The sequence below is a fragment of the Acinetobacter sp. BEC1-S18-ESBL-01 genome (assembly GCF_014169935.1).
In the GTDB taxonomy this organism is placed as follows: Bacteria; Pseudomonadota; Gammaproteobacteria; order Pseudomonadales; family Moraxellaceae; genus Acinetobacter; species Acinetobacter pittii.
On record NZ_AP022302.1, the window covers coordinates 977,448 to 1,034,208 of the forward strand.

A 56,761-nucleotide genomic window follows, 5' to 3' on the forward strand; every position below is an offset into this window, starting at 1 on the left:
TCAAAAAGCTCTATTCCTGCAAAATATTATTATAGAAAATGGTATAGCTTCAAATCAAGGTGGGGCTATTTATGCGGGTGGTAATGTTACATTATTAAATTCTCAAATTTTAAACTCTCAAGCTCCAAAAGGTGGAGCTGTTTTTCTTGGTGGTAGCGGAGTAAATTTATCAATAACTCATTCCCTCTTGCAAGGCAATCAAGCAAGTACTGGTAGCGTGTTAGCTATGAGTTGTAAAAATGGTACTGAGTATGCCAAACGAGAGGTTACTCTTACATCCTCAAGTATTATCAAGAATGGTTCGAGCAATTCTGCTAGTACATTTGAATTTTGTGGCGAGCCGAAAGCTACTTTTACAATTAATACAATTGCTCAAAATATTGCCAGCACTGTAAATGGGGTTATTTTAAAATTTACAGGAGATGCGATTCCTGGTAATACAACAAATCCATCAACTATTTTAAGTGGTGGAAGTAGTTTAAAGCTACAAAATAACACTATTGTTGAAAATAACGCACATACAACTTTCCTATATGACAGTTTAGGTGGGAAAGAATTGAATTTTAATATAATTGGATACAATCCAGTTGGATATGCTTGTCGATATTTAGCAGGCTCAGCAGCTGATTTGAAGAACTCAGGTCTTAGATTATCTTTTAATGCACTAAATTTAAGTAATAATACTGATAAATGTGATTTACCAACAGAGGTACTTTCGTCAGCTAATAAGACAATTGATATTTCAGGTGTTCCATTTAACTCTTTACTTGAGCGCCATGAAAAAGCTGCAGCAGTAACTGGTTTTTTACCACTTTATTTTCCATTGGTAGCTGCTGGAAAAGAAGATTTAATAGATGTAGACCCTGAGGGTAAAGCTATATGCGCTGATATAGATCAACGTGGTTTAGCTCGACTCCCAACTAATAAACTATATTATCAGCCCGATAACATTGCTCGTAATAGCTGTGATATAGGTTCAGTAGAACTAATGAAATTAACTGCTGGTGATTTAAGAGGTTTAGGCAACAGCTCTCTCACTACTTTACTTGAGGGATACCAAACCCAGTATGATACTGCAGAAAAAAATCTCACTAATCCACTTTATTCATATTTGTGGAATGTCTTAAAAATAGATTTGGCAAATTATAAAAATCTTCTTGATCAAACTAAAGCAAATGCAAAATACCGAGCGATCTATATTGATTTGAAGGCAAATGGCTTACCTTTGCCAAATGAAGATAGTAGCCATCTTCTAAAGTTTTTTAATAGTACGGACTATAATATTAATCTTGAATCTGTTGGAACAGGATTGATAGATGACAAAGTTGCAAGCACGGAAAAAGACGATAAACTTTTTTGTGAGTGGAATAGTGCTTTACAGCAAATTATATTCTATCGGTCGGATGATATTACTACTCAAGCTGGTGACTACAACTATTGTAAATATACGATTAGTAGTAAAGATGGTTCTACTCAATCATCTGGTCTTTTAGAAGCACGATTTGATAATGTTGCACCTGTAGCAAGTGATAGTAAAGTTGTATTCCAATATTTAGCAAATGAAATAATTCCATTAAATTTACTTAAATACGCAAATGATGATGGAGATGGTCCAGCTAATACACTTATTACAAAGCCTAATAAACCTCAGTTTGCAGACTTGCCTATATATTTGCCAAGTAAAACTTCAAAAGATGGAATTTTTACAGTAGTTAAGGCAGATAGAGAAGGCCCTTGTCCAGGTGAAGATAAGGATAATACTTGTTATGGTGGTAATATTTATATTCAAGCTAAAAATAGTTTTAATAACTTCAATGATACATTAACTTATTACGTATATGATGCTGATAATAAAATTTCAAATGCAGGTACTATCAGTTTAGTGAGTAGTAATACTACTGCTGGAGGTGGTAATAGTGGAGGCGGTGGTGGCAGCTTAGGAATTTTATCTTTAGCATCGTTACTTGGTTTAGCAGCTTATAGACGCTACCGTAAATAAACGATATAAAATAAAAAAGCCTCCAATTGGAGGCTTTTTTATAAGAAATGAAATCAAAATAATTGAGTGATTAGATTTCACCTATTTAATCACTAAACAATAAATTAGTGCTCTAAATACTTATTCATGTATTCTTCACGAATTGCTGTTCTTTCTTCACCATTCGCTTTAAGCATCCGCTCACGTAAGTCTTTTCGCTCTTGCGTACTCATTTTTTGCCATGCTTCACGCATTTTTTGTTTTTCAGCTTCAGGAAGTTGAGTAAACCAGTCCATACGTTGCTGTAAGTTGGTGCTTTGATTCGCTGGTAGCTCTTTTAAACTCTGGTAACGTTTAATGACTGCACGTTGCTCTTCTTCGGAAAGGGCATCCCATGTGTCATCCACTTGTGCATTGGCATCTTTAGAAAAAATCCAAAAGCGTTCAAAACCTGCAAAACTTGTCTGCAAGAAACTTAATGAACACAGGATAAGCGCTAACTTTTTAGCTGCCATGTTGTACTTTATCCTCACCCAACACCATTAACATCTCTAAATCTTCCACCATTTGTGGAGATAATTTAGGATTAACGATTACTTGATTTTGTGGCTTATCCACAATCTCGACTGAGTTAGGCAGAATCACAAAACCTGTAATTGCTGCGGCAAGTGCGAAACCAGTCATTTTCCAGACACTATAATAAGAGGCTGGTTTTTGTTGAATATGGTCAAGCACATGATTCATGACCACTGTTTTATTTTTATGGTGATCTGCCAAACTATCAAGTTTGGATGTCACCTTTTTAGTGAAATCATCATGATTCATCAGAACCTCCCAAGGGATTTAAATGTGCCAAGTATTCTCTAAGTCCCTGAATTGCTCGGTGATAATGGGTTTTCACACTACCTTCGGTACAGTTCATGATCTGAGCTGTTGTATGGGTGTCAAACCCTTCCCACGCACGTAACATAAATGCCTGTTGTTGACGAACAGGTAGTTTTTCAATTGCTTCCCGAATTTCCTCTATCGTTACTGCTTGATCGAGAAAATCTGCAGGATTAATAGCTTTTTCATCAACTACATCGATAACTTCGTCGTCGTCATTATCCAGACTAACTTTTTTGAAGAATGAAAATGGGTTTGCTCTACGAGCTTCTTTGCGGCGCCAATCTTGAAGTTTGTTATTCAAAATAGTGTAGAACAGGGGATACCATTCTTCAGTACTTTTATCGGCATAAGATTTGTGTAAAGCAATAAATGCTTCTTGAACCAAATCCATCGCAATACCTTGTTGACCTTGGGTAGCACTCTCCATCATTACCAAAGCACGACCAGTAACATCTTGCATGAAAACTTTCAGGCGTTGCTCAGCCGTGCTGGCATGAGCACTAGATGTTTCCGATCGAGACTTTTTCGGTGCTAAATCCATGGAGATGGAAAATCCTGTCATTGGACATACCCACCTTATCTTCAATATATCTCTTATATAACGTTGAAAAGAGGTGGGAGGTTGACAACAATCGGTTATTTTTTACTAGTGTAATTGATTTTTTTCACAAATATGTGCGATGTAAAATAAATTAACGTTTTATTGGCGTTGGCGAACCATCTCAAAAAAACAAATAGATCCTGCAATTGCCACGTTTAATGACTCTTGTCCACCCGGTTGAGGAATAGTCACTGATTGTGCGTGATCTAACGCGTAATCGCTTGCACCTTGACCTTCATTTCCTAAAATCCACACACACGGTTTAGATAGGTCTTTTGAGTAAAGACTGGTTGAGCGATGAGAGCTAGTAACAAAAACCGGGATTTGAAATTTTGGAAGGATATCTGTCAGCTGGAAGTTTTCAAAACAATGTAAGCTAAAATGAGCGCCCATACCTGCTCTTAAAACTCGTGGTGACCAAAGTGATGCAGAGCCTTGGGTGCAAATGATTTGTTTAATATTTGCTGCTGCTGCTGAACGTAGAAGTGTACCTACGTTACCCGGATCTTGAATATTTTCTAGAATTAAGGTGTCTACATTGTAGTCGATAGTTGATGCAGTTTTAGGTAAATCAATAATCGCTAAACAAGGTAAGCTTGTACCTAATGTGCTCAAATCTCTATATAAAACTTCACTAATAACAAAAATATGGCCTTGATGTAGCTCTGTTATTTTCTTTAAATCTTCGTGTTCTAATGCTTGTTCTGTCGTGAATAAAGAAAAAATCTTCTTTTGCTGTTGTAACCACGCCAAACAAAGATGTGTGCCTTCAAGAACGGTTTGTTGGTGCTTTTTTCGGGCGTTACTGAGTTCGATTAATCCACGCAAATGTTTAATTTTTGCATTGTCTTTTGATTCTAAAAAAATAACCGCCATAAGAAAATATCCAACAAAAGGGCACCATCATACTATGATGCCCTAAGTAATTAAAATTATTAGTGGTAGCTTGTTACGCGTTCAACTTCATTTTTAGAACCAATGATTACAGGTACACGTTGGTGAAGTTCTGTAGGTTCAATCTCTAGAATGCGTACACGGCCAGTAGTTGATGCACCGCCTGCTTGTTCAATGAGCATACTCATTGGATTCGCTTCATACATTAAACGTAAACGACCTGCTTTTTTCGGATCTTTCAAGTCATATGGGTAAAGGAAAATACCACTACGACATAAAATACGGTGAATATCACCCACCATACATGCTACCCAGCGCATATTGAAATCTTTTTCACGAACAGATGTCTTGCCTGCGAGTAATTCATCAATATATTGTTTTACTGGTTGTTCCCAATGACGCTGGTTAGATGCATTAATAGCGAATTCTTGAGTGTCTGCTGGAACTTGGACATTCTCATTAGTAAGCAAGAAGGTTTGAGTTTCTGGATCTAAAGTAAAGAATGCTACGCCATTTCCTACAGTTAAAGCCATCATAGTTGATGGGCCATAAAGTACATAACCAGCAGCAACTTGCTGTGTGCCAGCTTGCATGAAATCGTTTGCTTGTGTTACTGCATTTTTTGCAGGCAAAATAGAGAAAATCGTACCTACACACATATTGATATCGATATTGCTTGAGCCATCTAATGGATCAAATAAAACGAGGTATTTACCATTTTCTTGTGCAGGTGTGAACTCATCAAGCTCTTCAGAAGCGAGACCGCCTACGTGCGGGTGTACTTTTAAAGCATCAATTAAATAGTCATTCGAAATCACATCAAGTTTTTTCTGTGTTTCACCCTGAACATTTTCATTGCCAGCACTACCTAAAATACCAGCTAGAGCACCTTTTTGTAATGCTTGGTCGATTGTTTTACAGGTCGTGGCAATAGTATCGATGACTTGAGCCAACTCAGGTGTTAGATTCCCTTTTTGTTGTTGTAAAAATTGGGACAAAGTGAGGTTGGACATAAAAAAACGCTCCTGTGCTTCAAGCATCAAAATGAGTCAGATAAATACGTGGCATATTCTAGATGAGAATGTCACAAAATAAAAATTATCTTACTTTATTTGTGTTGGATTTATGCTTACAAGCCCCAATTAAAATGGTATGTTGATTGCATTACAAAGGATTGTATATTTTTAGGAGAATCGAAATGACAACAAAGAAGTTTGATGCGACCCCCACGGCAGGTGAACCAATCAATCTAGATGAAATTTCGAAAGAAAATGTTCAGGAAGCTTGGAAAGATTATGAGGCAAAACCTGAATATAAAGATTTTAATAAGCATGATTTGATTGAGTCCATGCAACATCCTGAAGAAGACAAGAAATCTTCTTAAGTAATAAAAAAAACGCTCATATTATTATGAGCGTTTTTTTATGCATATCCCTTATTTTAATAAAGGAGGGACTGCTTCGTAATTAATCTCAACGCGGCGATTTTCTTTCCACGCTGATTCATCATGTCCCGCATTAACAGGAGCTTCTTTACCATAACTTACAGCTTCAAGTTGCTGCGGGTTTACACCATTGGTAATTAAATAGCTTTGTACAGCTTTAGCACGACGCTCACCTAAAGCCATGTTGTATTCACGTGTACCACGTTCATCTGTATGGCCTGTTAATGCAACTTTTGAATTTGCATTTGCGATAAGGAACTGAGCATGAGCTTGAAGTGTTTGGTAGTCTTCAGTAGATAAATCGCTGCTGTCATAATCAAAGTGAACAACGCGTTTAGCCAAAGCCGCTTTATTTGCGTCAGTTACACCTTTAGATGAAGCACCTGCCAAATTTTGAGCATTTAATGCAGCATCTTCACTTAAACCAGAAGTGTTTACCGTGCTTGGATTTGTACCAGTCGTGGTCGTCGCTGCAGGTTTACGGCTAGCACAGCCTGTCATTACGAGTGCTACGCTAAGAAAGGGTAGAGCTAAATACTTGATTGATTTCATGATCATCTCCGTCAATGGAATTAAAAGTTATTTTGGTGCCCAGGCTGGTTCACGTACTTCACCTTGTTCGCTTGGTAAATTCATACGGAAACGTCCATCAGTAGACATAATAGACAACAAGCCACGGTTGCCTTCACGAGTTGCGTAGACCACCATTTGCCCATTTGGTGAGAAACTTGGTGATTCATCTAAACTAGTTGGGGTAAGAATATTGGTGATGCCAGTATTAATGTCTTGAATTGCAACTTTATAACTGCTGCCACTTGGGCGATGAACAAGTGCAATCTTTTTGCCATCTGCACTCAGAGTTCCACGTGCATTAAATGACCCTTTAAATGTTAAACGCTTTACTGAACCATCAGCAAAGGTATAACGATAAATTTGGGCAGATCCACCACGGTCAGAAGTGAAAATAAAGGATTTTCCATCTGGTGTATAACGTGCTTCGGTATCAATTGCCGAGTCATTTGTCATGCGTTTGACTTGGCGAGTTGATAAATCCATTTGATAGATTTCAGGGTTGCCATTCATAGATGCTGTAAACAGCATTGATTGGCCATCTGGTGAGAAACTTGGTGCGCCGTTTAGACCTCGGAAACTGGTAAGAACTTCACGTGTTCCAGTTGATAAATCCTGTAAATAAATTGCTGGACGTTTAGTTTCAAAAGAAACATAAGCAATTTTTTTGGCATCTGGTGTCCATGCCGGAGAAAGAATTGGATCACGAGATGATAAAACGGTCTTTGGTTGTTCACCATCCGTATCTGCAATTTGTAGTGTATAACGCTCGGCAGGTGTTGCAGGGTTTCTTAGTACATATGCAATACGGCCACTAAAGTCACCTGGAATACCAGTAAGCGCTTGATAAATAGCATCACTTACCATATGGCCAGCCTGGCGTATGCGTGCAGCTGGTACATTTAAAAGTTCATTTAAAATGTATTGTTGCTTTTGTACATCATAAAGTTGGTAGTGAACTTCAAAACCTGTCGCTGTTTGTTTAATTTGTCCAGTAACTACATATGGAATACCAGCAGTTTGCCAGTCAGAAGCTTGAATCTGATTGATTGCAGCATTGGCAGGTAAGTTTTTAGATGAGCTTGTAAAGCGCCCAGAACGGTTTAAGTCTGTTTCAACAATAGGATAGAGCCCATTATCGTTGGTAAACGGGACAATAGCAATTTTGGGTGCCTGATCTGGAGCTTTAGCAATTTCCAGATATAACTGGGCAAAAGCAGTGGTAGAAGCAATAGGGCTTAAGGCTGTGATCAGTGCTAAAGATAGCAGGTGTTTGCGGCTCGTATTCATAAGTTTAAAGTCATAGCAGGTATTTTTGTGACTGTTGATTTTGTAGCATAGTTACATGCCTTAAACTATTTAAAGCATGTAACTCTTTCAAAATTATTGCGCTCTAAATGTAGAGCTAACACTTCTTGCTTCACGTCTTGCATCTGGATCTGATGGCATAGGATAGGGCGCTGCGGCTTGAATTGCAGCTTTAATACTTGCGTCTAAGGCATCATCACCACTTGAACGCGTGATCACAATAGAGTTAACGCTTCCCGAATCGGAGAGAGTGAAGCGAACACCAACTGTTTTACCACTACTGCCAGTTGGAACGTCCCAAGAGCGTCGAATTTTTTGTTCAAAATCGCGTCTAGCTGAAGAAGCAACTTTTTTAGCTTCAGCTTTCTTTTGAGCTTCTTCTTCTTGTGCTTTTTGAGCAGATGCAGCTTTGGCTTCGGCCTCTGCTTCAGCTTTACGCTTAGCATCGTCAGCAGCTTTTTGCTTGGCTTTAGCGTCAGCCTCAGCTTTGCGTTTAGCATCGTCAGCAGCCTTTTGCTGTTTGGCTTTCGCATCGGCCTCTGCTTTACGTTTAGCGTCATCAGCTTTTTGTTGCTTAGCTTTTGCATCGGCCTCAGCTTTACGTTTAGCTTCGTCAGCAGCTTTTTGTTGCTTAGCTTTAGCATCGGCTTCAGCTTTGCGTTTAGCGTCGTCTGCAGCTTTTTGCTGCTTGGCTTTAGCATCTGCTTCAGCTTTACGTTTAGCATCATCTGCAGCTTTTTGCTGTTTGGCTTTAGCAGCAGCTTCAGCTTTGCGTTTAGCGTCATCGGCAGCTTTTTGTTGCTTGGCTTTAGCATCTGCTTCAGCTTTTCGCTTAGCTTCTTGTTGTGCTTGAAGCTTAGCATTTTCGGCCTTTTGAGCTTCACGTTTTAATTTTGCATCAGCCTCAGCTTTACGTTTAGCGTCTTCAGCAGCTTTACGAGCTTCACTTTGCTCTTGCTTAGCTTTGGCATCTGCTTGAGCTTTTGCCGTTTGTTCGGCCTTACGCTTTTGTTCGGCTTCTGATTTTGCTTTAGCTTCAGCCTGCTGTTTTTGTATTTCCTCTTTACGTTGCTGTTCCGCTGCTTGTTTCATTTTTGCAGCTTCTTCAGCTTTACGTTTTTGCTCAGCTAACTTAGCTTGTTGTGCCTGTTCGGCCTTTTGCTGTTGGGCAGCAAGTTGTTGAGCTGTTGGAGGAGGAGGCGTAGTCGGAAGATTTTGAGGAAGCGTTTCATCCACAACAGAGGCTAATACCTCTTTTGCTTCATTGGTAGCTGTAGTCTCTTGTTCAACTTCTTTTGCTAAAGGAGGAGGCAAATCTTCTGGCTTAACTAAAATAGTTGTTAGCTTTTTTGGCTGTTCAGGTGGTTTACTCAAGCCTAAAAAAAGCAAGCCAACAATGGCAATTGCATGAACTCCGAGTGTAAAGCTCAATGCAATCGCATTTTGTTTAAAGGGCGGCTTTTGATTTTTGTTCATAGCTTATTTTAAAGGCTCTGTCAGAAGGCCAACTTGAGTTAAACCTGCTTCTTGTAAACTCGCCATCAATGATACGACTTCTCCATAAGGACGAGACTTATCACCATTGACTAAAACTGTGAGTTGTTTGTTTTCTTGTTCAGCTTGTTTTTGAGCATCGCTTAAAACTTCTTCAAGCTTTTCACGAGATAATGGTTCATTATCTTTGTAATCTTCATACTGAAGATAAATATTGCCATCTTTGCCAATTGTTACCATGGCTGGCATATCTTTTGATTCGATTGGATGGTTATTTGCTTGAGGTAAATCGACCTTGATACCACTGGTAATCATAGGGGCAGTTACCATAAAAATAACCAAAAGCACGAGCATAACGTCAATATAAGGTACGACGTTCATATCACTTTTTAATGGTTTTTTTATGCGCTCAAAGCGCCCTGAACGCTGAATTGCCATTATGCATCTTCCTGTGATGAACCCACAGATTGACGTTGCAATAAAGCAATCATCTCTTCAGCAAATAAAGCGCGATCAGAATAAACACTTTCACTTTTAGCAGTGAAATGGTTAAAAGCTAATACAGCAGGAATTGCGGCAAACAAACCAATTGCAGTTGCAATAAGTGCTTCGGCAATACCCGGTGCAACAGTTGCTAGAGTTACCTGATCAACCGCAGCTAAACCGATAAAGGCATTCATAATACCCCAAACAGTACCGAATAGACCGATGTACGGTGCTACAGAACCGATACTTGCTAAAGTACCTAAGCCGTATTCTAAATGGCTCTGATCACGACTCAAACCTACACGCAAAATACGTTCAGTGCCTTCAATTGTTTGTGAAACAGGAGCCTGACGCTTTTTAAGTTTAAAAAATTCGCTCAACCCTTGATAAAAAATATCTTCAAGCCCAGAGCGCTTTGAGTTGAGTTGAGCATTGTTATAAAGCGTATTGAGTTCGGCACCAGACCAGAACATTTTTTGGAAATGTTCATCGTCTTGATGTGCTTTTTTATAACTCATATGTAACTTGGCAATCAGATACCAACTAAAGATCGATGCTAACAATAAAATTAGCATGACCAACTGAACGACTGGACTTGCTTGTAAAATAAGGTCAGAAATATGCAGGGTTGATTCAATGTTTGTTGCCATAGGTTACATATGCCGGTTGTTTTTTTAGTCTTGTTCCAATTCTTTACGAATAAGATCACGTATTTCTTCTGGAAGACGACGAGCTACAAGTTCTTTACTTAAACATGCCAACTCAACCTCGCCAGAAGCAAGCAAGATTTCACCACGATAAATATTTTGTTGCAACACAAATGACGCAGCTTTACATGAAACTACACGTGCTGTAACAGTAATTAAATCATCCATTAAAATAGGACGCATGTATTTTACGTCAATTTTGTGTACGACAAAGTTGTAGTCTTTTTGATGCCAGTAATGATCAACGCCAGAAGCACGGAGCCATTCAGTACGGGTACGTTCCATATAGCGAATATGGTTGGCATGGTAAACAATACCACCTGCGTCCGTATCTTCAATATAAACACGAATGTTGAATTCAAAATGATTCGCCATGAGAGTATTCCGTTTTTAGTTCACTATAGAGCTTTATATTTAAAATATGGATTTGAATAAAACATCAGCTCTATTCAACAGCCATACATCTGCTTTTAAATACGGGGCAGTTTAGCAGATTGCATACTAAGTCCTATGGCACAACCTTTCAATTGCGGTTGCTGTATTTCTAATCTAAAAACGCTACATCTTATGGCTAGCAAGCTTTTTAAGTTAAGAGGGCTTCCATGAAGTTTGAACTTGTTTTGATATATTCGGATAATCTAATACGAATCTTACATGTAGCTCGGTCCCAGTTTTTAAAGCCTTGTTATCTACAATAAAATAAGGGCTATGATTTGGTGCCGCCTGAGTTAAGTTCTGATTTTCTGGTGTTGCACCCAAGAAAACAAAGAATGACGGCATTAACTTGCCATAATAGGCAAAATCTTCACTTGCGCTTGCATTATGATCTAGAACATGAAGTTTTGAAGCGCCAACAACTTTGGCTAATGTAGGTTGAATAAATTGAGTAAGTGCCTTGTCGTTCATGGTTACTGGAGCATAAGGAGCAATTTCAACTTTGGCAGTCACGTCGTTGGCTTGAGCGTTATGCTCTATCATGGTGGGTAAACTTTTTAAGATATTTGCCCGTATCTGTTCGTTGTTAGAGCGAATGGTTCCGATCATATTGACTTGTTCTGGAATCACATTTCCTGCTGTACCACCTTGAATGTTACCGATGCTGACGACGCCCATGCCTTGGGTGAGATCAGTTCTTCGACTAATAAGACTCTGTAAATTATTAATCATTTGTGCCGATGCATAAATCGGATCTCTGCCTAGCCAAGGTGTTGAACCATGCACCTGCTTGCCGTTGACCTGAATCCGTAAGTGGTCTGCACTATTTAAAATAGCGCCATCTTTATAATAAAGGTGTCCACTTTGCATACCAGATATGACATGCATGCCAAAAATAGCTTCGGGTTTATAGTCTTTAAAGGCACCATCTGCGATCATTTTCCGTGAGCCGATTTGATCACCCTGTGTGAAGTTATCTATATCTGCTCCACCTTCTTCAGCAGGTTGAAAAACAAAGACAACTGTGCCCGATATTTTATCCTTATTGGCTGCTAGAATTTTTGCTGCCCCTAATAGCATTGCGGTGTGTGCATCATGTCCACAAGCATGCATCACATAAGTTTCTTTACCTTGATAAATTGCTTTTTGTTTACTAGCAAATGGCACACCACTTTTTTCTTCCATAGGTAGTGCATCCATATCGGCTCTAAGTGCAATAATAGGGCCGGGTTTATTCCCTTTTAAAATGCCAATAACACCTGTTTTCGCATAACCTGTTTTGACCTGAATGCCATAGGACTTTAATTCTTTTTGAACTAGTGCAGATGTTTTAAATTCCATATTGCCAAGTTCAGGATGCTCATGAATATGTTGTCTTAATTGAATTACCTGATTTTCATTTTGTTGTGCAGCATCTTTTACCCAATCTGCTAGGCTCAGCTGGCTCATTAAAGCGAGTGGAAAAATCAAAGCGGCTTTTTTGTACATATCCTTATCCTAAAAATATTATTGTTCATAAGATTTGCTATCTAGATTTCTTATAATTCAGTTTTTAAAAATATTAAAAAATCAATAAGGTATAAATAAAGACTTAAAAGGTATAGAGTGGCTAATTTATTGATAAGACAATTATTATTTTAATTGGATAGAGAGATTAAATTAAAAAAGGAAGAGAAAATTCTCTTCCTTTGATTAGTTTTTAGGCTCAGGTGGTGTCATTCCAAACTGTAAATAAGATTGGTTGGTTGCAATCCGACCTCGTGCAGTACGCATGACATAACCTTGTTGAATTAAATAAGGTTCAATCACATCTTCAAGCGTACCGCTGTCTTCAGCCATCGCTGCTGCAAGCGCTTCAACTCCAGCAGGACCGCCATCAAAACGCTCGAGTAGCATGCTCAAGTAACGTCGGTCTAAGGTATCTAAGCCAGCTTTATCAACATTGAGCATATCAAGCGCGCGCTGCGCCATTTCATGGGTCACTTCACCTGTGCCTTTCACTTGTGCATAGTCACGAACACGTCTTAATAAACGGTTAGCGATACGAGGTGTTCCTCGTGATCGGCGTGCTACTTCTTCTGCGCCTTCAACTGTAATGGGTACATCCATTAAGTTTGCAGAGCGTGACACAATGTGAGTCAAGTCTTCTACAGAGTAAAACTCAAGACGTTGTACAATACCGAAGCGATCACGTAGTGGTGAGGTCAACAAGCCTGCACGTGTGGTGGCAGCGACAAGTGTAAAAGGCGGTAAATCGAGTTTAATTGAACGAGCAGCAGGGCCTTCACCAATCATGATGTCAAGTTGGTAATCTTCCATCGCTGGATAGAGGATTTCTTCAATCACTGGAGAAAGACGATGAATCTCATCAATAAATAAAACATCGCCTTCTTCAAGGTTAGTCAGCATTGCTGCTAAATCACCCGCACGTTCTAATACCGGTCCTGAAGTAGATTTGAGGTTACCACCCATTTCACGGGCAATAATATTAGCAAGTGTGGTTTTACCTAAACCCGGCGGACCAAAAATCAGTGTATGGTCGAGAGCTTCACCACGACCACGAGCAGCACCAATGAAAATTTCCATTTGCTCGCGTACGACTGGTTGCCCAATATAGTCGGCAAGAGAAGTTGGTCGAATAGCCCGGTCAAAATGATCTTCAGGTTTTTCTGTTCCACTGATTAGACGATCTTGCATATGTGTTTTACTTCATCATGGATTTAAGAGCAGCACGAATAATATCGGCTGATTCAGTGTAATCGGCTTTAACCGCAGCTACAGCTTTTTGTGCTTCAAGTGGCTTATAACCTAAAGATTGCAGCGCAGCTTCTGCTTCTGCAACAGGAGAGTTTGCAGCAAATTGAATTTGAGGCATGGCCGCCGCAGTTGAAGTGCCTTGAGCCAAGGTTTTAAAACGGTCACGAAGTTCGATCATTAAACGTTCAGCTGTTTTTTTACCAACGCCCGGAACTTTGACCAGCGTATTAATATCATCATGTTCAATAGTGTGAACCAATAGCTCAACGCTTAGTGTTGATAGAATACCTAATGCCATTTTCGGACCGACACCATTTACTTTTAATAAGGTGCGGAAAATTGTTTTTTCTTGAGCATCACTAAAACCGTAGAGTTGTTGAGCATCTTCACGAACAACCAAATGCGTCCATAACGTAACTTTCTGGCCTTTTTGTAATTGGCAGAATGTTGAAAGTGGCGTATCAATTTCATAACCCACACCGTTTACATTGAGTAAGACAGTAGGGGCTTCTAGGGCAAACACTTCGCCAATTAAACATCCGATCATAGCGTAATTTCACTTATTCATAACTGTAAATCTGGTCGTTCTAAAATGAATTGAAAACGACACTAGTTTTATTTCTTTCTATATCAAGCCAGCTTAAAACAAACCTATTTTATTGCCTTGTAACTCTTGCGCCAAGCTATAAGCCTGATGATCTGAGAACTTACTGATAATATCGAGGACTTGCATGATATTGCTGTAGTGATTATTGCTAAAGTTAGCACCGTATAGGTTAAGGATAGACATTAAACGTTGTTCTTTAAAGCTTAAAGATTTATGCGGCGTTGTGAGTGGTACAAATGCATCCAAAATCGTTTGTAAACTCTGATGTGCAATAATTTCTAAACCCGACTTTTGTGGGTGCTCAAAAATTTTATCACGTGCCAGATTTTTGGCAGTTTCGATACCAATTGCAATATCGGGTGAACAATATTGCAAAAGATTGCCTTTAAGCTGACCTGTAATGATTTCATAGTGATTTTTAGCAAAAGCCGTAGTGACTTCATCAACAAGACGTTTCATGACTCGACCACGTAATGCTGAGATCTTTTGTTGCCATGTACTGTTTGGATGAGACAACTCTTCAGGTTGACCATAGTCGGCAATAAGATTTAGGAATATTGGTTCAACTTCTTGGTAACTCAGCATATTCAAGACAATGCCATCTTCTAAATCAATGAGGGCATAGCAAATGTCATCAGCAGCTTCTAGCAGGTAAGTGAGTGGATGACGGCAATAATGATATTCGCCGAGTTGAATCAATCCAAGTTGTTCCGCAATCTGTTTTAAAATTTCTTTTTCAGACTGATAACAACCAAACTTTGCTCTTTGATGGGAAGGGCGGTCACCCTGAGAAGCAATTGTTTTTGAAAGCCATGGATATTTTAGATAAGCACCTAAAGTTGCATAAGTTAAGCGCATACCACCATCATTTGGATGATAATCAATGCGACTTAATAGACGTAATCCTTGAGCATTACCTTCAAACTGACGAACGTCAGCTTCTTCTTCGGGGCTTAATTTTTTTAAAAAATCATCATGTGAGGCATCATCGAACCATTCGCGAATTGCATATTCACCCGCATGTCCGAAAGGGGGATTACCTATATCGTGGGCCAGACAAGCTGCTTGAATAATTGCCCCAACATCGGCAGGTGAAATCCACACTGGTAATTCATCTTTTATTTTTTCTGCGGCAAGCATACCCATTGAGCGACCAATGCAGGAAACTTCAAGGGAGTGTGTTAAGCGGGTATGAATGCCATCATGCTGTGCTAAAGGGTGAACCTGTGTCTTACGGTTTAACTGACGAAAACTTTGAGAAAATATAATGCGGTCATAATCTTTATGGAATGGGCTACGAGCCAGTTCTGTACTACTTTTTTTGCTACCTAAACGAACTGCAGAAAGCAGTTCTAACCAACGCATTTGTTCCATTTATCATTATTCAAAACTATAAAACCTGATCATGCCAAAAAAAACTTAAAAGCACTAGCTTGGTGCGACATAGTTTGTCTTAGTTCGGGTTTTATTATGTTATTGAATAAACATGCAACAATTTATTTTTAGCAGGAATGACTAAAAAAATGATTTTGAACAAAAAACAAATCACTTCTTGCAGAATTAGGTTACAGAATACTGATTCTACATCTAGCTGATTTTACCAAGAAGCAGTAGAATATGCGCTCTCTCTAAAGTCACATTGCGGTAAGGTTCACAAGACCTGCCCGTGGAGCCAAAATCAACATGTTTATCGTGGCCGGTGCAGCAGCACATTCTTCTTTTAAGAAAGCTCAACTATTAACACGTTTATCGTCAATTAGTTCTGTTCAATCTTTTGACAGCCAATGGGTCTATTTGTTTGATCAAGCGCTCAACGAGCAGCAACATCAATCTGCTTTGCAATTATTGAATGACGGTGAGTCTTTTGAACTTCGTCAATCTGCAAGTGATGAGATTCAGATTTTAGTTACACCACGTGTGGGTACTATTTCACCTTGGTCTTCTAAAGCAACTGATATTTTCAAAAACTGTAATACGCCAGTACACCGTTTAGAACGTGGTCTTTTATTCACGTTAAAAGGCGTTACTGAAATTACGAATGAAGTTAAACAAGTACTTCACGACCGTATGACAGAAACAGTTTTTGCTCAAATTGAAGATGCAAAAGCATTATTTTCAGAAACAGCTCCAAAACCATTAAATTCAATTGATATCTTGGGCCAAGGCAAAGAAGCTTTGGTTAAAGCGAACAATGAATTCGGTTTTGCGTTATCTGAACAAGAAATTGATTATTTAACAGAAGCATTCGGTAAGCTTGGTCGTAATCCAAATGATATCGAATTGATGATGTTTGCACAGGCAAACTCTGAACACTGTCGTCATAAAATCTTCGGTTCTGAATGGACAATTGATGGTGAAAAACAACCATTATCATTGTTCCAGATGATTAAAAACACTTACAAAGAATCACCAACTGACGTTTTATCTGCATACAAAGATAATGCTTCAGTAATTGTAGGTTATGACACGATGCGTTTTTATCCAAAAGCGGATGAAAATGGTCACTTTGTTTATAAATATAAGAGCCAAGCAGCTCATATTTTAATGAAGGTTGAAACTCATAACCACCCAACAGCAATTTCTCCATTTGCTGGTGCTGCAACTGGTTCAGGCGGTGAAATCCGTGATGAAGGTGCAACTGGTCGTGGTGGTAAACCAAAAGCTGGTTTAACGGGCTTTACAGTTTCTAACTTAAATATTCCTGGTTTTGAGCAACCTTGGGAAGAAAACTACGGTAAACCTTCACGTATGGCATCGCCATTACAAATCATGATTGAAGGTCCATTAGGTGGCGCGGCATTTAATAACGAATTCGGCCGTCCTGCATTAAATGGTTATTTCCGTACTTTCGAACAGAATGTAAATGGTGAAGTCAAGGGCTTCCATAAGCCAATCATGATTGCTGGTGGTTATGGTAACATTCGTCCTGACCATGTAGAAAAAGATGCGATTCAACCAGGTGACTTGCTCATTGTATTGGGTGGCCCTGCAATGTTAATCGGTCTTGGCGGCGGTGCAGCATCTTCTGTAGATAGCGGTACAATGGGTGAAAGCCTTGATTTCGCATCTGTACAACGTGAAAACCCAGAAATGGAACGCCGTTGTCAAGAAGTGATCGATACATGCTGGCGCTTAGAAGACTTCAACCCAATCGTTTCTGTACACGACGTTGGTGCGGGTGGTCTATCAAATGCTATGCCTGAACTTGTGAATGACCATGAGTTAGGTGCAGTTCTTAACCTTCGTAAGATTCCTTCATTAGAACCGGGCATGAGCCCAATGGAAATCTGGTCAAACGAAGCACAAGAGCGTTATGTTCTTGCAATTCGTCCAGAGTCTTTAGAACAGTTCGAATCAATCTGTGCTCGTGAACGTTGTCCATTTGCCGTGTTAGGTGAAGCAACTGAAGCTCGTCATTTAACTGTTGAAGATCCATTGTTCCAGAACAATGCAGTTGATATCCCAATGCAAGTAATGCTTGGTGGTACACCGCGTATGCAACGTTCTTATGAAACAATTGAGCGTAAAGGTAACGAGTTTGACGCTTCAAAAGTTGATTTGAAAGATGCGATTTTCCGTGTATTGAAAAATCCTACAGTTGCTTCTAAATCATTCTTGATCACCATTGGTGACCGCTCAATTACAGGTATGGTTGCACGTGATCAAATGGTTGGTCGTTGGCAGATTCCTGTTGCGGATGCAGCAGTAACGACGACAAGCTTACAAGGCTTCACTGGTGAAGCAATGGCGATGGGTGAACGTCCACCAGTTGCATTGTTAAATCCAGCAGCATCTGCTCGTTTGGCAGTTGCTGAAGCAATTACTAATATTGCATGTGCAAACATTGAACAAATTAGCGATATAAAACTTTCTGCAAACTGGATGGCTGCTGCTGGTCAAAAAGGTGAAGACCAAGCGTTGTTTGAAGGTGTAAAAGCGATTGGTATGGAAATGTGTCCTGCTTTAGGAATTGCGATTCCTGTAGGTAAAGACTCACTTTCAATGCGTACCACTTGGAACGAAAACGGCGAAGACAAAGCTGTAACATCTCCAATGACTGGTGTAATTACTGCATTTGCTCCAGTAACAGATGTTCGTAAAACTTTAACACCTGAACTTAAGAATTTAGAAGATTCAGTACTTGTACGTATTGATTTATCTAAAGGCCAATTCCGTTTAGGTGGTTCGATTCTTGCGCAAGTATATAAAGCAATCGGTTCAATCACTCCAGACGTTGATAGTTTTGATGATTTCAAAGCGTTCTTTGCTTTAATTCAAGATTGGAACAACCGTGGCTTGATTCAAGCTTACCATGACATCGGTGATGGTGGTTTACTCGCAACTGTTGCTGAAATGATGTTCGCTGCACGTTTAGGTGTTGCATTAGAAGACCAAACTCCAGCAAGTTTGTTTGCTGAAGAAATTGGTACAGTAGTTCAAATCAAAGCAACTGATTGGGACGCTTTACAAGCAGAAGTTGCTGCATCTAGCTTAAAAGATGCAATTGCTGTAGTTGGTCGTGTAAACAACACAGATCAATTATCTGTAAACGGTTTGACTCTAGAGCGTGCAGAATTGCAACAAGCTTGGTCTGAAGTATCTCATCAGATCCAACGTTTACGTGATAACGTTGAAACTGCTGACCAAGAATTTGCTTTAATTACTGATAAATCACATCAAGGTTTAATTGCTAAACCAACATTTGACTTGAATGAACCTATCGAAGCACCTTTCATTAACACACGTCGTCCTAATATGGCGATCTTGCGTGAGCAAGGTGTAAATGGTCATATTGAGATGGCAGCAGCCTTTGATAAGGTTGGTTTCAATACCGTTGACGTGCACATGAGTGATTTACTTGCTGGTCGCGTTAGCCTAAGTGATTTTGAAGGTTTAGTGACTTGTGGCGGTTTCTCTTACGGTGACGTAATGGGTGCTGGCGGAGGCTGGGCAAAATCTGTATTGTTCAATGCGAAATTACGTGATCAGTTTGAACAGTTCTTCCATCGTGAAGACACGTTTAGCTTAGGTATCTGTAATGGTTGCCAAATGTTGTCACAATTAGCGCCACTTATTCCAGGTGCTGAACACTGGCCACGTTTCCACCGCAATATGTCAGAAGTCTTTGAAGCACGTAGCGTAAACGTTCGTGTTGAAAAATCTGTTTCTGTATTGCTTAATGGAATGGAAGGTTCGATTTTACCGATTGCTGTAGCACACGGTGAAGGTCGTGCAGTTGCGAGTGAAGCTGATATTGCAGGCTTGAATGCAGCGAATCAAGTTGCTTTGCGTTATGTTGACAGCCATGGTAACCCGACTCAACATTATCCATTGAACCCGAATGGTTCACCTGAAGCGATTACTGGTGTAACGTCTAAAGATGGTCGTGCAACGATTATGATGCCACACCCAGAGCGTACTTTCCGTGCAATTCAACACTCTTGGAGTCCAGAAGAATGGACTGAAGATGGTGCATGGTTACGTATGTTCCGTAATGCACGTAAGTTTATCGGTTAATATAAAAGTTGAAATAAGCCACCGTAAGGTGGCTTATTTATATGTAGTACGATATTAATAAATAGCAGAGAAGAAAAATGAAATCAAAAATCCATTTCCATGAATTTGCACTTCTGATGGCATTGCTCATGTCTATTGTTTCTTTTTCAATAGATGCAGTCCTACCTGCTTTGGGCGAAATCGGACGAGTTTTTGACTTAAAAAATAATAATCAGACACAGTGGGTCATTATTGGTATTTTTTCCGGTATGACGATTGGTCAACTGATTGCTGGCCCTCTATCCGATGCGATTGGCCGTAAACATATTTTATTCACAGGAATTGTTATTTACTTTCTTGGAAGTTTGTTGTGTTTTACCACACAAAGTTTTGAATGGTTTCTAGTTGGACGTTTCATTCAAGGGGTTGGCGTATCAGGTCCTTACGTGGCCTCAATTTCAATTGTTAGAGATAAATACAGTGGGGCTCAAATGGCCCGCATCATGTCTTTAATTATGATGGTGTTTATGGTTGCTCCAGCGATTGCACCAAGTTTGGGACAGCTCATTATCCATTTCTTTGGTTGGCGTGAGATCTTTGTTTTATATATGGTCTATGCCACAGTTGTGGGGGCATGGGTTGCTTTACGTTTGGAAGAGACGTTACTTCCCGAAAATCGTTTACCTATGCGGTTACAAGCATTTCAGGAAGGTTTTAAAGAAGTCGTAAGTAACAAAACCACCATGAGCTATTTGCTATGTGCAGGTTTCTGTTTTGGTGGATTCATTGGTTATTTGGGTACTTCTCAGCAAATTTTTATGCAGCAGTTTGGTAAAACAGGGCAAGAGTTTAGTGCTTATTTTGCTGTGCTCGCAGGTGTGATGGGAATTGCTTCATTTACAAATTCTAAAATTGTTATGAAGTTTGGTATGCGTCCAATCTGTATTTACGGCTTTCTAGGTTTGTGCCTAATTTCTTTAGTTTTCTTAGGAATTCAACTTTTAGGTGTGGCTGTTTCATTCTGGATGTTTATGCTTTATGCCTGCATTTTATTTTTATTATTTGGAACTTTATTTGGAAATTTAAACGCAATTGCAATGGAACCGATGGGGCATGTTGCAGGTATGGCATCGGCCATTATTGGTGCAGCATCTTCTGTTTTGTCACTTATTCTTGCATCTATTATTGGGCAATTATATGACGGTACATTAATACCAATGACTGGCGGCTTCGTCATTTTATGTGGTTTAGCATTTATGATGACAATATATGAGAACAGATATTTAAAGAAATCGAATGCTTAAAATTATAAAAATGCAGCTAGCACACTGAAATTTAAAATTTTGTTCAGAATAAGAGCTACATATAAATGAGTGTAGCTCTTTTAAGCATTTTAGAAAAATTATAGGCCTATAGACATTTGGCTATTTAACACCTTATGCTTAGTTCAAAATTGGATCAATTTTTGCTTTCTCTGTAACAACGATAAAAATCGGAGATCGAAATGATGAAAAATAAGTATCACATAAGAACAATGTATACCAAAGATAAGGGCTGGCGCCTGTTTGGCTTGGCGCTTGCCATTCAAATCCTCTTTATTGGAGCAAATTATTTGGTAATGATGAGCTGACTTTGATTTAGAAGCTTTTTTAACGGTATGATTTAAAGCAAGTTCACTAGTTTTGAGTCATTCTACCTATGTTAAAGCTGATTTATTACGTGCCAGATTCACATCTTGAGTCGACTAAACAAGCTATTTTTTCTGCTGGTGCGGGGGGTATCGGTAATTACGAACACTGCGCATGGCAAGTGAAAGGAATAGGGCAATTTAAACCAGTCAAAGGTGCAGATCCTTATATCGGAGAGCTGGGTGAACTTGAGCAAGTTGATGAGTGGCGAGTTGAAACAATTGTAATTGAAGAAAATGCAAAGGCTGTAGCAAAAGCATTAAAGGCAAGCCATCCTTATGAAGAGCCTGCCTTTGAGTTTATTCAAATTATAGAAATTGATTTTTAATTAAACCGCGAGAAATCTGGTTTACGTTTCTGCATAAATGCTTGTACAGCTTCTAGCATTTCTGGAGATTGAACGCGTTGCATAAATATTTCAGCTTCATGATCAATACATTGAATAATTTGATCTAAATCATGTTTCATCAAGGCTTTGGTTTGTTTTAATGAGGTAAGTGGTAAAGCTGCTAAATGTTGAGCGATTGCCTGAGCAGATGCATAAGCATCTTCAACAACTTCATTCACTAAGCTTGTTTGTACTGCGGTTTCTGCATTAAATTTTTTCGCAGTAAATAGAAGTTCAGCTGCTTTGTGATAACCCGCTTGTTTAACCAATAGTTGGCTTGCACCGCCTTCTGGAGAAAGGCCAAGACTTACAAATGGAATTTGGAAAAGGGCGGTATTGTCAGCAACAACTAAATCTGCGTGTAATAAAATCGTAACACCAATACCAATTGCCACACCTTTTACTGCAATAATAAGCGGCTTTGATAATCTAGCAGCAGATTTAAGGAGTACAAACGGAGGAACTTGACCTGCTGGACCTAGATTAGGATTTTGTACAAAACCCATAAAGTCTTTCATGTCATTACCAGCGGTAAAGTCATGTTCGGCACCACGTAGAATGACTACACGTACATCTTTGTCTTGATCAGCTTCATCAAGTGCTTTGGCAATCCATAAGTAAAGTTCGCCATACAGTGCATTTTTTGCTTCTGGACGATTTATGGCTAAGGTGAGTACGCCACCTTCTAAATTTGCGTGTAAATGTTGATGAGGTTGTTGAATACAGCTAAGTGTCATCGTACTATCCTTGCTTTAAACCACGTTGTTAATTTTTAGGTTCTCATTATGGCGCATATTTTTTGTAATGCGGTTAACTGGTGAGTTCATAAAAAGTGAAAAATCTAATTATGTATAAATTTGACTATCTCGTTTTTATAGGGCGTTTTCAACCATTTCATTTAGCTCATATGCAGACAATTGAAATTGCCTTACAACAAAGCCACTATGTCGTTTTGGCATTAGGTTCTGCTCAAATGGAACGTAATATTAAAAATCCGTTCTTAGCAGTAGAGCGCGAGCAAATGATCTTGTCAAATTTCTCGTTAGAAGAGCAAAAACGCATTCGTTTTGTCCATGTAGTAGATGTTTATAATGACGAAAAATGGGTAAAACAAGTCAAATCTTTAGTGAATGGCGTAATTGAACCGAACTCAAAAGTTGGTTTGATTGGACACTTTAAGGATGAGTCTTCATATTATTTACGACTATTTCCTGAGTGGATTATGGTTGAACTTGATAGTTTAAAAGACTCTATCTCGGCAACACCAATGCGTGAAGCTTATTATCGTGGTGAAATCCAGACCGAATTTTTCCCTGTAGGAACTATTCAATTTTTGGATGAATTTAAAAAAACACGCACTTATCAACAGTTGCAACAACGCTTTGAAGAAGATGATCGCTCTAATTTAGATGATTTTGAGTAAGTGCATATAAATTAAGCATCTGCCCAAAAGATAATTCGGTTTGAAAAAGGATCGGTGATGCTGAGTTCAAGTGTCTCCCAATCTGTTTTTTCAACTTGAGGCTTAGAAAATTTATAATTTTTTTGGCTTAGTTCACTGTGCAACTCATAGATATGTTCCCAATAGATACGGATCGCACTATGTGGACTTGCATCTCCAAAATGCTCGGATAAATGAATAACGCAATCATCTTTAGAAATTTGTAAATATAACGGAAAGTTGTCTTCAAATTGGTGTTGCCAATCAAGCTGAAAACCTAAGAACTCAAGATAAAATGATTGAGCTAATTCGACATCAAAAATTCTTAAAATAGGGGTGATCGAACCTGATTGCATCTTTTTTCCTTTTAACGTGTACCAAATTGTTGAGTCCAATAGCTCTTTTGTTTTACAGATTGATCAGAAGCACAAGCAATTGCGTAAGTTGTAAATTTAGGGTTCATTAGGTTACTACAATGTAGGGGACTCGACAGCCATCTAGACATCACTTCATCTAATGTTTTCTGTCCACTTGCGACATTTTCACCATTGGCTTTACCGAGTGTATTATAAATTTTCAAACGTGATTTTAAATCTAGTCCCGTGGAGCCAACATGTCCGAGAAAGTTGTGTGTTGCCATATCTTCACTATGAGAAAGTGCACCTTTATATAAATTATTACTCCAACTTAATGGTCTGGTTGCAGCGAAATATTGTTGTCCACATTGGCGTGATTGCTGGCGAATCTGATTAATTATTTTAAGTACGGTTTGTTGATAGGCAGGGTTTTGTAAATCTTGGCAACTTATTGTTATAGGTGGAGTTTCAACTTGTGTGGTAGATGGTGTAATTGAGGGCGGCATACTGGATGAACTAACGGAGCAAGCAGAGATAACAAGACCACTAGACAGTAAATTACAAACTTTGAGCAGACTCATGTAAATACCTTAGCGTGAATTATTCTAATGTCTTTATCATACGCCAAAGTAAAGGAGTAAGTAATTTGTTCATATACAAAAAACGAGCATCATGCCCGCTTTTTGTTTCTTAAGTTTATTAAGCTGTTTGTAGAGCTTTTAAGTCTTCTAGAACTTGCTCTGCATGCCCAGCTGCTTTAACTTTGCGATAGCTTTTAACTAAAGTTTTGTTATGGAAAATAAAAGTAGAACGTTCAATACCCATGACTTTTTTACCATACATATTCTTTTCTTTAATCACATCAAAGTGATTACAAAGAATTTCTTCTTTATCACTGATCAGATCAATAGTAAGTGCTTGCTTCTCTGTAAAATTTTGATGGGCTTTTACCGAGTCACGTGAAATACCGAAAATACGGGCACCTAAAGCATCAAACTGATCTTTCAAACAAGAAAAACCCACTGCTTGTGTTGTACACCCTGGTGTTGAATCTTTAGGATAGAAGTAAATGATTAGCCATTCATTTTCGACTTCGGTCAAGTTCACTTCGCCGTGTGTAGTAGGGAACACCTGATTTGGCAGTTGAATATTCTCAGACATTTCTTATCCTTTAAAAGTTAAATTTGATCTAATTCAAGTGGTAAAAAAGCGTATTCCTCATGATAAACAATATTGAGTTTTCTTACAGGGATTGCTTTGTTAAAAATTGGTCCATCAATCACAGTCGTATGAAATTCACCGCCCTCACCACATGGATCAATGCCACGGTTCTCAAGCTCTTGGATATATTCTAAAGTTAAGGTTTTACCTAAATCTTCTATATTCATCCCGAGTTTAAGGTTTACGGTCACCACTACACTCTGGAATCCAAGTTGAATAAATTCTTCAACAACTTCACGGTGCGGACGTAGCCAAAGAGGCATTCCTAATTGAAGACCTACTTGTTGCGTTACTCGATCATGCCAACAGCCGTGTTCAGGCATATCAAGGTCACCTGTAACCAGTACCTCGGCTCCTTGTTGCTTTGCTTGATTGAGTAATTCAATAAACTTTACTTCATAGTCATTCCAACTTGATGAAGCCATAAACACGGGCAAGCCGATTGCTTTAGCTTGCGCTTGAATAATATCAAGAGGCATGGCATGTGAGCGAGAACGTTGGCCTTGTTCTTCTAGCATTACGATCAATCCAATCACTTCGCCTGTCTGCATTGCATGGTAGAGTGCTAGAGAACTGTCTTTGCCTCCACTAAATGAGACAATAGACCTTTTATGGTTAGCATTAGTTTTCCATTGTTCTTGCATAGCTTACATCAAATGAATTGGTCAAAAGTGCTGTTATTTTAACAGAGCTATAAAAAAGCCTGCATAAATGCAGGCTTAATTTGGAACATTAAAATCTTATTTTTTAGGAGCTTGTTGTTGAGCTGCCTTCATTGCATCTTCAGTTAACTTTTCAAGCTTAGTTGTTAACTGAGGACCAAAACATGCTTTAAGATCACGGTTTTGTTGTTGTACAAATCCTAGAGAACTTGGGCTTTTCTTCGCATTGATTGCGCTTTGGATTTCCCATTTTTGTGCTTCAGTCACTTTACCTTGTGCTTCAACCTGACAGCTACAGAATTTGCTAACTTCAGATGAACTTAACTTGCCGCCTTTAGCAGTTTGTTCTTTACAAACGTTAACTAATGCACCTTTAACGTTAGTGCTTTTATATGCCGCTTGAACTGGGTTTTCAGCTGCTTGAACTGAACCAGCCATAAGTGCAGCTGCTGAGAATAAAGATGAAAGAATAAGATTTGATTTTAACAACTTCATAAATTTTACCTACTTATTACGGTATATAGCGTGTTGGATCGGTAACACCAGCATCGATAAAGCCTTCTTTACGCAAACGGCAACTGTCACATTTACCACACGCACGTCCTTGAGCATCTGCTTGGTAGCAAGATACCGTTTGACTATAGTCTACGCCATGTTCAATCCCTAAACGTATGATATTCGCTTTGGATAAATGTAACAGGGGTGTTTCAAATTTAAGTGGTTTTCCTTCTACGCCAGCTTTAGTTGCTAAACGGGCCATATTCGCAAAAGCATCAATAAATTCAGGACGACAATCAGGATATCCTGAATAATCAACAGCATTGATACCAATAACAATAGCTTCAGCATTAAATACTTCAGCTGCTGCTAGAGCATACGAGAGGAAAATAGTGTTACGCGCTGGTACATAAGTTACAGGAATACCTTCTTGTAACTGTTCTGGTACTGCAATGTTGTGATCTGTAAGTGCTGATCCACCTAAATTTGCTAGATCAATATTAATTACACGATGTTCAACACCTGAACGCTGAGCTAATGCTTTTGCAGCATCAAGTTCAGTAGTTGAGCGTTGACCATACATAAAACTAATAGCAATACATTCATAGCGCGCTTGTGCCCAAGCTAGGCAAGTGGTTGAGTCTAAGCCGCCTGAAAGTAAAACAATGGCACGAGAGCGCATATTTTTCTCCATATTCGGAATGATTTATTTTATTGAGTGATTAACGACCTGATTCATCGTTCCAAAGCAGTTTATGTAACTGAAGCTGGAAACGAACAGGTAATTTATCATCAAGTATCCACTGTGCCAGATCACGTGCTAGACGTGGCAGGCCTACAGCACCTTTTTCAACCGCAAAGGCAGGGGAGAACCAAACGGTACTGACTTTGGTTTGCAGTTGATATTTTTCAACTTGTTGCTTTGACCATTCATAGTCTTCACGATTACAAATCACAAATTTGATTTGGTCACGTGGTGTTAAATGGTCAAGATTACTGATGAGATTGCGATGTTCTTCACCAGAAGTTGGAGTCTTTAAATCGAGGACTTTTGAAACACGGGGATCCACTCTTGATACATCAAGGGCTCCACTGGTTTCTAACGAGACGTCAAAACCTGCTTCACATAAACGTTGTAATAAAATCAAACAGTTTGGCTGAGCAAGAGGTTCACCACCTGTCACACAAATATAAGGTGTTTGAAATTGTGTAGCTGTTTCAATGATATGTTCAAGTGAAAAACGTTCGCCACCCTCAAAGGAATAGGTGGTATCGCAATAGCTACAACGTAATGGACAGCCTGTTAGACGAATAAATACAGTCGGTAGGCCAGAGGCATTTGCTTCACCCTGCAACGAGTAAAAAATCTCGGTAATGCGTAAACCGGACGCAGGGTCTGAGACAGGAATTGCAGAGGAACGTAAGGAAGCCATTCTAGAAATACCACACTATATAAAAAATAAAATCTCTACGATCAGTTTGATCGTAGAGATGAGGAGCGATTAAAGCTCCGCAAGAGAGTTATAACAAATTAGTCAGCGCGTAACAAATCGTTCAAGCTTGTTTTTGAACGTGTTTGCGCATCAACTTTTTTCACGATAATTGCAGCATATAAGCTGTAAGTACCACATTTAGATGGCAAGCTGCCTGAAACTACAACTGAACCTGCTGGTACACGACCATAATGGATTTCGCCAGTTTCACGGTCATAAATTTTAGTTGATTGACCAATGAAAACGCCCATTGAAATGACTGAGCCTTCTTCAACGATAACGCCTTCAACGATTTCTGAACGCGCACCGATAAAGCAGTTGTCTTCGATAATAGTTGGGTTAGCTTGTAATGGTTCTAAAACACCACCAATACCTACACCACCAGACAAGTGAACATTTTTACCGATTTGAGCACATGAACCTACAGTTGCCCATGTATCAACCATTGTGCCTTCATCTACATAAGCGCCAATGTTGACATAAGATGGCATTAACACCACGTTTTTAGCTTGGAAGCTACCACGACGTGCTACAGCAGGAGGAACAACACGAACACCTGCAGCTTTAAATTGCTCTTCAGTCCAACCAGAGAATTTAGTTTCAACTTTGTCATAGAAACGAAGATCACATGACTCGATTGGTTTATTGTCATTGAGTTTAAATGATAATAAAACAGCTTTTTTTAACCATTGATGAACAACCCATTCACCATTGATTTTTTCAGCAACTCGAAGTGTACCGTTATCTAAACCAGCAATTGCTTCTTCAACAGCTTGGCGAATTTCGCTTGAACAATCTGCTGCAGTAAAATTTGCGCGGTCTTCAAATGCTTGTTCAATGATTGTAGAAAGCTGAGACATGATCTTCCTTCCATAAAAAATTTTAAAGATTTTACACTAATTTGTGACAAGAATCTTTCAAAAAACGTGTTACGTTTGATTGATGATATAAATGAGGTAAATCAAAATAAGCTTATTAGATAATCAAGTGTTTTTTACACAAAAATGATTTGAAAATAAAAATTTAACTCAATTTGTATCAAAAAATAACAGAAATCTAGCATTTTTTGTATAAAAAAGAATCTAAGCTGTCATTATTATGATTTCAGTCACAAGATGAATAAATTAAAAACAGAGCCTTTTTGAGGAGAAAACTATGAAAGCATTACGTGTATTAGTCACTACAACAGCTTTATTCGCTGCTGGCGCTGCTATGGCAGATGAAGCCGTTGTTCATGACAGCTACGCATTTGACAAAAACCAATTAATTCCTGTGGGGGCACGTGCTGAGGTAGGTACAACTGGTTACGGTGGTGCTTTATTATGGCAAGCAAACCCATATGTAGGTTTGGCTCTTGGTTATAATGGTGGTGACATTTCGTGGACAGATGATGTTTCTGTAAATGGTACTAAATATGACCTAGATATGGATAACAATAATATCTACTTAAATGCTGAGATTCGTCCATGGGGTGCAAGTGCTAACCGTTGGGCTCAAGGTTTATATGTAGCTGCGGGTGCTGCTTATTTAGATAACGATTACGATCTAACTAAACGTTCGCAAGACGGTACTATTAAAGTAAATGGTAATAATTATAACTTTAATGGTTCAGTGGATGGTAAATTAAGTTATAAAAATGATATCGCTCCATACTTAGGTTTTGGTTTTGCACCTAAAATCAATAAAAACTGGGGTGTATTTGGTGAGGTAGGTGCTTACTATACTGGTAACCCAAGTGTAAATCTTAAATCAAATGGTACATTTGTTAATGTTAATGGTGCTGACTTTGATAAAGACTTACGTGCTGAAGAAAACGAAATCCGTAATGATGATAAATACCAATGGTTACCAGTTGGTAAAGTTGGTGTGAACTTCTACTGGTAAGATCACAAAAGAAAAAACGAGCTACGGCTCGTTTTTTTGTACCTAATAAAATAAATAAAAGAGCTAAAAAGCCCTTTTATTTATTTGAATTTTTATTCATCTGGGTAAGCAATTTTCTTAAGTGCTTTAATATCCGCATCAGGTGAGCATAAAGAAATAAACTCGTAACCATAACCGCGTAATAAGTGACCTTTGCGAACCGCAATCCACGTTGTATTAACACCAAAAATATCAGTTTTGGTTTGCTTTAAACGATAATCACGTTCTGTATCATAAGCCACGTCATTGACAATACCCACACCCATGCCAAGTTCCACATAGGTTTTGATAACATCGGCATCCAGAGCTGACATTACGATATCTGCATCTAGATGAGCCTCTTCAAACGCTTTATCAATTTTAGATCTACCTGTAAAACCACCATGATAAGTAATGAGTGGATATTCTGCTAAAAGTTCTAGAGTGATCTTATCCGCCTGCACTAAAGGATGATTTTGCGGGGTAATAATACTGTGCTGCCATTGATAGTAAGGAATGCTAGCCAGATTTTCTTCAGTCGTTAAAGACTCGGTTGCAATTCCAATATCCGCTTCACCTTGTAAAAGCATTTCTGAAATTTCCACAGGGCTAGCTTGTTGTAAAATCAAATGAACTTTTGGAAATAATTTCTTAAATTGATTAACGATTGGAGGCAATACATAACGCGCTTGAGTATGCGTAGTTGCGATCGTTAATGTTCCTTCATCAACCTTATTAAAATCTTCAGCAAGTCGTTTAATATTTTCAGCATCCACTAACATGCGTTCAACAATGCTAAGAAGTGACTGGCCTGGTTCAGTTAAACCTAAAAGGCGTTTACCTTTACGAACGAAAAGTTGAACACCTAATTCATCTTCTAAATCTTTGATATGTTTACTTACACCCGATTGAGATGTGTAGAGTGCAGCCGATGCTTCCGTCAAGTTAAAGTTTTGGCGTACTGTTTCTCGGATAATTCTTAATTGTTGAAAGTTCATTTACACTTTTCCTCAAAAGAGGTGAGGAGCGTCTAAAGATCCGCAAGATATTTCCTCACCAAATATATTTCTTAAGCAACTTGGTCTGCAAATAAGTGCAATTGAGATGCGCTCACCCAAACAGTTTGATTAGGTTTAAATGCATGTAATTTTGCAGCTTCACTGCTCAGAGCAATTTCAATTAAACGTCCATTACGGTCTTGTAATTCGGCCACTACTTTTCCAGCAATCCAGATTTCACGTACAAAAGTCGCTTCAATGGTATTCGCTTGCGGTTGCGAGTGAATATGTAACTCATCTGGACGGGCAAAAGCAATCACTTTTCCTTGAGGTGCCTCAACTGCTGTTGGTAATTGAATACGGTCATTACCGATACGGATAATACCTTCCGTATGTTCACCTTCAAATCGATTTGCCTGACCCAAGAAATCAAACACAAATGGCGTTGCAGGTTTTTCATAAACTTCACGAGGTGAACCGATTTGCTCAACATTACCTTTATTCATGACAATAATCTGGTCTGCAACCTCAAGTGCTTCTTCTTGATCGTGAGTCACGAAAATTGAAGTGATATGCAATTCATCATGTAAGTTGCGTAACCAGCGACGTAATTCTTTGCGTACTTTGGCATCTAGAGCGCCAAATGGTTCATCGAGTAATAACACGCGAGGTTCTACTGCTAAAGCACGGGCTAAAGCAATACGCTGACGTTGTCCGCCAGAAAGCTGAGCAGGGTAGCGGTCTGCTAAAAAGCCTAGTTGAACTAGATCAAGTAAACGAGTGACACGTTTTTTAATTTCAGCTTCCGAAGGACGGGTTGCACGAGGTCGAACACGTAAACCAAAGGCAATATTGTCAAATACAGTCATGTGACGGAATAAAGCATAGTGCTGAAATACAAAGCCGACCTGACGCTCACGCACATGTACATTAGTCGCATCTTCACCTTCAAGTAAAACCTGACCGCCATCGGCTGACTCTAGACCTGCAATGATACGAAGCAGAGTCGTCTTACCACAACCAGATGGTCCAAGTAGCGCAACCAGTTCACCCTCTGGAAAGTCTAGGGAAATATTTTTAAGCGCATGGAATGCACCAAAGTGTTTTTCAATATTTTTAACTTGAATACTCATGATTTCATTCCTTACGAATCAGTTGAATGCGGTTCTGGTTTATCTTGATGTAGCTCTAACCAAGTTTTTAAAATCAGTGTTAAAAGAGCTAAGAAGGCAAGCAGTGAGGACACGGCAAAGGCTGCGCTAAAGGTGTACTCGTTATATAAAATTTCAACATGCAGTGGCAGAGTATTGGTTTCACCACGGATATGACCAGAAACCACTGATACTGCGCCAAACTCACCCATTGCGCGGGCATTACACAAAATCACGCCGTAAATCAGACCCCATTTAATGTTAGGGAGGGTGACCTTCCAAAAAGTTTGCCAACCTGATGCACCGAGTACAATTGCTGCTTCTTCTTCCTCTGTTCCCTGAGCTTCCATGAGTGGAATTAACTCACGCGCCACAAAAGGAACTGTAATAAAAATGGTTGCTAAAACAATTCCAGGTACGGCATATAAAATCTTAATGTCATGGTCCATTAACCAGCCGCCGAACCAACCTTGCGCACCAAAAATTAGAACAATCATTAAACCTGCAATAACGGGGGAAACCGAAAAAGGCATATCAATGATAGTGGTTAAAATAGCCTTGCCTTTAAACTGGAACTTAGAGACAGCCCATGCTGCAGCAACACCAAATATCACATTAATTGGAACTGCAATTGCTGCGGTGAGTAATGTTAATTTCACTGCTGATAAGGTATCTGGATCAATCAAAGCCTGAACATAGACTTCAAGTCCCTGTTTAAATGCTTCTACGAAAACTAAAATGAGTGGCAGCATGAGGCAACTGAGGAAAAAAATCAGTGCAATTGTAATAAGGGTATAACGTACCCAAGTTGGCTCACGTGTCGCATCACGAGACTGTAACTTCAAAGCAAGTGCGTTGCTGTCGGTATGTAAATTCATGTGATGTTTCTCCCTGTACGACGGTTTGCCCATGCTTGAAGTAAGTTAATGACAAATAGAATGATAAAAGAGAGAACTAACATGACCGCTGCAATGGTCGTTGCACCTGCATAATCATATTCTTCAAGACGAGAAATGATCATCAGCGGTGCAATTTCTGTTTTAAATGGCTGGTTACCTGCAATAAAAATAACAGAACCATACTCACCCACGCCGCGAGCAAACGCTAAAGCAAAGCCTGTAAATAGAGCAGGTAGTAAGATGGGTAAAATAATTTTAGTAATGGTCTGCCAACGATTTGCACCAAGTGCTGAAGCTGCTTCCTCAAGTTCGGTTTCAATATCGCTGAGTACCGGTTGAACGGTCCGAACAATAAAAGGAATACCAATAAAGACCAATGCCAGCGTAATTCCGATAGGCGTATAGGCAACCTGAATACCAAGTGGTTCCAGATATTGACCTAACCAACCAGTAGGTGCATAGAGTGAAGTCAGTGCAATACCTGCAACTGCGGTCGGAAGAGCAAAAGGTAAATCGACCAATGCATCAACTAGACGCTTTCCTGGAAAGTTATAGCGGACAAGACACCAAGCCAAAAGTAGACCAAACACAACATTAATAGATGCTGCGATTAAAGCTGAACTAAAGCTGAGTTGAAGCGATTTCAAAATACGCTCAGACGTTAAAATTTCCCATAATCCGTCCCATCCGATTCCAAATGATTTGATAAAGACTGCGGCTAATGGAATAAGCACAATAAAAGACACATAGGCGAGGGTGAAGCCCAAAGATAGACCAAACCCAGGCAGCACTCGGGATCGCTGCGACATGATATTTCCTCAAAGAGAAAAGCCTGCTGAAACCAGTAAGCGAATAAATAAAGATAAATAGTGAGGTATAAAGATTGGTATTAAGCAAATTTCAAAGAGAAATGTGTTTTTACCGGGTGGATAGATGAGTGACTACACATCGAATCTTCTAGAATCAAATAGTTCAGCAAATCCGGAAATGGCCCAAAACCTGAGGCAACATTAATATGGCCCACTTCACCAAGATTAACGGGATTTAACTTCCATGATTTTGCAAGTTGTAAAGCATCAAAAAAGCCAAGCCATGGATCATTTTCACTAATGAGTAGTGTTGCAGGCACATCAATTTTTAATTGATGAAAATAATCTTTGTAATCCGTCAAGCTATGGCGAGCAAACCCTGCTTCCCCAAAGCGTGCCGGATTCGCTGGAGCGACTAAAATTAGTTTCTTAACTTGGCTTTTTAATTCTGGATGCTCAGCTAAAGCAGCTACACTCGTTAAGCATCCGAAACTATGTGCAACAATTTGAACAGGAGCTTGAGCTGCTTGAACTGTTTTAACGAATTGCTCAACCCATTCGCTTAATACAGGTCTATCCCAGTTTTTTTGCTCAACACGAGAACTAGACACGAGTTGACGCTGCAACCAAGATTGCCAATGCTGATGTTCACTGCCACCTACACCCGGAACAATTACAGTGTGAATCATGTCTGTTCTCCTTACTTTTAGTGCAAAGAATTACTTCTCTGCACTATTGATTTTCACGATTTGATCGAAAACACCACCATTATCAAAGTGTTGTTTTTGTACTTTTGTCCAACCACCAAACTCTTTATCGATTGTTACAAGCTTCAATGGCTTAAATACATTGCTGTATTTTTTAAGAACAGCTGCATTACGAGGACGGTAGAAGTTACGTGCTGCAATTTCTTGACCAGCAGGCGAGTACAAATAGTTGAGATAACCTTTAGCAATGGTTAAGTTGCCTTTTTTAGCTGCATTCTTCTCCACAATTGCAACTGGAGGTTCAGCTAAGATCGAAAGAGACGGAGTAATAATTTCAAATTTGCCCGGCTGTTCACGAATAGCTAAATGAGCTTCATTTTCCCAAGCCAGTAATACATCACCAATGCCACGCTCAGCGAAAGTAGTCGTCGCACCGCGAGCACCAGAGTCTAGAACTTTAGTGTGTTTATAAATTTGGCGAACGTATTCTTGTGCTTTCGCGTCATTGCCACCTGGTTGATGTTTTGCCCAAGCCCAAGCTGCAAGATAGTTCCAACGAGCACCACCAGAGGTTTTTGGGTTTGGTGTAATGATTTCTACGCCTGGTTTGATTAAATCAGCCCAGTCTTTAATTTGCTTTGGGTTACCTTTACGCACCAAAAATACAATGGTTGATGTATATGGCGTTGAGTTCTGTGGCAGTTTTTTCTGCCAGTTAGTTGGAAGTAGTTTTGCTTTTTCAGCAATTTCATCAATATCTGCTGCAAGTGCTAATGTCACCACATCTGCATTTAAGCCATCGATAACCGCACGAGCCTGTTTACCAGAGCCGCCGTGTGATTGCTTAAACTCAATATCTTGACCAGTACGTTGTTTCCAGTAAGTACCGAACTGTTTGTTGAAATCTGTATATAGCTCACGAGTAGGATCGTAAGAAACGTTTAAAAATTCTTGGGCTGCAAATGACGAAACAGAAAGAAGTGCAGCGATAACCCCGACTTTTAATTGAGAAAAACGCATGAGATAAGTCCTCAAAAAATATGAAATGTTCAAAACATGAACGCAGAATAGCGCTAGTCTTTATTCTAAAAAAATAATAAAAAACGAATTTAATATGAAAAAAATAGAAATAATAATAAGAGATAAACTATTCTTAAATCTTGATATATAACAAGTTTCAAAAGTAGATGCGAAATGGGTATAATTTTTTAAAATCAATCATTTATTATTTAAATGAAAGGTGTTGTATTGTTGTGCGGCTTTTAGCAAAGGATGGAACAAACATGTGGTGTTTTAAAAATGGGCAACCCGTTGAGACTATTCCTTTATTAGATCGAGCCTTTCATTATGGAGATGGATGCTTTACTACAATTCGTGTTTTTCAAAACCAAATTGAGCTTAAAGAAAGGCACTGGCAACGTCTAAAACTTGCATGTCAGAAACTGTCTTTAACTGTAAATTTTGAATTAATTGAACTGAGTTTGCAGCAACTGCAAAAGCAGAACCTCGTACTCAATGGCACTTTAAAAATTGTGATTAGTCGTGGGGAAGGCGACCGTGGTTATAGTTTGCCAAAGCATGAAGCAGATATTTATATCTGGTTTTATCCAAAAGCTTTAGAGCCATTTTTGCCAGACTCTATCCAGTGCGGTGTCTTAAATCAGGCTCTAGGTTTAACCATGCCGAGCTTAGTCGGACTCAAATCTTTAAACCGTCTTGAACAAGTATTGCTAAAAAAAGAAGCAGATCAACGCGGGTGGGCTGAAGCATTAGTTACTGATGTACAAGGTTATATTGTTGAAGGGGTCAGTAGTAATTGTTTTATTCGTTTAAATGATAGATGGATTACTCCTGAACTTCGCTATAATGGCGTCCACGGTGTAATGCGGGCAGAAATTCTGGCGCGTATGCAGCACCATGGTATTGCCTGTGAAGTACGTGTGATTGAATTAGATGAAGTATCTGAAATACAAAGTCTATTCTTTTGTAATGCTTTAAACCCTATGCGAGTGGTAACTCATTTAGGCGAAAAAACGCTAGATACACAGGCATGCATAGATTTATTTCATATCCTTAACTTAAATCAGATTCATTAATATGCCGAAGCCACCTGTGAATGCGAAAGCAAAAAACGCCAAGAAAAATAACAAAAAACAAGCTCCAAAATTTTCTAAGCGATTGGTTCTAATTGGCCTTTTTATTGTTTTAATTTCTACTTTTGCCATTTTATGGTCAAGTTTGTTTAAGGCTTATCCTATCGAAGGCAAAAAACAGATGTTATCTATTACATCCGGGGAAACTTATTCTGGTTTTATTGATCGTTTGGCAAAAGAAGATAAAGTTAGCTTTCCTATCGTATTAAAGCTTTATCAAAAGTTTATGATTCATGACAGCATGAAAGCTGGTGTGTATGAAATTGAACAAGGGATGAGCGTAAGACAAGTATTAGAGATGTTATCTGACGCTGATAATGCTCAGATGAATCGTGTTTTGGTGATTGAAGGTACAACTTTTAAGCAGCTTATTACTGCATTAAAAAATGATAAAAATGTAAAAAATACAATATTGGATTTACCTAATGATCAGCTTATGAAAGCGCTTGGGATTCCTTACAATCATCCAGAAGGCTTATTCGCGCCGAATACTTATTTCTTTGCAAAAGGCGAGACTGACAAGAAAATTCTTACCGATTTATATCATCGCCAAATAAAAGCTTTAGATACAGCTTGGGCAAATCGCGCGCCGAATTTACCTTATAAAGATAAATATGAAGCATTAATTATGGCTTCTATTATTGAGAAAGAAACAAGTTTAGACAGTGAACTTACACAAGTTTCTGGAGTTTTTGTCCGCCGTTTAAAACTTGGTATGCGTTTACAAACGGATCCAACTGTTATTTACGGAATGGGTAATAACTATAAAGGCAACATTACCCGAGAAGACCTGCGTACTCCAACACCATATAATACTTATACCATTAATGGTTTACCGCCAACTCCAATTGCTTTACCAAGCCAAAAGGCAATTGAAGCAGCGTTACATCCAGATGATTCAAATAACATCTATTTCGTAGCGACTGGTAATGGTGGACATAAATTTACGGCAGACTTGCAAGCTCATAATCAAGCAGTGCAAGAATATTTATCCGTGTTGAGATCGAAGAAATAAGGAAAAGAGATGTTTATCAGCTTTGAAGGCACGGAAGGGGTAGGTAAAACTACACTTATTCGAAAAATTCATCAGCATTTTGAAGAGCAAGGCAAACAAGTTGTTTTAACTCGAGAGCCCGGGGGCACACCATTAGCTGAGCAAATTCGTTCTATGCTTTTGGCGGTGAATCATGATGAAAATATGAGTCATGATACAGAGTTATTACTCATTTATGCGGCACGCGCTCAACACTTACAACAGGTTATTTTGCCTGCTTTAGAGGCTAACAAAATTGTATTAAGTGATCGCTTTACCGATGCGAGTTTTGCTTATCAATGTTCTGGCCGTGGTTTAAGCCAAGATAAATTACAACTTTTAAATCAGAACTTCGTTTCACGCATGCCAGAGGTGACTTTCTGGTTAGATGCACCGATTGAACTTGGTATGAACCGTGCACGTGAACGTGGAGCTTTAGACCGTTTTGAACAAGAAAAGTTAAGCTTCTTTACTAAGGTCCGTGAAGGTTATGAAACCTTATGGAAGGCTGAACCGGAACGTATTAAGCGAATAGATGCAACTCAAAGTCCTGATCAGGTGTTCGAACAGGCTTTGCAATATTTAGGGTAAGCAATTGGATGAGCCACTCTTATAAAAATATAGGAGTGGTGAAAAATGATGTTAATTCTGATTTAAATCGTCATAGAAAATATCTGTAATTTTCTTATGCTATCTTAAATATGATTTATAGATTGAAGAATAACAAGGATGAAAAGCTCAAAAGAAGAAATCGTGGCATTTCTTGAAAAGGAATTTCCACCAAGTCTTGAACATTGCACAATTGAATCAGTCACCCCCAAAGCTGCAGTTGTTTATTATCATGTCGATCAAAGGCATCAACGTCCTGGTGGCACCATATCTGGCCCAACCATGATGACTTTGGCAGACTTTGCTTTATATATTGCGATATTAGGTGAGATCGGTATTGTTAGTTTAGCCGTAACCACCAACTTTAATATTAATTTTTTAAGAAAACCTGCGGGTGATCAAGACTTACGTAGTGAATGTAAACTCATGAAGGTTGGAAAGAGCTTGGTTGTTGGGGAAGTCTGGATTTATTCGGTCGGTTTGGATGAACCTGTTGCGCATGTGACCGCGACTTATTCAATCCCACCTAGACCATAAATATTAAACCAAATAAAAAGCACAGCCAGGGCTGTGCTTTTTTGTAGAAGGACAGCTTAAATGTCAGTATTAACTAATGGCTGTTCTACTGCAAAATTTGGAGGAGTTAAAACCGTTTTACGAATCTCGTTCGAAGTTTCCGGATAATCGAGGGTGTAATGTAGACCACGTGATTCTTTACGTTGCATAGCACAGCGAACAATCATTTCAGATACTAAAACAAGGTTACGCAGCTCAATCAGGTTTTTGCTAACACGGTAGTCTTGATAATATTCAGTGATTTCACGCTTTAACATTTCAATACGGTGTAAAGCACGTTCTAAACGTTTTGTGGTTCTGACAATACCAACGTAGTTCCACATGGTTGAACGTAACTCATCCCAGTTTTGTAAAATCACAACATCTTCATCAGGGTTGGTTACTTGTGAGTCATCCCAAGTTGGTACTTCAGGTAATTTGAAGTTTTCATCAAATTTATTTTCGATGTCTTTTGCCGCACTCATACCGTAAACGAAGCACTCAAGTAATGAGTTACTTGCCATACGGTTTGCACCATGTAAGCCTGTATAAGACGTTTCACCAATCGCATAGAGACCTTCAATATCCGTCTGGCTATTTGAGTCAACCACAACACCACCACATGTATAGTGAGCTGCTGGTACTACTGGAATCATGTCTTTCGTAATGTCGATACCTAACTCAAGCAATCTTGCATAAAGTGTAGGGAAGTGCTCTTTAATAAACTCGGGTGATTTGTGGGTAATGTCTAACCACACGTGACGAATACCGAGACGTTTGATTTCATGGTCAATGGTACGCGCCACAATATCGCGAGGAGCCAGTTCTGCACGATCGTCAAAACGCAACATAAAACGTTCGCCATCAGGTAGGCGCAAATAAGCACCTTCACCACGCATAGCTTCGGTAATTAAAAATGATCGTGCTTGAGGGTGATAGAGACAGGTTGGATGAAACTGATTAAATTCCATATTGGCTACACGGCAACCTGCGCGGTAAGCCATTGCAATACCATCACCTGTGGCAATATCTGGATTAGATGTGTACAGATAAGCTTTCATCGCACCGCCGCAAGCCAGCGCAGTGAATGGTGCAAGGAAGGTATGAACCTTTTCAGTATTTTCATCTAATGCATATAAACCAATAGCACGATTCGCTTGGTCAGTATGGCCTAATTTATGCGAAGTGATTAAATCAATCGCAATATAGTTTTCAAAAATAGTAATATTTTTACGTTCTTTGGCACGTTCAACCAAAGTGGTTGAAATGGCTTTGCCTGTTGCATCAGCAGAATGGATAATGCGACGTTGCGAGTGACCACCTTCGCGAGTTAAGTGAAGTTGCTCATCTTCATCTAAGGTAAATTGCACGCCTTGTTTTAAAAGAAAATCAACAGAAGGGCGGCCGCCTTCTACGGTATGTTGTACCGCGTCCATTTCACATAAATGAGCGCCTGCAATCATAGTGTCATTAATATGCTGTTGAATAGAGTCAGTCTCATCAAGAACAGCAGCAACGCCACCTTGAGCATAAAAGGTACTTGCTTCGGTTAGAGCAGCTTTGGCTAAAACTGCAATATTAAAATGATTTGGTAACGATAAAGCCAGACTTAAACCAGCGCCGCCGCTGCCCACAATAATCACGTCAAAGTGGTGAATTGTCTGTAAATTAGGCATGTCCATTCGCATCAATTTAAAACGTCCGCTAATGACACCCCTTTTTACCTAAAAAGGCAAGAGCTTAAGCGCTCTAACTCAGAGAAAAATTGCAATTGGCTTAAAAAGTTGCAATGCGTAAAATAATCCTTGTGATGACGTATTACAAATAAACATATTGTTACGCACAACCTCAAAGCGTTGTGATACAACAGTTTTATCCTTATTCTCGTAGACCAATTGTGGGTGAGCACCGAATGAAATCTCGCTATTTACAACAAGGAATGTATGCAGCGGTATTTACAGTTGCTGCTGTTCAAGCAAATGCTGCTGTTGATTTTTCAAATCTTGTTGAACAAGTTAGTCCAGCAGTCGTGAGTGTAAATGTCGTAAAAAAAATGACTCAGGATGAACTGTTGCAACAGCAAGTTCCTGAAATTTTAAAACGTTTCTTTGGCAATCAGGTCATTATTCCACAACAACAAGGTCCACAAGAAAAGACAGCTTACGGAAGTGCATTCTTCATTAGTAAAGATGGTTATTTACTCACAAACCACCATGTGATTGAAAATGCCTCTCGTATTAGCATCACTCTAAATGACCGCCGTGAAATTGATGCAACCGTGGTGGGTAGTGATGAGCGTACAGACGTTGCTTTGTTAAAAGTAAACGGAACTAACTATCCAGCTTTACGAGTAGGAAATGTTGATCGTTTACGTGTCGGAGAACCTGTTTTAGCTATTGGTTCGCCGTTTGGTTTTGACTACTCAGCTTCGGCCGGCATTGTCAGTGCAAAATCACGGAACATGAGCGGTGAAACTTCGGTGCCGTTTATTCAAACTGACGTGGCTTTAAACCCTGGTAACTCTGGTGGTCCATTATTTAATCAAAATGGTGAAGTGGTCGGGGTAAATTCTCGAATATTTAGCGGTACCGGCGGTTATATGGGCTTGTCTTTCTCTATTCCGATTGATGTAGCAATGGATGTTGCCGACCAGCTTAAAACAAAAGGTAAAGTCACACGCTCTTATCTAGGGGTGATGATGCAAGATATTGACCGAAACCTTGCTGATGCCTACAAATTACCAAAACCTGAAGGTGCTTTAATTACTCAAATTTCTCCGAACTCACCTGCACAAAAAGCAGGGCTAAGAGCGGGTGATGTGATTTTAAAATTAAATGGTGCACCTGTACTCCGTACGAGTGATTTACTGTATGCATTAAACAAAGTACAGCCAAATCAAACTGTTCAGTTTGAAGTATTACGTGATGATAAAACACGCAATATTTCAGCAACCTTAACGACTGCGCCAGATGAAACACCTGCTACTGGTGCACAAGGTGCTGCATCTAAAGGGCCAGTTTTAGGCATGAGTATTCGTGATCTAGCTGAACCAGAAAAAAATGCGTTGAGCGTAAAAGGTGGTATTTATGTACAAGATGTTCGCCGTGGTGGTTTAGCATCACTATCAAATATCATTCCGGGCGATGTGATTACTCAAGTCAATAATAACCAAATTTTAAATAGTCAGGATTTTGCAAAAGTTGTTTCTAACTTGCCAAAAAATACCGTAGCACGTGTTGCTATTATTCGTCAGGGACAGCGCGCAATGCTTGGTTTACGTATTCAGTAATCCTTAACCCAATCAATAAACCACCCTGAAATGGGTGGTTTTTGTTATTTATCTTGAGCGTTTAGCGATATCTACCTACACTTATTTCAGTTTTAAGGTTAATAAATAAGAGTGTTCATTTGTGAGTAGTATTTTTGATTTACATATTCAGGTGCAGCCACATCATATTGATGCGTTGGGACATGTAAATAACGTAATGTATGTTCAGTGGATGCAGGATGTAGCGGCTGCCCATGTTGAAACTTTGGGAGTAGGGGTAACTAAATATCTTGAGTTAAAACACGCCATGGTCGCGGTTGAGCATCATGTGCAATATCGTAAAGCTGCGTTTGAAGGCGAACAAATTGTATTACGTACATGGTTAGATGACATTAATGCACTTTATTCATTCCGCCAGTATGTGTTTTTTCGTCCATCAGATCAGGCCGTATTATTTGTTGGGAATACCAAATGGGCATGTATTGAAATTGCTACTGGACGTCCAAAACGAATGTCGCCAACTTTTACCCATGCATATAAGCCGCTTGACTCAAGCATAAACCCTTACGATTTTACTGTTTCGTATGCTCAATAGTTGGACGTAATACGCTTGCTTTGACTGTCCTTTTTTAAAACATAAGTACAAAGCTCATGATTATTTTGGATACTTTAAAATATGCATCTGTTATAATCTCACGCAATTTATTTAACCGCTTTGGCTGTGTATTAAAACAAGCTACATAGCACTCTATATTTTCTCAAGGTAACCCATGGCGCAAGCTAAAAAATCCGTCGATATCAAAAATATACGAAATTTCTCGATTATTGCCCACATTGACCATGGTAAGTCTACATTGGCTGACCGTTTTATTCAGATGTGTGGTGGTCTACAAGATCGTGAAATGCAAGCTCAGGTCTTAGACTCAATGGAGCTTGAGCGTGAACGTGGGATTACCATTAAAGCCGCTTCTGTCACGCTGTATTACACCCATCCAAATGGTCAGGAATACCAACTTAACTTTATTGATACGCCTGGGCACGTTGACTTCTCATATGAAGTTTCTCGTTCATTAGCTGCGTGTGAAGGTGCACTATTGGTTGTAGATGCAGCACAAGGTGTTGAAGCTCAATCAGTTGCAAACTGTTATACAGCAATTGAGCAAGGTCTAGAAGTTCTTCCTATTCTAAATAAAATTGATTTACCACAGGCTGAACCTGAACGTGTAATTCATGAAATTGAAGAAATTATCGGGATTGAAGCGACAGATGCACCAACCTGTTCAGCAAAAACTGGTTTAGGTGTTGAAGGTGTACTCGAGCGTTTAGTCGATGTTATTCCGGCGCCAGAAGGTGATCGTGAAGCACCATTACAAGCATTAATTATCGACTCATGGTTTGATAACTACTTAGGCGTAGTTTCTCTTGTTCGTATTAAACAAGGTCGTATCCGCAAGGGCGACAAAATGTTGGTTAAATCGACAGGACAAACTCATCCGGTCACTTCTGTAGGTGTATTTAATCCTAAGCATACTGAAACAGATATTCTTGAAGCTGGTGAAGTAGGTTTTGTTATTGCTGGTATTAAAGATATTTTTGGTGCGCCAGTAGGTGACACAATTACTCTTGCTTCTACACCAGACGTTGCAACTTTACCTGGTTTCAAAAAAGTTAAACCGCAAGTATATGCTGGTCTTTTCCCGATTGATGCCAGTGACTTTGAACCATTCCGTGAAGCATTACAAAAATTACAGATCAATGACTCGGCTTTATTCTTTGAACCAGAAAGTTCAGATGCTTTAGGCTTTGGTTTCCGTTGTGGCTTCTTAGGTATGCTGCACATGGAAATTGTACAAGAGCGTTTAGAGCGTGAGTACGATCTTGACCTCATTAGTTCTGCACCTACCGTAATTTATGAAGCATTAACCAAGAAAGGCGAAACGATTTACATCGATAGTCCATCAAAAATGCCAGATGGATCGACTGTAGAAGATTTGCGTGAACCAATTGCTGAATGTCATATCCTTGTTCCTCAAGAATATTTAGGGAACGTAATGACGCTCTGTATCGAACGTCGTGGTGTACAAAAAGATATGAAATTCTTGGGTAATCAAGTTTCTATTACTTTTGAAATCCCGATGGCTGAAGTCGTTATGGATTTCTTTGACAGATTAAAGTCATGCTCTCGTGGCTTTGCATCTTTAGACTATAACTTTGTACGTTTTGAAAGTTCAGCTTTAGTTAAGGTTGATGTGTTAATTAATAGCGAAAAGGTTGATGCCTTGGCTATGATTTGTCACCGTAATGATGCACGCCATCGTGGTATTGCATTGGTTGAGAAAATGAAAGACTTAATTCCTCGCCAAATGTTCGATGTTGCTATTCAGGCAGCAATCGGTGCGCAAATTATTGCCCGTTCTACTGTAAAAGCGATGCGTAAAAACGTATTGGCAAAATGTTATGGTGGTGACGTTTCACGTAAGAAAAAACTACTTTCTAAACAAAAAGAAGGTAAGAAACGTATGAAACAAGTGGGAAGTGTTGAAATTCCACAAGAAGCGTTCTTGGCTGTATTGAAAGTAGAAAGATAAGAAATGAGGGTGGGGAAAGTGAATAATTTCTTTTCCCCACTGTAATACAAGCAGCGAGGCTGCGAGTGAGGTCATGTGGATTTTGATTTTAATTTAATTCTTGTTCCAGTTACGCTGATTCTATTTGCAGTGTGGTTGTTAGATAAACTTGTATTAAAACAGCGTGCAAATAAAGGACGCGGGAACGAAAATTTTGTCATTACATGGGCCTATGACTTTTGGCCAGTTTTAGCTGTAGTACTTGTGCTTCGTTCATTTCTTTATGAGCCATTTAATATTCCATCGGACTCTATGGTGCCAACTTTAGAAACTGGTGATTTTATTCTGGTGAATAAATTTGATTATGGTGTACGTCTACCTATCGTTAATAAGAAAATTATTGATGTAGGTGAACCGAAGCGTGGTGATGTAATTGTATTCCGTTATCCACCTCAACCGACTATTAGTTATATTAAACGTGTAATTGGTTTACCTGGTGATCATATTGTGTATGACCATGGGCAATTGATTATTAATGGGCAAAAAGTACCGAAAGTATTAACACAGTTCAGTCGTGAAAAAGATGTGATGGATACGCCAACGTCTATTTATCATAAAGAGACGATTGGTGAGCATACCTTTACGATGCGTGAGCTTGAAGGCGTAAATGTGGCACGCCAAGCACCGTTTATCAACTATGTTGAAAATGGTAAATATGCGAACCAAGACGGTTTATATTGGGAAGTGACTGTACCAAAAGGACATTACTTTGCAATGGGGGATAACCGCGATCAAAGTGCAGACAGTCGTTTCTGGGGTTTCGTTCCTGAAGAAAACTTAACAGGACGAGCATTCTACGTGTGGATGCATAAAGAACCGGGTTTACACCTTCCTAACTTCAGCCGAAATGGAAAAATAGATTAAAAACAACCATTAGGAAAAAAAGAAATGCGTAAGGCACAACAGGGTACTTCGTATTTAGCAATTTTATTTGGGGTGGTTATATTTGCAATTGCAGTAAAAGCTGTACTTGCAGTTTGGCCAGCATATTGGGATGATCGGCTGATTAATAATCAGATAGAAGAGCTTTTACAAGAAAGCTCTTCTGAGATCACACCACAAAAGTTTGTAACACAAATGGATCAGCGACTCGAAATGAACAATATTCGTGATCTCCACTTTAAAGAGATCGCTCAAGTGTTTAATCAGTCAGGTCTAACGGTCAAAAAGAAATATGAAGTAAGAAAACCTTTCTTATTCAATATTGATTTAGTTTTAACATTTGAGAAGAGTTTTGATAAAACATCAGTTCAAACTAAGTGATCCTCGCTTACTGAGTCGAATCGGATATCAATTTAAGCAGCTTGAATTGTTACAGTTAGCTTTGACTCATCGTTCGGTGAGTCACAAATACAATTACGAGCGCTTAGAGTTTCTCGGTGATTCATTATTAGGCATGATAATCGCCAATTATCTATATCATGCCTATCCAAATGAAAATGAAGGTCGTCTCACGCGTATGCGTGCGACCTTAGTTCGCCAAGAAGCGTTAGGTAAGATTGCAACCGATTTGCAACTTAGCCGGTGTTTAATATTAAGTACAGGCGAGTTGAAATCTGGTGGTCATCATCGTGAGTCAATATTAGCAGATACGGTAGAAGCGATTATTGGTGCAATTTATCTTGATAGTGGTGATCTCAACTTACTTAAAGATATTGTGCTAAAATGGTACATACCCTATTTAGACCATATAGAACCTACGGATCAACTCAAAGATCCGAAATCACGTTTACAAGAGTATCTACAAGCACGTAAAAAACCTCTCCCTGTTTACGAGGTTGTAGATATTCAGGGTGATGCACCTCATCAGCACTTTAAAGTGGAATGTGTGGTAGATGGTTTACCGAAGATTTATGGTGAGGGTTCAAGTCGTCGTTTTGCCGAGCAGGCAGCAGCGGCGGAAATTTTAAAGTTATTGGAGCAATAACCTGCATGTCGATGCATTCTGATCAAATCAATCCAGATTCAAATGAAAACCAAGATCCTAATAATCTGATTGATCAATTTTTTAGTTCCAAAGGCGTAACAATCCCTTCGGATTTTAAGAGCGGATTTGTGGCGATTGTGGGACGTCCAAATGTGGGTAAATCTACCCTCATGAACCATTTATTGGGTCAAAAGCTCTCTATTACTTCGCGTAAACCTCAAACAACACGTCATAAAATTATTGGTATTGATTCGCGCGAAAAGATGCAGGCGGTATATGTAGATACCCCAGGTATGCATAAAAAAGAAGTGCGTGCTATTAATAAAATGATGAACCGTGCTGCTCATTCTGCATTACGTGACGTTAACTTAGTTTTATTCGTTATCGATGCTTATAAGTGGACTCAAAACGACGATTTAGTGCTTGAAAAACTCAAGAACGCTGAAATGCCGGTTATTTTAGTCATTAATAAGGCTGACACTTTTGAAGATAAAAGAGAGATTCTTCCTCTCATTCAAGAACGTGCCAAACTTATGAATTTTGCTGAGATTGTTCCTGTTTCTGCTTTGCGTGGTGCAAACTTAGAACACTTGAGTGAAACGATTGAGAAATACCTTCCTTATCAACCACCATTGTATTCATTTGATCAGATTACTGACCGCTCTGAACGCTTCTTGGCAAGTGAAATTATTCGCGAAAAAATCATGCGTCAGTTGGGTGAAGAGCTTCCTTATGATTTAACAGTACAAATTGAATCTTTCAAAACAGAAGAAGCAACTGTTAATGAAAAAACTGGTCGTTTAAAACCAGCTTGTACCTATATCGATGCAACGATTTTTGTAGACCGCGCTGGTCAAAAAGCCATTGTGATTGGTGAAAAAGGTACTAAGCTTAAAACGATTGGTATGGATGCTCGTAAAGACATGGAAAAAATGTTTGAGCAAAAAATTATGCTCACACTTTGGGTGAAAGTGAAGGGTGGTTGGTCTGATGATGAGCGTGCTCTCAAAAGCTTAGGATACAGTGATATCTAAAGGATAAGGGTGCTGGTATGAAAACAATTACATCATTAATCGCTATAGTTGGATGTACATTGATGTTACAAGGTTGTGTATATAAGCTTGTAACCGTACCAGTAGGTATCGCCTATAAAACTACTAAAGGGGTAGTTAAAGGTACAGCAGCTGTTGTAGGTGCTGTTATTCCTGACGGTGATGATGAGGATGATAAAAAAGAAAAAGAATCTGAGGAATAGATTCTTTTTATGATGCGCAATGAAGTCCTCCATGGATATATGATTCATCACCGTAAGTACCGTGAAAAAAGTCATATTGTGCATCTTTTTACTCAGGAATATGGGCGAGTTGATGGTATTTTAAGACAGACTCCGCCCCCTCAATATCAACCTATTCGACTGCAAGCCACAGGTAAAAGTGAACTTAAAAATTTTACTAAGCTGGAAATATTAAATCAGCCTGTTTTCTTTTTTGGTGATGCTTTTTTTGCCGGATTTTATTTAAATGAAATTGTTCTTAGACTTTGCCCATTAGAAGAGGCAATGCCACAAACTTTTGAGCAATATCAATTAACTTTACTTCAATTACAGCAATTATCTTCCCACGAAAATCCTGATCTTTTTCTGAGACAGATTTTGCGCCAGTTCGAACATGTTTTGCTTCCTGAGCTGGGTTACGCGATTGATTTCTCAATTGATACTCAACAACAGCCAATACAGGTCCACCAGTTTTATCAATTTCAGGTGACTGAAGGTTTTGCGCCAGTTGTTCAGGCAAGCCGTTCCTCATTGTCAGGTAAAGCAATTTTATCTATGTTGGATTATGAGCAAGGTCAGGATTTTTCTCACGAACAATTGCAATTATTAGGTAAACTATACCGTCAAATGATTACATCGCTTTTAGGAGATCGTCCCCTAAAAAGTCGACAATTGTGGATTCAAAATACTCAAACTCAATCATAATTAGGATTTATTTATGGCTGCATTGCTTGGTGTAAACATAGACCATGTTGCTACTTTGAGACAGGCGCGCGGTACTACTTATCCAGACCCTGTAGAAGCTGCTCTTATTTGTGAAGAAGCGGGTGCAGAGGGGATTACTTTGCATTTGCGTGAAGATCGTCGCCATATTCAAGATGATGATGTACGTCGCATGCGTCCATTATTAAAAACGCGTATGAACCTAGAGTTGGCTGTTACTGATGAAATGGTCGAGTTTGCGAAAGAAATTCAGCCGCAGCACGTGTGTTTTGTTCCAGAAAGACGCCAAGAAGTAACAACTGAAGGTGGTTTGGATGTAGTGGGTAACTTTGAAAAAGTTAAAGCTGCAACTCAAACTTTAGCGGCCATTGGTTGCGACGTATCATTATTTATTGATGCTGATTTAGCTCAAATTGATGCAGCAGTTGCGTGTGGCGCACCTACGATTGAGTTGCACACGGGTGCATATGCAGATGCGGAAACGGAGCAAGATCAACAAGCCGAGTTAGAGCGCATTATCAAAGGTGTTGAGTATGCAGCTTCAAAAGGTTTGGTTGTAAATGCAGGTCATGGCCTTAACCTTAAAAATATTGCGCCAATTGCAGCTATTCCACAAATTCATGAATTAAATATTGGTCATTCAATTATTGCTGAAAGTGTTTTTGTAGGTCTGGTTCAAGCTGTTAAAGATATGAAAACAGCGATTCAGGCAGCAGGATAGTTGGTTATGTCGAGTATCAATTACGATGAATTAATGCAACCTGTGGTGGCCTTTTTAGGATGTCAAACACCAAATGCATGGTTGGATGAGGCAATCAATAATTTAGATATTTTGATGCAAGATCATGCTAATTGTGAAAAGAAAGCTGCTAGTACAGCAATGAACTTAATGTTCCGCTATAGCTTCTTTCCTGACTTACAAGTAAAACTTGCTCAACTTGTACGAGAAGAAATGCTTCACTATGAACAAGTACTTGAGCTTATGGCTAAGCGCGGTCAAGAGTGGACTGGTTTAAGTGCTGGACGTTATGCAGGTGGGTTGCGTAAAGAAATCCGTACGTATGAGCCTGAAGCTTTAATTGATGTGCTGGTGATTGGTGCATTCGTAGAGGCTCGTTCATGTGAGCGCTTTTATGCACTTGTTCCGCGTGTAGATGATGAGTTAGGACGTTATTATCGATACTTGCTTAAGTCAGAGTCTCGTCATTTTGAAGACTATCTCGCACTTGCGCTTGATGTGGCAAAAACTGCAAAAATGAAAGATCCTAAAGAGGATATTCAGAAGCGAATTGATCATATCCGTGAAGTTGAAAAGAATCTGATTTTAACCCCAGATAATACTTTCCGTTTTCATAGTGGTATTCCTGCTTAGTCTTGGACGTCTCAAATAAAAAGTTTACCTTTCACGGTAAACTTTTTTATTAGGTGAGCATTATCCCTTTGGTGGTAAGCATGTTCTACTTTTAGTTTTTTAATGCATATAATTATTTAATAAATATATTTTTTATAGATTTTAATTTCTCTTAAAATTTTTTAAAAAACTTTTATTTTTTTAGGCTAATAATAAATATTGTGTAAATATAAAGGCTGATATGTTCATCATGAGTTCAACTGAAATAGTTGATCATTTCTAAGGATATAAGAATGTTAGCATTAGTTACAGGTGCATCGGCAGGTTTTGGTTATAGCATTTCAAAAAAGCTGATTGAGTTAGGATATAACGTTATTGGTTGCGGAAGACGAGCAGAAAAACTAGAAGAACTAAAACAAGAACTTGGTGAAAAATTCTACCCATTAGTATTTGACATGACGGATACCGCAGAAAATATAAATAAAGTATTGGTTGATTTACCAGCCGAATTTCAAATCGGTCAAATTGATTTATTGGTGAATAATGCTGGATTGGCATTAGGATTGGAACCCGCAGATAAAGCAGAATTAGATGATTGGTATACGATGATTGATACCAATGTTAAGGGGCTTGTTACGATTACCCGATTAATTTTGCCAAGTATGGTAAAGAAAAAATCAGGTTTGATTATTAATATGGGCTCTATTGCAGGTACATACCCATATCCAGGGGGCAATGTGTATGGGGCAACCAAAGCTTTCGTGGAGCAATTTAGTTTAAATCTTCGTGCTGATTTGGCTGGTACTGGTGTGCGCGTAACTAACATTGAACCAGGATTGTGTGGAGGTACTGAATTTTCTCTTGTGCGTTTTAAAGGTGATGAGGATAAAGTAAATAGTCTATATGATAAAAAGAATCCACTCTTGCCTGAAGATATTGCAAATACGGTAGCTTGGATTGCTTCACAACCGCCACACATTAATATTAATCGTATTGAAATGATGCCGACCACTCAATCTTTTAATCCTTTAAAAGTGGTTGAAGTGGAATAATAATTTAAGAAGAAAATATATTCTTTCGAGTTAGGTTAGAGCGTTAAACCTAATAAAAACTCTAAGAAAAAATTAAATCCTCTATCTGCTGATAGGGGATTTTTTATAGTTATTGATAAATTTATGGCAAAAAAAAAGCCCGCTTTAATGCTGCGGGCTTTTTAGTATTTGGCTCTCCCACCTGGGCTCGAACCAGGGACCTGCGGATTAACAGTCCGTCGCTCTACCGACTGAGCTATGGGAGAATCTGCATGCGATTATAAGGAGATTTTGAGAAGGGTCAAGTCTAAATTGTCATGTTTACTTCATTTTTGTGTCGTATGCTTTTTATTTGATCAGTTGAGTGGTGAGTTAAGAAATTACTTGCACTTTAAAAAATCAATTGCTAGATTCAAAAAAGAACAAGCGTTTGGAGAAATCCAAACAGTGTGGATTTAAACCAACTTGCCAGCACTAAAATGGCTAAATCGGAGATAAGTATGAAAACGCTTACGATCGCTTCTATTTTTTCTAATTTTGATTTCTATCAACACAATTATCTGAATATCTTAAATCAATCAGAGTCTTATTACACACCCGTAGAAGGTGCATGGGTTAATGCTTATCCTTTCAAAAAGCAGGATTTATATTTAGGTGATTTATTGCAGCTTTGGTTTAGCGCTAAATGGAATGTGCCTAATTCACTTAAGATTTTAAAAAGCTCGGAACTACTAAACTCCTCTAAATCTTTATATATTTTTCAATTAGAAGGGGAGTTATTGTTGGGTAAAAATAAAGTTTTAGCTTGGTCTGTAGAGCATCAAGAAATTATAGAACTCCAACTTAAAAATATTTGGGCGCCGTATGTGATTGCACAAACTTGTGAACGTCCAGATAATTCAGGTGACTTAATAAAAAAGGCAGCGGTTTAAGGCTGCCTTTAATGATTATGGACGAATAATCATGCAGGTTGCTGTTGCATAGGCATACAGTTTACCTTCCTCATCAATAATCTTTCCTTCAGAAATACCTAAATTTTTACTTAAATTAATAACTTTGCCTGTTGCAATTAAAGCCTGATTTTGGGGAATAGGGCGGCACATTTTTACGTTAAGGTCGATTGTGCCGTAACCTACACCCGCAGGTAACATCGTATGTACTGCACAGCCAGTCACTGAATCTAGGACGGTGGCAGCAAAACCACCATGTACGCCACCGAGTGGATTTAAATGGTTATGATCTGCTTGGGCTTTAAAGGTAACAGATCCTTCTGAAATTTCAGTAGGTTGCATAGGTATTGTTTTACTAATGCTGGCAGGTGGAATATGGCCTTCTATCATTGCTTGTAAAAATTCAAGGCCAGTCATTTCCATCGGATTTTTCATTTTTTGGGTCCTTTAATTTTTTAAGTTCCAAAATAGAACTTGATATTAGCCTATTATTAAGTCATCGATAAGTCAATTCTATAGTTAAAGATTGAACTGATAAGTTGAATTTTAAAATTTTGTTCATTTAATATAAAATTCCTTTATTATAAAAATTGAATTAAATGAGTTGCATAATGAATTAGATAGATAAGAAAGACTTCTTTTACACTATAAGAAATAACAGGAGCATAAGGACAATGCTTTTTAAAATTGCACTCATAATGGCCGCTTTTGCAGCAAATTCTGTATTGTGTCGTTTGGCTTTGGCAGGCCAACATATTGACCCAATGACTTTTAGTCTAATACGAGTGGGAAGTGGTGCGGTTGTTTTATTTGGACTGTTTTTATATTCAAAATCGTCTCAAACCAAAGTCCAATGGAGTTTAAAAAACGCATTTTTTCTAGCGGTTTATATTTTGGCATTTTCATATGCTTATCTTCAGATCGACGCTGGTATTGGTGCTCTGTTATTGTTTGGGGTTGTACAGCTGACTATGGTGCTTTATGGCTATTGGCAGGGTGAACAGATTGGCATATACCGTGGTATAGGCTTATGTATTGCTTTGGCTGGAATCATTGTTTTGTTATTACCCGATACTCATGCGCCTGATTGGGGATATGCTCTAATTATGGTGATATCTGGGTTGGCATGGGCAGGATACAGCATTGCTGGTCGTAATATGACACAACCGATTGGTAGTACGTTGGCAAATTTTACGCTAGCTGTGCCAATGGTTTTGTTGGTGAATGTATTACTTGCCCAAGATCGCTACATTGACATGCAAGGATGGGTCTTAGCGATTTTGTCGGGCGGTGTCACTTCAAGCGGGGCTTATGTACTCTGGTATGCAATTTTGAAGCATATTGATAGAGTGACAGCGAGTACAGTACAGCTAAGTGTGCCATGTTTGGCAATTATAGGTGGAAGCCTATTTGTAAATGAGACTGTGACAGGGCGAGTGTTTTTATCGAGTTTTATGGTTTTATTTGGAATTTTATTAGTTATTTATGTAAGACCTCAAAAAGCTAAAAATGCATAAGTGAATGAAAAAAGGGTTCTCTCAAGAGAACCCCTTTTATGCAAAATGCAGATTATTTCGCAGCTTTTTCAGCTTCAATTGAAGCAATAGCAGCGTCTACACCTTCAATTGAGTCAGCAGCTTTTTTGATACGTGCTAACGCATCAACGAGTACTTCGTCAGCTGTTGCATATGAAATACGCATAAAACCGCCTAAACCAAATGCATCACCAGGAACAACTGCTACGCCAGTTTCTTCTAGTAACCATTCAGAGAACTCTGTGCAAGATTTTAAGCCTTTTGCACGAATAAGAGGACGAATGTTTGCATAGGCATAGAAAGCGCCATCAGCAGGTAAGCAAGAGATACCTTTAATATCATTTAAGCCATTTACAACTAAGTCATGACGGCGTTTAAACGCTTCAATCATAGGTTGTAAAACGTCTTGTGGACCATTCAATGCAGCTTCAGCAGCAACTTGCGAAATAGAAGTTGGGTTAGAAGTTGACTGTGATTGGATCTTTTTCATTGCACCAATGATTTTCGCTGGACCGGCTGCATAGCCAATACGCCAACCTGTCATTGCATATGCCTTAGAAACACCGTTTAAAACAATCGTGCGGTCATATAAATCAGGTGCAACAGTTGCGATGTTGTAGAACTCATCTTCCCAACGAATCGGTTCATACATATCGTCAGATGCAACAAATACTTGTGGATGACGACGTAAAACTTCAGCTAAAGCTTCTAATTCAGCTTTGCTATAAATCATGCCTGTTGGGTTAGATGGGCTGTTTAATACAACTAAACGAGTGTTAGGTGTAATAGCAGCTTCTAATTGTTCAGGAGTGATTTTGAAGCGTTGGTCTTCGCCACATTTCACAATGACTGGAGTACCTTCAGCAATAATGACCATATCTGGATAGCTTACCCAGAAAGGTGCTGGAATAATAACTTCATCGCCTTTGTTTAATAGAGCAAGTGCCAAGTTAAAGAAGCTTTGTTTACCACCACAAGAAACCAAGATATGGTTCGCTTGATAATCAAGATTATTATCACGCTTGAACTTAGCAATAATTGCTTTTTTTAACCCAGGAGTACCATCTACAGCCGTATATTTGGTGAAACCATTATTAATCGCTTCAATTGCAGCATCTTTGATGTGTTGAGGGGTATCAAAATCTGGCTCGCCAGCACCTAAACCAATCACGTTCTTGCCAGCAGCTTTAAGTTCAGCAGCTTTGTTTGTTACAGCAAGTGTAGGGGACGGTTTGATAGCATTGACACGATCAGAAAGACGTACGTCCACGGCAATATTCCTCTTATGGGATTAAAAAATAAAAAGCATACTATCTTATCGCAAAAATTAAGCAATTTGCGGATACGGGTATTTTTAGATGTAAAAAAGTTTAATTTAAGAAGATTCTTGTTGCTGTTTTACTCAATTGAAGCTTTTTTGAAAAGAAATGATAAAAATCATTTATAATAGGTCGCAATCGAAATTTCGAGAATGAATCATGACTGAGCAACAGCCAAAACAGAAAAAGGCTTTGGTGAAATTGCCATTCCCAATGCCGAATGAAAGCAATCAAGCAGATGATGCGGTACACAACCAAGTGCGTCCAAAACCAGAGCAATATGCGGATAGAACATGGATGCCTCCACGTGGTACGCGTCGTTCTATGGGAAAACGCTAATTTTTGAAAAACAGGCAATATGCCTGTTTTTTATTGATTGAATAAAATTTCTTGATAATAACTTTTTTTCTTTTGATACATGTGATGGTCTGCTCGTTTTAACATGTCCTCAATCTGTTCATTTGTTTGAGTGGTTGCATGTCCAATTGCAATACTTACTGGATGGCTTGAATAATATTGATTGTCGATATTAAAAAGCTCCTGAATCGTTTGAAGCATAATTTGAACGTGCGCTTCATCTGCACCTGGCATTAAGATCACGAACTCATCACCACCGATTCTGGATGCAGTATAGGCTGTATTTGAAATAGCCTGACTTAAAATATTTCCAACACGGCGTAATAAACCATCTCCAATATCATGCCCAAACTGGTCATTTGTTTCTTTTAATCCATTCATATCTAAAAAAATTGAAGAAACTGGTCGAATAATACTTCGGTTTAAGCGATTAAGTTCCTCTGTAAAAAAAGCACGGTTATATAGTTTGGTAAGAACATCGTGTTGCCCTAAATATTCGAGATAGTTTTCCGCTTTTTTCCGTGCAGTAATATCTGTCAGTGCAACTTGTACTAATCCCCAAGTCTCTTCATATCCCGGAAAAACGGTAAATTGAAGCAAAACATTTCTTATTTGGCCATCTAAAGCGTAGTTAACGGCTTCACGTTTATGATGGATATTGCCTTGCCATAACTCGATGAGTTGTTCTCGAAAGGTTTCAACCATTTCTTCAGCAAAAATCTTATGTGTATTTCTTAAAAGTGTCGACTTATCAGGAGCTTTAAATAAATCTATCGTGGCCTGATTAACATCTAAAATTAAAATATCTTCTACACACTGGCGGACAAACTCAGGATGAACATCTAGAAAAGTTCTAAAATCTTCAATTCCCAATAGCCTAAGTTGATCAATTCTATTCTTTATACGGCTGAAATCCTCGACCCACAGTGAAGTAGGTGAGTAGATAAACATAGATTCAGCCAGTCGACGATTTTTTTCTTCCTGACGGAGTGCATTTTGATAAGGGGTAATATCTTCTGTAGTAATTAATACACGTTCAAAGGTAGATTCAGAACCAGGTAAAATAGACCCTCTTAACTGAACATCAATACGTTTGCCTGATAAGGTGTAATTCACGGTAGTGCTTGAAAAATGGGTTTTGCCATTCCATAACGCTTCAAGCTCATAAATATGTGATTCGAACATTTCCTTTTTAAAAATAAGATTCAAATTTGAATATAGTTCTTCGTGGGTTGTTGCTTCAAAAAGTTCTAAAGTTTTTTGATTAACACGAATAATTTTAATTTTATGAGCACATTCAATAACTAAGTGTTTATTTTGATTTAAAAATTCATGGAGGTTTTCAATTCCTTGCTTTCTCCATAAATCAAATTGTTGTTTAACTTCACTGAAATCCTCAATCCACATTGGAATTGGGCTAAGGTCAAAAATCGAAGAATCTAAAGTTTCCATATGTTTCTTTAAGTATTCAGTTTGCCTTAAAGTATAATGAGAAAAATTAAGATTTGGGAGGATAAAGAGTTTAAATATATTAGAATAATTAAAAATAAAAGGATTAAATGTAATTAAAAATAAAATAATGAGAAAGCAGAGATTATCTGCTTAACTCATAAATTCATAAGAAAAATTAACGATTAATAGGGTGATCAATGTTTTTTTCACCACGCCATAACTTAATAAAATCTTGCTCATCAAAATCGTAAAGTTCCATCAGTGCAACAACTGCACTTACAAAAATCATGGCACCCTCAGAGTTTCCATGAAGATTGAAAATTTTACCGTTTAACTTCCCTAAAATATCACTAAGCTCATGATCACGGCCTCGTCCATAACGATCTCGTGGATACAACTCTTCATTTAAAACAATAAGAGCTATGGCTTTTTCAGCATCTGATAAATCAGTTTTATCTAAAGCTTCTTCAAATGATTCACTGCCATGATTAAAGTAAAAAATAACTTCATCGTTAATGAAACTTTGTACCATCTTTTGAGTTAAAGTCGGAAATTGTGATACTGCATTATCTTCTACATAGGGTTTAAAAGATTCCGGAAAGATAACGTTATGATAAATCCCTTTAAAAAGAGGAGCGATTTCAGAAACTTTATAACCCGCAATGCCACAACCTAATGCAGTAATGAAATATTTCATTTTAGGATGATTTTTTGTGTATA

63 protein-coding genes and 1 tRNA gene (2 of these 64 only partly in view) are annotated in these 56,761 nt (G+C 38.7%); 28 read left to right on the forward strand and 36 right to left on the reverse strand.

All coding sequences use genetic code 11. The annotated features are described in order from the left end of the window. Window positions 1–1,999, forward strand: the 3' portion of a protein-coding gene (locus tag H7R46_RS04585) for a CSLREA domain-containing protein (protein ID WP_005067756.1). 419 nt of this gene lie to the left of the window's left edge; the window shows 1,999 of its 2,418 coding nt (coding positions 420–2,418); its start codon lies off the left edge, out of view; its stop codon occupies window positions 1,997–1,999. 104 nt (window positions 2,000–2,103) lie between these two features. Here the strand turns inward: H7R46_RS04585 and H7R46_RS04590 are convergent, their stop codons facing one another. From H7R46_RS04590 to H7R46_RS04610, 5 genes are all read right to left on the reverse strand, one after another. Further along, window positions 2,104–2,493, reverse strand: a complete 390-nt coding sequence (locus tag H7R46_RS04590; protein ID WP_002118619.1) for a DUF3106 domain-containing protein — start codon at window positions 2,491–2,493, stop codon at window positions 2,104–2,106. Further along, complete coding sequence (locus H7R46_RS04595) at window positions 2,483–2,803, reverse strand: hypothetical protein (protein ID WP_002118556.1); 321 nt, start codon at window positions 2,801–2,803, stop codon at window positions 2,483–2,485. The genes H7R46_RS04590 and H7R46_RS04595 overlap by 11 nt, the downstream gene beginning before the upstream one ends. Then, entirely contained in the window at window positions 2,793–3,407 is a 615-nt protein-coding gene (locus tag H7R46_RS04600) for an RNA polymerase sigma factor (RefSeq protein WP_002118814.1), read from the reverse strand. The genes H7R46_RS04595 and H7R46_RS04600 overlap by 11 nt, the downstream gene beginning before the upstream one ends. A 159-nt stretch (window positions 3,408–3,566) precedes the next feature. Then, the gene (locus H7R46_RS04605) at window positions 3,567–4,343 is read right to left on the reverse strand and encodes a TrmH family RNA methyltransferase (protein WP_002118372.1); all 777 of its coding nucleotides are present in this window, start codon (window positions 4,341–4,343) and stop codon (window positions 3,567–3,569) included. Window positions 4,344–4,402: 59 nt separating this feature from the next. Next, window positions 4,403–5,374 (reverse strand): class 1 fructose-bisphosphatase, encoded by a 972-nt coding sequence (locus H7R46_RS04610; RefSeq protein WP_002118934.1) that lies wholly within the window; start codon window positions 5,372–5,374, stop codon window positions 4,403–4,405. A 185-nt stretch (window positions 5,375–5,559) separates the two neighbouring features. Between H7R46_RS04610 and H7R46_RS04615 the strand changes: the two genes are divergently transcribed. After that, entirely contained in the window at window positions 5,560–5,745 is a 186-nt protein-coding gene (locus H7R46_RS04615; RefSeq protein ID WP_005067763.1) for an NF038105 family protein, read from the forward strand. 51 nt (window positions 5,746–5,796) lie between these two features. Here the strand turns inward: H7R46_RS04615 and pal are convergent, their stop codons facing one another. The 10 genes from pal to H7R46_RS04665 form a co-directional block, all read right to left on the reverse strand. After that, entirely contained in the window at window positions 5,797–6,357 is a 561-nt protein-coding gene (pal, locus tag H7R46_RS04620) for a peptidoglycan-associated lipoprotein Pal (protein ID WP_005067766.1), read from the reverse strand. Between the two features lie 27 nt (window positions 6,358–6,384). Continuing rightward, window positions 6,385–7,665 carry a Tol-Pal system beta propeller repeat protein TolB gene (gene tolB, locus H7R46_RS04625; protein ID WP_005067768.1) on the reverse strand — a complete coding sequence of 427 codons (1,281 nt, stop codon included), beginning with the start codon at window positions 7,663–7,665 and terminating at the stop codon, window positions 6,385–6,387. A gap of 93 nt (window positions 7,666–7,758) precedes the next feature. Beyond that, entirely contained in the window at window positions 7,759–9,159 is a 1,401-nt protein-coding gene (tolA, locus tag H7R46_RS04630) for a cell envelope integrity protein TolA (protein ID WP_005067770.1), read from the reverse strand. Between the two features lie 3 nt (window positions 9,160–9,162). Further along, window positions 9,163–9,615: a protein TolR gene (gene tolR, locus H7R46_RS04635; protein WP_005067772.1), complete on the reverse strand. Its 453-nt coding sequence runs from the start codon at window positions 9,613–9,615 to the stop codon at window positions 9,163–9,165. After that, window positions 9,615–10,313 (reverse strand): protein TolQ, encoded by a 699-nt coding sequence (gene tolQ / locus H7R46_RS04640; protein WP_016140259.1) that lies wholly within the window; start codon window positions 10,311–10,313, stop codon window positions 9,615–9,617. The genes tolR and tolQ overlap by 1 nt, the downstream gene beginning before the upstream one ends. A 24-nt stretch (window positions 10,314–10,337) precedes the next feature. Continuing rightward, window positions 10,338–10,745, reverse strand: a complete 408-nt coding sequence (gene ybgC / locus H7R46_RS04645; RefSeq protein WP_004699892.1) for a tol-pal system-associated acyl-CoA thioesterase — start codon at window positions 10,743–10,745, stop codon at window positions 10,338–10,340. A gap of 213 nt (window positions 10,746–10,958) precedes the next feature. Beyond that, window positions 10,959–12,293 carry a M20 family metallopeptidase gene (locus H7R46_RS04650; protein WP_005067775.1) on the reverse strand — a complete coding sequence of 445 codons (1,335 nt, stop codon included), beginning with the start codon at window positions 12,291–12,293 and terminating at the stop codon, window positions 10,959–10,961. 204 nt (window positions 12,294–12,497) lie between these two features. Next, window positions 12,498–13,502 carry a Holliday junction branch migration DNA helicase RuvB gene (ruvB, locus tag H7R46_RS04655; RefSeq protein ID WP_002052424.1) on the reverse strand — a complete coding sequence of 335 codons (1,005 nt, stop codon included), beginning with the start codon at window positions 13,500–13,502 and terminating at the stop codon, window positions 12,498–12,500. Between the two features lie 7 nt (window positions 13,503–13,509). Continuing rightward, window positions 13,510–14,109, reverse strand: coding sequence for a Holliday junction branch migration protein RuvA (ruvA, locus tag H7R46_RS04660; protein WP_005067777.1), 600 nt, complete (start codon window positions 14,107–14,109; stop codon window positions 13,510–13,512). 93 nt (window positions 14,110–14,202) lie between these two features. Beyond that, window positions 14,203–15,543 carry a deoxyguanosinetriphosphate triphosphohydrolase gene (locus H7R46_RS04665; protein ID WP_005067780.1) on the reverse strand — a complete coding sequence of 447 codons (1,341 nt, stop codon included), beginning with the start codon at window positions 15,541–15,543 and terminating at the stop codon, window positions 14,203–14,205. 309 nt (window positions 15,544–15,852) lie between these two features. Between H7R46_RS04665 and purL the strand changes: the two genes are divergently transcribed. The 4 genes from purL to H7R46_RS04680 all read left to right on the forward strand — a co-directional run bounded on the left by purL (window position 15,853) and on the right by H7R46_RS04680 (window position 21,681). Next, window positions 15,853–19,686: a phosphoribosylformylglycinamidine synthase gene (purL, locus tag H7R46_RS04670; RefSeq protein WP_005067782.1), complete on the forward strand. Its 3,834-nt coding sequence runs from the start codon at window positions 15,853–15,855 to the stop codon at window positions 19,684–19,686. A gap of 77 nt (window positions 19,687–19,763) precedes the next feature. Further along, complete coding sequence (locus H7R46_RS04675) at window positions 19,764–20,969, forward strand: multidrug effflux MFS transporter (RefSeq protein WP_005067784.1); 1,206 nt, start codon at window positions 19,764–19,766, stop codon at window positions 20,967–20,969. 200 nt (window positions 20,970–21,169) lie between these two features. Further along, window positions 21,170–21,295 (forward strand): KGW motif small protein, encoded by a 126-nt coding sequence (locus H7R46_RS19405; protein ID WP_002118600.1) that lies wholly within the window; start codon window positions 21,170–21,172, stop codon window positions 21,293–21,295. A 68-nt stretch (window positions 21,296–21,363) separates the two neighbouring features. Next, the gene (locus tag H7R46_RS04680) at window positions 21,364–21,681 is read left to right on the forward strand and encodes a hypothetical protein (protein ID WP_005067788.1); all 318 of its coding nucleotides are present in this window, start codon (window positions 21,364–21,366) and stop codon (window positions 21,679–21,681) included. On the opposite strand, the gene H7R46_RS04685 is transcribed toward H7R46_RS04680, so the two are convergent. Beyond that, on the reverse strand, window positions 21,678–22,478 hold the full coding sequence (locus H7R46_RS04685; RefSeq protein ID WP_005067790.1) for an enoyl-CoA hydratase: 801 nt from the start codon (window positions 22,476–22,478) through the stop codon (window positions 21,678–21,680). The two genes, H7R46_RS04680 and H7R46_RS04685, sit on opposite strands and share 4 nt — an antisense overlap. 110 nt (window positions 22,479–22,588) lie before the next feature. Between H7R46_RS04685 and H7R46_RS04690 the strand changes: the two genes are divergently transcribed. Beyond that, complete coding sequence (locus H7R46_RS04690) at window positions 22,589–23,164, forward strand: nicotinate-nicotinamide nucleotide adenylyltransferase (RefSeq protein ID WP_002119001.1); 576 nt, start codon at window positions 22,589–22,591, stop codon at window positions 23,162–23,164. A gap of 11 nt (window positions 23,165–23,175) precedes the next feature. Here H7R46_RS04690 and H7R46_RS04695 read toward each other — a convergent pair whose 3' ends face one another. The 8 genes from H7R46_RS04695 to dapD all read right to left on the reverse strand — a co-directional run bounded on the left by H7R46_RS04695 (window position 23,176) and on the right by dapD (window position 28,272). Further along, on the reverse strand, window positions 23,176–23,538 hold the full coding sequence (locus tag H7R46_RS04695; protein WP_005067793.1) for a glyoxalase superfamily protein: 363 nt from the start codon (window positions 23,536–23,538) through the stop codon (window positions 23,176–23,178). A gap of 11 nt (window positions 23,539–23,549) precedes the next feature. Then, entirely contained in the window at window positions 23,550–24,119 is a 570-nt protein-coding gene (locus tag H7R46_RS04700) for a CAP domain-containing protein (RefSeq protein WP_005067795.1), read from the reverse strand. 118 nt (window positions 24,120–24,237) lie between these two features. Beyond that, a complete protein-coding gene (locus H7R46_RS04705; RefSeq protein WP_002118936.1) occupies window positions 24,238–24,699 on the reverse strand; it encodes a peroxiredoxin in 462 nt (153 codons plus the stop codon). 17 nt (window positions 24,700–24,716) lie between these two features. Next, window positions 24,717–25,403: a diphthine--ammonia ligase gene (locus H7R46_RS04710; RefSeq protein WP_005067798.1), complete on the reverse strand. Its 687-nt coding sequence runs from the start codon at window positions 25,401–25,403 to the stop codon at window positions 24,717–24,719. 96 nt (window positions 25,404–25,499) lie between these two features. Then, window positions 25,500–25,916 (reverse strand): hypothetical protein, encoded by a 417-nt coding sequence (locus H7R46_RS04715; RefSeq protein ID WP_002118993.1) that lies wholly within the window; start codon window positions 25,914–25,916, stop codon window positions 25,500–25,502. A 16-nt stretch (window positions 25,917–25,932) separates the two neighbouring features. Then, window positions 25,933–26,601: a 7-cyano-7-deazaguanine synthase QueC gene (queC, locus tag H7R46_RS04720; protein WP_002118843.1), complete on the reverse strand. Its 669-nt coding sequence runs from the start codon at window positions 26,599–26,601 to the stop codon at window positions 25,933–25,935. Window positions 26,602–26,641: 40 nt separating this feature from the next. After that, entirely contained in the window at window positions 26,642–27,352 is a 711-nt protein-coding gene (gene queE, locus H7R46_RS04725) for a 7-carboxy-7-deazaguanine synthase QueE (RefSeq protein ID WP_002118723.1), read from the reverse strand. A 98-nt stretch (window positions 27,353–27,450) separates the two neighbouring features. Further along, entirely contained in the window at window positions 27,451–28,272 is an 822-nt protein-coding gene (gene dapD / locus H7R46_RS04730; RefSeq protein WP_002118664.1) for a 2,3,4,5-tetrahydropyridine-2,6-dicarboxylate N-succinyltransferase, read from the reverse strand. Window positions 28,273–28,567: 295 nt separating this feature from the next. Between dapD and carO the strand changes: the two genes are divergently transcribed. Next, window positions 28,568–29,296, forward strand: coding sequence for an ornithine uptake porin CarO type 4 (gene carO / locus H7R46_RS04735; protein ID WP_002118918.1), 729 nt, complete (start codon window positions 28,568–28,570; stop codon window positions 29,294–29,296). Between the two features lie 92 nt (window positions 29,297–29,388). Here the strand turns inward: carO and H7R46_RS04740 are convergent, their stop codons facing one another. From H7R46_RS04740 to H7R46_RS04765, 6 genes are all read right to left on the reverse strand, one after another. Then, entirely contained in the window at window positions 29,389–30,312 is a 924-nt protein-coding gene (locus H7R46_RS04740) for a CysB family HTH-type transcriptional regulator (protein WP_002118601.1), read from the reverse strand. A 71-nt stretch (window positions 30,313–30,383) separates the two neighbouring features. Continuing rightward, complete coding sequence (locus tag H7R46_RS04745) at window positions 30,384–31,445, reverse strand: sulfate/molybdate ABC transporter ATP-binding protein (protein WP_002118816.1); 1,062 nt, start codon at window positions 31,443–31,445, stop codon at window positions 30,384–30,386. An 11-nt stretch (window positions 31,446–31,456) separates the two neighbouring features. Continuing rightward, window positions 31,457–32,341, reverse strand: a complete 885-nt coding sequence (gene cysW / locus H7R46_RS04750; protein WP_002118746.1) for a sulfate ABC transporter permease subunit CysW — start codon at window positions 32,339–32,341, stop codon at window positions 31,457–31,459. Continuing rightward, window positions 32,338–33,171 (reverse strand): sulfate ABC transporter permease subunit CysT, encoded by an 834-nt coding sequence (gene cysT, locus H7R46_RS04755; RefSeq protein WP_005067805.1) that lies wholly within the window; start codon window positions 33,169–33,171, stop codon window positions 32,338–32,340. The genes cysW and cysT overlap by 4 nt, the downstream gene beginning before the upstream one ends. Before the next feature lie 80 nt (window positions 33,172–33,251). After that, entirely contained in the window at window positions 33,252–33,860 is a 609-nt protein-coding gene (locus H7R46_RS04760; protein WP_005067808.1) for an RBBP9/YdeN family alpha/beta hydrolase, read from the reverse strand. A 30-nt stretch (window positions 33,861–33,890) separates the two neighbouring features. After that, window positions 33,891–34,898 carry a sulfate ABC transporter substrate-binding protein gene (locus H7R46_RS04765; protein WP_001212602.1) on the reverse strand — a complete coding sequence of 336 codons (1,008 nt, stop codon included), beginning with the start codon at window positions 34,896–34,898 and terminating at the stop codon, window positions 33,891–33,893. A gap of 263 nt (window positions 34,899–35,161) precedes the next feature. Between H7R46_RS04765 and pabC the strand changes: the two genes are divergently transcribed. From pabC to H7R46_RS04785, 4 genes are all read left to right on the forward strand, one after another. Next, complete coding sequence (gene pabC, locus H7R46_RS04770) at window positions 35,162–35,974, forward strand: aminodeoxychorismate lyase (protein ID WP_005067812.1); 813 nt, start codon at window positions 35,162–35,164, stop codon at window positions 35,972–35,974. Window position 35,975: 1 nt separating this feature from the next. Further along, entirely contained in the window at window positions 35,976–37,046 is a 1,071-nt protein-coding gene (gene mltG, locus H7R46_RS04775; protein ID WP_005067814.1) for an endolytic transglycosylase MltG, read from the forward strand. Window positions 37,047–37,055: 9 nt separating this feature from the next. Then, window positions 37,056–37,655, forward strand: a complete 600-nt coding sequence (gene tmk, locus H7R46_RS04780) for a dTMP kinase (RefSeq protein ID WP_000470759.1) — start codon at window positions 37,056–37,058, stop codon at window positions 37,653–37,655. A gap of 138 nt (window positions 37,656–37,793) precedes the next feature. Then, complete coding sequence (locus tag H7R46_RS04785; RefSeq protein WP_005067816.1) at window positions 37,794–38,210, forward strand: PaaI family thioesterase; 417 nt, start codon at window positions 37,794–37,796, stop codon at window positions 38,208–38,210. A 56-nt stretch (window positions 38,211–38,266) separates the two neighbouring features. Here the strand turns inward: H7R46_RS04785 and nadB are convergent, their stop codons facing one another. Beyond that, window positions 38,267–39,910 carry an L-aspartate oxidase gene (nadB, locus tag H7R46_RS04790; protein WP_031945281.1) on the reverse strand — a complete coding sequence of 548 codons (1,644 nt, stop codon included), beginning with the start codon at window positions 39,908–39,910 and terminating at the stop codon, window positions 38,267–38,269. Window positions 39,911–40,140: 230 nt separating this feature from the next. On the opposite strand from nadB, the gene H7R46_RS04795 reads away from it, so the two are divergent. The 12 genes from H7R46_RS04795 (at window position 40,141) to H7R46_RS04850 (ending at window position 50,449) form a co-directional block, all read left to right on the forward strand. Then, window positions 40,141–41,517 carry a Do family serine endopeptidase gene (locus H7R46_RS04795; protein ID WP_005067820.1) on the forward strand — a complete coding sequence of 459 codons (1,377 nt, stop codon included), beginning with the start codon at window positions 40,141–40,143 and terminating at the stop codon, window positions 41,515–41,517. Between the two features lie 121 nt (window positions 41,518–41,638). Continuing rightward, window positions 41,639–42,091 (forward strand): acyl-CoA thioesterase, encoded by a 453-nt coding sequence (locus H7R46_RS04800; protein WP_005067822.1) that lies wholly within the window; start codon window positions 41,639–41,641, stop codon window positions 42,089–42,091. A 175-nt stretch (window positions 42,092–42,266) separates the two neighbouring features. Continuing rightward, on the forward strand, window positions 42,267–44,084 hold the full coding sequence (gene lepA / locus H7R46_RS04805; RefSeq protein WP_002118606.1) for a translation elongation factor 4: 1,818 nt from the start codon (window positions 42,267–42,269) through the stop codon (window positions 44,082–44,084). A 75-nt stretch (window positions 44,085–44,159) separates the two neighbouring features. Then, window positions 44,160–44,987, forward strand: coding sequence for a signal peptidase I (lepB, locus tag H7R46_RS04810; protein WP_005067825.1), 828 nt, complete (start codon window positions 44,160–44,162; stop codon window positions 44,985–44,987). Between the two features lie 24 nt (window positions 44,988–45,011). Next, the gene (locus H7R46_RS04815) at window positions 45,012–45,386 is read left to right on the forward strand and encodes a DUF4845 domain-containing protein (RefSeq protein WP_005067828.1); all 375 of its coding nucleotides are present in this window, start codon (window positions 45,012–45,014) and stop codon (window positions 45,384–45,386) included. Continuing rightward, on the forward strand, window positions 45,358–46,050 hold the full coding sequence (gene rnc / locus H7R46_RS04820) for a ribonuclease III (protein ID WP_005067830.1): 693 nt from the start codon (window positions 45,358–45,360) through the stop codon (window positions 46,048–46,050). The genes H7R46_RS04815 and rnc overlap by 29 nt, the downstream gene beginning before the upstream one ends. Before the next feature lie 11 nt (window positions 46,051–46,061). Further along, window positions 46,062–47,084 carry a GTPase Era gene (gene era, locus H7R46_RS04825; protein ID WP_014207367.1) on the forward strand — a complete coding sequence of 341 codons (1,023 nt, stop codon included), beginning with the start codon at window positions 46,062–46,064 and terminating at the stop codon, window positions 47,082–47,084. Window positions 47,085–47,101: 17 nt separating this feature from the next. Further along, window positions 47,102–47,305: an NF038104 family lipoprotein gene (locus H7R46_RS04830; RefSeq protein WP_005067833.1), complete on the forward strand. Its 204-nt coding sequence runs from the start codon at window positions 47,102–47,104 to the stop codon at window positions 47,303–47,305. Between the two features lie 9 nt (window positions 47,306–47,314). Then, window positions 47,315–48,028, forward strand: coding sequence for a DNA repair protein RecO (gene recO, locus H7R46_RS04835; RefSeq protein WP_005067837.1), 714 nt, complete (start codon window positions 47,315–47,317; stop codon window positions 48,026–48,028). A gap of 13 nt (window positions 48,029–48,041) precedes the next feature. After that, complete coding sequence (gene pdxJ, locus H7R46_RS04840; RefSeq protein WP_002118629.1) at window positions 48,042–48,767, forward strand: pyridoxine 5'-phosphate synthase; 726 nt, start codon at window positions 48,042–48,044, stop codon at window positions 48,765–48,767. A 6-nt stretch (window positions 48,768–48,773) separates the two neighbouring features. Further along, window positions 48,774–49,418: a tRNA-(ms[2]io[6]A)-hydroxylase gene (locus tag H7R46_RS04845; protein ID WP_005067840.1), complete on the forward strand. Its 645-nt coding sequence runs from the start codon at window positions 48,774–48,776 to the stop codon at window positions 49,416–49,418. A gap of 272 nt (window positions 49,419–49,690) precedes the next feature. After that, entirely contained in the window at window positions 49,691–50,449 is a 759-nt protein-coding gene (locus H7R46_RS04850; RefSeq protein WP_005067842.1) for an SDR family oxidoreductase, read from the forward strand. 169 nt (window positions 50,450–50,618) lie between these two features. Here H7R46_RS04850 and H7R46_RS04855 read toward each other — a convergent pair. Then, a tRNA-Asn gene (locus H7R46_RS04855) sits at window positions 50,619–50,694 on the reverse strand. 46 nt (window positions 50,695–50,740) lie between these two features. Between H7R46_RS04855 and H7R46_RS04860 the strand changes: the two genes are divergently transcribed. Both H7R46_RS04860 and H7R46_RS04865 read left to right on the forward strand, forming a co-directional pair. Next, a complete protein-coding gene (locus tag H7R46_RS04860; RefSeq protein WP_014207362.1) occupies window positions 50,741–50,887 on the forward strand; it encodes a hypothetical protein in 147 nt (48 codons plus the stop codon). 41 nt (window positions 50,888–50,928) lie between these two features. Then, window positions 50,929–51,360 carry a hypothetical protein gene (locus H7R46_RS04865; RefSeq protein WP_005067846.1) on the forward strand — a complete coding sequence of 144 codons (432 nt, stop codon included), beginning with the start codon at window positions 50,929–50,931 and terminating at the stop codon, window positions 51,358–51,360. 15 nt (window positions 51,361–51,375) lie between these two features. Here the strand turns inward: H7R46_RS04865 and H7R46_RS04870 are convergent, their stop codons facing one another. After that, on the reverse strand, window positions 51,376–51,813 hold the full coding sequence (locus H7R46_RS04870; RefSeq protein WP_002119022.1) for a PaaI family thioesterase: 438 nt from the start codon (window positions 51,811–51,813) through the stop codon (window positions 51,376–51,378). A 239-nt stretch (window positions 51,814–52,052) separates the two neighbouring features. Between H7R46_RS04870 and H7R46_RS04875 the strand changes: the two genes are divergently transcribed. After that, complete coding sequence (locus H7R46_RS04875) at window positions 52,053–52,895, forward strand: DMT family transporter (protein WP_005067848.1); 843 nt, start codon at window positions 52,053–52,055, stop codon at window positions 52,893–52,895. A gap of 52 nt (window positions 52,896–52,947) precedes the next feature. Here H7R46_RS04875 and H7R46_RS04880 read toward each other — a convergent pair whose 3' ends face one another. Then, window positions 52,948–54,183, reverse strand: coding sequence for a pyridoxal phosphate-dependent aminotransferase (locus H7R46_RS04880; RefSeq protein ID WP_005067850.1), 1,236 nt, complete (start codon window positions 54,181–54,183; stop codon window positions 52,948–52,950). A gap of 208 nt (window positions 54,184–54,391) precedes the next feature. Between H7R46_RS04880 and H7R46_RS04885 the strand changes: the two genes are divergently transcribed. After that, entirely contained in the window at window positions 54,392–54,571 is a 180-nt protein-coding gene (locus H7R46_RS04885; protein WP_002118942.1) for a hypothetical protein, read from the forward strand. Window positions 54,572–54,601: 30 nt separating this feature from the next. Here the strand turns inward: H7R46_RS04885 and H7R46_RS04890 are convergent, their stop codons facing one another. Further along, entirely contained in the window at window positions 54,602–56,041 is a 1,440-nt protein-coding gene (locus H7R46_RS04890; RefSeq protein ID WP_002118677.1) for a sensor domain-containing diguanylate cyclase, read from the reverse strand. Window positions 56,042–56,216: 175 nt separating this feature from the next. After that, window positions 56,217–56,761 carry the 3' portion of a hypothetical protein gene (locus tag H7R46_RS04895; protein WP_002118650.1) on the reverse strand. The gene runs 247 nt beyond the window's last position, so 545 of the gene's 792 nt are visible here — the last part of the coding sequence; its start codon lies off the right edge, out of view; its stop codon occupies window positions 56,217–56,219.

Excerpts from the sequence above, each read along its gene's own strand:
- H7R46_RS04590 (WP_002118619.1), bottom strand. The coding sequence starts at position 2,493 with ATGGCAGCTAAAAAGTTAGCGCTTATCCTGTGTTCATTAAGTTTCTTG.
- H7R46_RS04595 (WP_002118556.1), bottom strand. The coding sequence starts at position 2,803 with ATGAATCATGATGATTTCACTAAAAAGGTGACATCCAAACTTGATAGT.
- H7R46_RS04600 (WP_002118814.1), bottom strand. The coding sequence starts at position 3,407 with ATGGATTTAGCACCGAAAAAGTCTCGATCGGAAACATCTAGTGCTCAT.
- H7R46_RS04605 (WP_002118372.1), bottom strand. The coding sequence starts at position 4,343 with ATGGCGGTTATTTTTTTAGAATCAAAAGACAATGCAAAAATTAAACAT.
- H7R46_RS04610 (WP_002118934.1), bottom strand. The coding sequence starts at position 5,374 with ATGTCCAACCTCACTTTGTCCCAATTTTTACAACAACAAAAAGGGAAT.
- H7R46_RS04615 (WP_005067763.1), top strand. The coding sequence starts at position 5,560 with ATGACAACAAAGAAGTTTGATGCGACCCCCACGGCAGGTGAACCAATC.
- pal (WP_005067766.1), bottom strand. The coding sequence starts at position 6,357 with ATGAAATCAATCAAGTATTTAGCTCTACCCTTTCTTAGCGTAGCACTC.
- tolB (WP_005067768.1), bottom strand. The coding sequence starts at position 7,665 with ATGAATACGAGCCGCAAACACCTGCTATCTTTAGCACTGATCACAGCC.
- tolA (WP_005067770.1), bottom strand. The coding sequence starts at position 9,159 with ATGAACAAAAATCAAAAGCCGCCCTTTAAACAAAATGCGATTGCATTG.
- tolR (WP_005067772.1), bottom strand. The coding sequence starts at position 9,615 with ATGGCAATTCAGCGTTCAGGGCGCTTTGAGCGCATAAAAAAACCATTA.
- tolQ (WP_016140259.1), bottom strand. The coding sequence starts at position 10,313 with ATGGCAACAAACATTGAATCAACCCTGCATATTTCTGACCTTATTTTA.
- ybgC (WP_004699892.1), bottom strand. The coding sequence starts at position 10,745 with ATGGCGAATCATTTTGAATTCAACATTCGTGTTTATATTGAAGATACG.
- H7R46_RS04650 (WP_005067775.1), bottom strand. The coding sequence starts at position 12,293 with ATGTACAAAAAAGCCGCTTTGATTTTTCCACTCGCTTTAATGAGCCAG.
- ruvB (WP_002052424.1), bottom strand. The coding sequence starts at position 13,502 with ATGCAAGATCGTCTAATCAGTGGAACAGAAAAACCTGAAGATCATTTT.
- ruvA (WP_005067777.1), bottom strand. The coding sequence starts at position 14,109 with ATGATCGGATGTTTAATTGGCGAAGTGTTTGCCCTAGAAGCCCCTACT.
- H7R46_RS04665 (WP_005067780.1), bottom strand. The coding sequence starts at position 15,543 with ATGGAACAAATGCGTTGGTTAGAACTGCTTTCTGCAGTTCGTTTAGGT.
- purL (WP_005067782.1), top strand. The coding sequence starts at position 15,853 with ATGTTTATCGTGGCCGGTGCAGCAGCACATTCTTCTTTTAAGAAAGCT.
- H7R46_RS04675 (WP_005067784.1), top strand. The coding sequence starts at position 19,764 with ATGAAATCAAAAATCCATTTCCATGAATTTGCACTTCTGATGGCATTG.
- H7R46_RS19405 (WP_002118600.1), top strand. The coding sequence starts at position 21,170 with ATGATGAAAAATAAGTATCACATAAGAACAATGTATACCAAAGATAAG.
- H7R46_RS04680 (WP_005067788.1), top strand. The coding sequence starts at position 21,364 with ATGTTAAAGCTGATTTATTACGTGCCAGATTCACATCTTGAGTCGACT.
- H7R46_RS04685 (WP_005067790.1), bottom strand. The coding sequence starts at position 22,478 with ATGACACTTAGCTGTATTCAACAACCTCATCAACATTTACACGCAAAT.
- H7R46_RS04690 (WP_002119001.1), top strand. The coding sequence starts at position 22,589 with ATGTATAAATTTGACTATCTCGTTTTTATAGGGCGTTTTCAACCATTT.
- H7R46_RS04695 (WP_005067793.1), bottom strand. The coding sequence starts at position 23,538 with ATGCAATCAGGTTCGATCACCCCTATTTTAAGAATTTTTGATGTCGAA.
- H7R46_RS04700 (WP_005067795.1), bottom strand. The coding sequence starts at position 24,119 with ATGAGTCTGCTCAAAGTTTGTAATTTACTGTCTAGTGGTCTTGTTATC.
- H7R46_RS04705 (WP_002118936.1), bottom strand. The coding sequence starts at position 24,699 with ATGTCTGAGAATATTCAACTGCCAAATCAGGTGTTCCCTACTACACAC.
- H7R46_RS04710 (WP_005067798.1), bottom strand. The coding sequence starts at position 25,403 with ATGCAAGAACAATGGAAAACTAATGCTAACCATAAAAGGTCTATTGTC.
- H7R46_RS04715 (WP_002118993.1), bottom strand. The coding sequence starts at position 25,916 with ATGAAGTTGTTAAAATCAAATCTTATTCTTTCATCTTTATTCTCAGCA.
- queC (WP_002118843.1), bottom strand. The coding sequence starts at position 26,601 with ATGCGCTCTCGTGCCATTGTTTTACTTTCAGGCGGCTTAGACTCAACC.
- queE (WP_002118723.1), bottom strand. The coding sequence starts at position 27,352 with ATGGCTTCCTTACGTTCCTCTGCAATTCCTGTCTCAGACCCTGCGTCC.
- dapD (WP_002118664.1), bottom strand. The coding sequence starts at position 28,272 with ATGTCTCAGCTTTCTACAATCATTGAACAAGCATTTGAAGACCGCGCA.
- carO (WP_002118918.1), top strand. The coding sequence starts at position 28,568 with ATGAAAGCATTACGTGTATTAGTCACTACAACAGCTTTATTCGCTGCT.
- H7R46_RS04740 (WP_002118601.1), bottom strand. The coding sequence starts at position 30,312 with ATGAACTTTCAACAATTAAGAATTATCCGAGAAACAGTACGCCAAAAC.
- H7R46_RS04745 (WP_002118816.1), bottom strand. The coding sequence starts at position 31,445 with ATGAGTATTCAAGTTAAAAATATTGAAAAACACTTTGGTGCATTCCAT.
- cysW (WP_002118746.1), bottom strand. The coding sequence starts at position 32,341 with ATGAATTTACATACCGACAGCAACGCACTTGCTTTGAAGTTACAGTCT.
- cysT (WP_005067805.1), bottom strand. The coding sequence starts at position 33,171 with ATGTCGCAGCGATCCCGAGTGCTGCCTGGGTTTGGTCTATCTTTGGGC.
- H7R46_RS04760 (WP_005067808.1), bottom strand. The coding sequence starts at position 33,860 with ATGATTCACACTGTAATTGTTCCGGGTGTAGGTGGCAGTGAACATCAG.
- H7R46_RS04765 (WP_001212602.1), bottom strand. The coding sequence starts at position 34,898 with ATGCGTTTTTCTCAATTAAAAGTCGGGGTTATCGCTGCACTTCTTTCT.
- pabC (WP_005067812.1), top strand. The coding sequence starts at position 35,162 with ATGTGGTGTTTTAAAAATGGGCAACCCGTTGAGACTATTCCTTTATTA.
- mltG (WP_005067814.1), top strand. The coding sequence starts at position 35,976 with ATGCCGAAGCCACCTGTGAATGCGAAAGCAAAAAACGCCAAGAAAAAT.
- tmk (WP_000470759.1), top strand. The coding sequence starts at position 37,056 with ATGTTTATCAGCTTTGAAGGCACGGAAGGGGTAGGTAAAACTACACTT.
- H7R46_RS04785 (WP_005067816.1), top strand. The coding sequence starts at position 37,794 with ATGAAAAGCTCAAAAGAAGAAATCGTGGCATTTCTTGAAAAGGAATTT.
- nadB (WP_031945281.1), bottom strand. The coding sequence starts at position 39,910 with ATGGACATGCCTAATTTACAGACAATTCACCACTTTGACGTGATTATT.
- H7R46_RS04795 (WP_005067820.1), top strand. The coding sequence starts at position 40,141 with ATGAAATCTCGCTATTTACAACAAGGAATGTATGCAGCGGTATTTACA.
- lepA (WP_002118606.1), top strand. The coding sequence starts at position 42,267 with ATGGCGCAAGCTAAAAAATCCGTCGATATCAAAAATATACGAAATTTC.
- H7R46_RS04815 (WP_005067828.1), top strand. The coding sequence starts at position 45,012 with ATGCGTAAGGCACAACAGGGTACTTCGTATTTAGCAATTTTATTTGGG.
- era (WP_014207367.1), top strand. The coding sequence starts at position 46,062 with ATGCATTCTGATCAAATCAATCCAGATTCAAATGAAAACCAAGATCCT.
- H7R46_RS04830 (WP_005067833.1), top strand. The coding sequence starts at position 47,102 with ATGAAAACAATTACATCATTAATCGCTATAGTTGGATGTACATTGATG.
- recO (WP_005067837.1), top strand. The coding sequence starts at position 47,315 with ATGATGCGCAATGAAGTCCTCCATGGATATATGATTCATCACCGTAAG.
- pdxJ (WP_002118629.1), top strand. The coding sequence starts at position 48,042 with ATGGCTGCATTGCTTGGTGTAAACATAGACCATGTTGCTACTTTGAGA.
- H7R46_RS04845 (WP_005067840.1), top strand. The coding sequence starts at position 48,774 with ATGTCGAGTATCAATTACGATGAATTAATGCAACCTGTGGTGGCCTTT.
- H7R46_RS04850 (WP_005067842.1), top strand. The coding sequence starts at position 49,691 with ATGTTAGCATTAGTTACAGGTGCATCGGCAGGTTTTGGTTATAGCATT.
- H7R46_RS04865 (WP_005067846.1), top strand. The coding sequence starts at position 50,929 with ATGAAAACGCTTACGATCGCTTCTATTTTTTCTAATTTTGATTTCTAT.
- H7R46_RS04870 (WP_002119022.1), bottom strand. The coding sequence starts at position 51,813 with ATGAAAAATCCGATGGAAATGACTGGCCTTGAATTTTTACAAGCAATG.
- H7R46_RS04875 (WP_005067848.1), top strand. The coding sequence starts at position 52,053 with ATGCTTTTTAAAATTGCACTCATAATGGCCGCTTTTGCAGCAAATTCT.
- H7R46_RS04885 (WP_002118942.1), top strand. The coding sequence starts at position 54,392 with ATGACTGAGCAACAGCCAAAACAGAAAAAGGCTTTGGTGAAATTGCCA.
- H7R46_RS04890 (WP_002118677.1), bottom strand. The coding sequence starts at position 56,041 with ATGGAAACTTTAGATTCTTCGATTTTTGACCTTAGCCCAATTCCAATG.